The 57,671-nt window shown below is 64.7% G+C and carries 50 protein-coding genes and 2 tRNA genes (2 of these 52 running past the window's edge); 34 read left to right on the forward strand and 18 right to left on the reverse strand.

Going from position 1 to position 57,671, the window contains the following annotated elements; translation table 11 throughout:
• From AB6804_RS02955 to AB6804_RS02970, 4 genes are all read left to right on the forward strand, one after another.
• On the forward strand, positions 1–190 hold the final stretch of the coding sequence (locus AB6804_RS02955) for a carbohydrate ABC transporter permease (RefSeq protein ID WP_035960680.1). 752 nt of this gene lie to the left of the window's left edge; 190 of the gene's 942 nt are visible here — the last part of the coding sequence; its start codon lies beyond the left edge, outside the window; it ends in the stop codon at positions 188–190.
• Positions 180–1,037 (forward strand): carbohydrate ABC transporter permease, encoded by an 858-nt coding sequence (locus AB6804_RS02960; protein ID WP_035960679.1) that lies wholly within the window; start codon positions 180–182, stop codon positions 1,035–1,037. Before AB6804_RS02955 ends, AB6804_RS02960 begins: the two co-directional genes overlap by 11 nt.
• Before the next feature lie 52 nt (positions 1,038–1,089).
• Complete coding sequence (locus AB6804_RS02965) at positions 1,090–2,208, forward strand: ABC transporter ATP-binding protein (RefSeq protein WP_370885158.1); 1,119 nt, start codon at positions 1,090–1,092, stop codon at positions 2,206–2,208.
• Positions 2,209–2,342: 134 nt separating this feature from the next.
• A complete protein-coding gene (locus AB6804_RS02970; protein ID WP_370885159.1) occupies positions 2,343–4,475 on the forward strand; it encodes a prolyl oligopeptidase family protein in 2,133 nt (710 codons plus the stop codon).
• A gap of 420 nt (positions 4,476–4,895) precedes the next feature.
• Here the strand turns inward: AB6804_RS02970 and AB6804_RS02975 are convergent, their stop codons facing one another.
• A complete protein-coding gene (locus AB6804_RS02975) occupies positions 4,896–6,107 on the reverse strand; it encodes a Bcr/CflA family multidrug efflux MFS transporter (protein ID WP_370885160.1) in 1,212 nt (403 codons plus the stop codon).
• Between the two features lie 105 nt (positions 6,108–6,212).
• On the opposite strand from AB6804_RS02975, the gene AB6804_RS02980 reads away from it, so the two are divergent.
• The 4 genes from AB6804_RS02980 to AB6804_RS02995 all read left to right on the forward strand — a co-directional run bounded on the left by AB6804_RS02980 (position 6,213) and on the right by AB6804_RS02995 (position 9,916).
• Positions 6,213–6,698: a hypothetical protein gene (locus tag AB6804_RS02980; RefSeq protein WP_370885161.1), complete on the forward strand. Its 486-nt coding sequence runs from the start codon at positions 6,213–6,215 to the stop codon at positions 6,696–6,698.
• A gap of 148 nt (positions 6,699–6,846) precedes the next feature.
• Positions 6,847–8,130: a glutamate-1-semialdehyde 2,1-aminomutase gene (hemL, locus tag AB6804_RS02985; RefSeq protein WP_370885162.1), complete on the forward strand. Its 1,284-nt coding sequence runs from the start codon at positions 6,847–6,849 to the stop codon at positions 8,128–8,130.
• Between the two features lie 22 nt (positions 8,131–8,152).
• Complete coding sequence (gene ribD / locus AB6804_RS02990) at positions 8,153–9,274, forward strand: bifunctional diaminohydroxyphosphoribosylaminopyrimidine deaminase/5-amino-6-(5-phosphoribosylamino)uracil reductase RibD (RefSeq protein ID WP_370885163.1); 1,122 nt, start codon at positions 8,153–8,155, stop codon at positions 9,272–9,274.
• 27 nt (positions 9,275–9,301) lie between these two features.
• Positions 9,302–9,916, forward strand: coding sequence for a riboflavin synthase (locus AB6804_RS02995; protein ID WP_244793133.1), 615 nt, complete (start codon positions 9,302–9,304; stop codon positions 9,914–9,916).
• Positions 9,917–10,038: 122 nt separating this feature from the next.
• On the opposite strand, the gene AB6804_RS03000 is transcribed toward AB6804_RS02995, so the two are convergent.
• Positions 10,039–10,452, reverse strand: a complete 414-nt coding sequence (locus tag AB6804_RS03000; RefSeq protein WP_370885164.1) for a hypothetical protein — start codon at positions 10,450–10,452, stop codon at positions 10,039–10,041.
• Between the two features lie 368 nt (positions 10,453–10,820).
• Between AB6804_RS03000 and ribBA the strand changes: the two genes are divergently transcribed.
• Genes ribBA through AB6804_RS03020 form a run of 4 tightly spaced genes read left to right on the forward strand, consistent with a single transcriptional unit; the run spans position 10,821 to position 14,161 of the window.
• Positions 10,821–11,996: a bifunctional 3,4-dihydroxy-2-butanone-4-phosphate synthase/GTP cyclohydrolase II gene (gene ribBA / locus AB6804_RS03005; RefSeq protein ID WP_370885165.1), complete on the forward strand. Its 1,176-nt coding sequence runs from the start codon at positions 10,821–10,823 to the stop codon at positions 11,994–11,996.
• Positions 11,997–12,030: 34 nt separating this feature from the next.
• Complete coding sequence (gene ribH / locus AB6804_RS03010) at positions 12,031–12,546, forward strand: 6,7-dimethyl-8-ribityllumazine synthase (protein WP_244793135.1); 516 nt, start codon at positions 12,031–12,033, stop codon at positions 12,544–12,546.
• Positions 12,543–12,971 carry a transcription antitermination factor NusB gene (nusB, locus tag AB6804_RS03015; protein ID WP_035960659.1) on the forward strand — a complete coding sequence of 143 codons (429 nt, stop codon included), beginning with the start codon at positions 12,543–12,545 and terminating at the stop codon, positions 12,969–12,971. The genes ribH and nusB overlap by 4 nt, the downstream gene beginning before the upstream one ends.
• Positions 12,968–14,161 carry a pyridoxal phosphate-dependent aminotransferase gene (locus AB6804_RS03020; RefSeq protein WP_244793137.1) on the forward strand — a complete coding sequence of 398 codons (1,194 nt, stop codon included), beginning with the start codon at positions 12,968–12,970 and terminating at the stop codon, positions 14,159–14,161. Before nusB ends, AB6804_RS03020 begins: the two co-directional genes overlap by 4 nt.
• 76 nt (positions 14,162–14,237) lie before the next feature.
• On the opposite strand, the gene AB6804_RS03025 is transcribed toward AB6804_RS03020, so the two are convergent.
• The gene (locus tag AB6804_RS03025; protein ID WP_370885166.1) at positions 14,238–15,401 is read right to left on the reverse strand and encodes a transglycosylase SLT domain-containing protein; all 1,164 of its coding nucleotides are present in this window, start codon (positions 15,399–15,401) and stop codon (positions 14,238–14,240) included.
• A gap of 585 nt (positions 15,402–15,986) precedes the next feature.
• Between AB6804_RS03025 and AB6804_RS03030 the strand changes: the two genes are divergently transcribed.
• Genes AB6804_RS03030 through AB6804_RS03040 form a run of 3 tightly spaced genes read left to right on the forward strand, consistent with a single transcriptional unit; the run spans position 15,987 to position 19,257 of the window.
• Positions 15,987–17,597: a UbiD family decarboxylase gene (locus AB6804_RS03030; protein WP_370885167.1), complete on the forward strand. Its 1,611-nt coding sequence runs from the start codon at positions 15,987–15,989 to the stop codon at positions 17,595–17,597.
• Positions 17,594–18,589, forward strand: coding sequence for an asparaginase (locus AB6804_RS03035; protein ID WP_370885168.1), 996 nt, complete (start codon positions 17,594–17,596; stop codon positions 18,587–18,589). Before AB6804_RS03030 ends, AB6804_RS03035 begins: the two co-directional genes overlap by 4 nt.
• The gene (locus AB6804_RS03040) at positions 18,589–19,257 is read left to right on the forward strand and encodes a LysE family translocator (RefSeq protein ID WP_035961135.1); all 669 of its coding nucleotides are present in this window, start codon (positions 18,589–18,591) and stop codon (positions 19,255–19,257) included. Before AB6804_RS03035 ends, AB6804_RS03040 begins: the two co-directional genes overlap by 1 nt.
• Before the next feature lie 9 nt (positions 19,258–19,266).
• Here AB6804_RS03040 and AB6804_RS03045 read toward each other — a convergent pair whose 3' ends face one another.
• The 3 genes from AB6804_RS03045 to AB6804_RS03055 all read right to left on the reverse strand — a co-directional run bounded on the left by AB6804_RS03045 (position 19,267) and on the right by AB6804_RS03055 (position 21,181).
• Positions 19,267–20,232 (reverse strand): threo-3-hydroxy-L-aspartate ammonia-lyase, encoded by a 966-nt coding sequence (locus AB6804_RS03045; RefSeq protein WP_370885169.1) that lies wholly within the window; start codon positions 20,230–20,232, stop codon positions 19,267–19,269.
• A gap of 132 nt (positions 20,233–20,364) precedes the next feature.
• Positions 20,365–20,700, reverse strand: coding sequence for a hypothetical protein (locus AB6804_RS03050; protein ID WP_244793146.1), 336 nt, complete (start codon positions 20,698–20,700; stop codon positions 20,365–20,367).
• Positions 20,701–21,019: 319 nt separating this feature from the next.
• A complete protein-coding gene (locus AB6804_RS03055; protein WP_370885170.1) occupies positions 21,020–21,181 on the reverse strand; it encodes a hypothetical protein in 162 nt (53 codons plus the stop codon).
• Between the two features lie 682 nt (positions 21,182–21,863).
• Between AB6804_RS03055 and AB6804_RS03060 the strand changes: the two genes are divergently transcribed.
• From AB6804_RS03060 to trmB, 3 genes are all read left to right on the forward strand, one after another.
• On the forward strand, positions 21,864–22,424 hold the full coding sequence (locus AB6804_RS03060; RefSeq protein ID WP_035960642.1) for a YggT family protein: 561 nt from the start codon (positions 21,864–21,866) through the stop codon (positions 22,422–22,424).
• A gap of 60 nt (positions 22,425–22,484) precedes the next feature.
• Positions 22,485–22,559: transfer RNA gene (locus tag AB6804_RS03065), tRNA-Gly, on the forward strand.
• A gap of 85 nt (positions 22,560–22,644) precedes the next feature.
• Positions 22,645–23,379 carry a tRNA (guanosine(46)-N7)-methyltransferase TrmB gene (gene trmB / locus AB6804_RS03070; RefSeq protein WP_370885171.1) on the forward strand — a complete coding sequence of 245 codons (735 nt, stop codon included), beginning with the start codon at positions 22,645–22,647 and terminating at the stop codon, positions 23,377–23,379.
• A gap of 65 nt (positions 23,380–23,444) precedes the next feature.
• On the opposite strand, the gene AB6804_RS03075 is transcribed toward trmB, so the two are convergent.
• The 3 genes from AB6804_RS03075 to AB6804_RS03085 form a co-directional block, all read right to left on the reverse strand.
• Complete coding sequence (locus tag AB6804_RS03075; protein ID WP_370885172.1) at positions 23,445–24,278, reverse strand: undecaprenyl-diphosphate phosphatase; 834 nt, start codon at positions 24,276–24,278, stop codon at positions 23,445–23,447.
• 62 nt (positions 24,279–24,340) lie between these two features.
• A complete protein-coding gene (locus AB6804_RS03080; protein WP_370885173.1) occupies positions 24,341–24,928 on the reverse strand; it encodes a DUF1439 domain-containing protein in 588 nt (195 codons plus the stop codon).
• A 49-nt stretch (positions 24,929–24,977) separates the two neighbouring features.
• The gene (locus tag AB6804_RS03085; RefSeq protein ID WP_370885410.1) at positions 24,978–25,259 is read right to left on the reverse strand and encodes a YkgJ family cysteine cluster protein; all 282 of its coding nucleotides are present in this window, start codon (positions 25,257–25,259) and stop codon (positions 24,978–24,980) included.
• Positions 25,260–25,381: 122 nt separating this feature from the next.
• Between AB6804_RS03085 and hemN the strand changes: the two genes are divergently transcribed.
• From hemN to guaD, 9 genes are all read left to right on the forward strand, one after another.
• The gene (gene hemN / locus AB6804_RS03090; protein ID WP_370885174.1) at positions 25,382–26,773 is read left to right on the forward strand and encodes an oxygen-independent coproporphyrinogen III oxidase; all 1,392 of its coding nucleotides are present in this window, start codon (positions 25,382–25,384) and stop codon (positions 26,771–26,773) included.
• Between the two features lie 220 nt (positions 26,774–26,993).
• A complete protein-coding gene (locus tag AB6804_RS03095; protein ID WP_370885175.1) occupies positions 26,994–28,373 on the forward strand; it encodes an amidase in 1,380 nt (459 codons plus the stop codon).
• Positions 28,374–28,502: 129 nt separating this feature from the next.
• Positions 28,503–29,021, forward strand: a complete 519-nt coding sequence (locus AB6804_RS03100) for a disulfide bond formation protein B (protein ID WP_035961127.1) — start codon at positions 28,503–28,505, stop codon at positions 29,019–29,021.
• 240 nt (positions 29,022–29,261) lie between these two features.
• Positions 29,262–30,767: a xanthine dehydrogenase small subunit gene (gene xdhA, locus AB6804_RS03105; RefSeq protein ID WP_370885176.1), complete on the forward strand. Its 1,506-nt coding sequence runs from the start codon at positions 29,262–29,264 to the stop codon at positions 30,765–30,767.
• The gene (gene xdhB, locus AB6804_RS03110; protein ID WP_370885177.1) at positions 30,764–33,124 is read left to right on the forward strand and encodes a xanthine dehydrogenase molybdopterin binding subunit; all 2,361 of its coding nucleotides are present in this window, start codon (positions 30,764–30,766) and stop codon (positions 33,122–33,124) included. Before xdhA ends, xdhB begins: the two co-directional genes overlap by 4 nt.
• 49 nt (positions 33,125–33,173) lie before the next feature.
• Positions 33,174–34,187 (forward strand): xanthine dehydrogenase accessory protein XdhC, encoded by a 1,014-nt coding sequence (xdhC, locus tag AB6804_RS03115; protein WP_244793158.1) that lies wholly within the window; start codon positions 33,174–33,176, stop codon positions 34,185–34,187.
• Positions 34,188–34,209: 22 nt separating this feature from the next.
• Entirely contained in the window at positions 34,210–35,232 is a 1,023-nt protein-coding gene (locus AB6804_RS03120; protein ID WP_370885178.1) for an adenosine deaminase, read from the forward strand.
• 30 nt (positions 35,233–35,262) lie between these two features.
• Positions 35,263–36,633 carry an NCS2 family permease gene (locus tag AB6804_RS03125; RefSeq protein ID WP_370885179.1) on the forward strand — a complete coding sequence of 457 codons (1,371 nt, stop codon included), beginning with the start codon at positions 35,263–35,265 and terminating at the stop codon, positions 36,631–36,633.
• A gap of 29 nt (positions 36,634–36,662) precedes the next feature.
• A complete protein-coding gene (guaD, locus tag AB6804_RS03130; protein ID WP_370885180.1) occupies positions 36,663–37,991 on the forward strand; it encodes a guanine deaminase in 1,329 nt (442 codons plus the stop codon).
• 21 nt (positions 37,992–38,012) lie between these two features.
• On the opposite strand, the gene AB6804_RS03135 is transcribed toward guaD, so the two are convergent.
• Positions 38,013–39,614: a hypothetical protein gene (locus AB6804_RS03135; protein ID WP_370885181.1), complete on the reverse strand. Its 1,602-nt coding sequence runs from the start codon at positions 39,612–39,614 to the stop codon at positions 38,013–38,015.
• Positions 39,615–39,918: 304 nt separating this feature from the next.
• Between AB6804_RS03135 and AB6804_RS03140 the strand changes: the two genes are divergently transcribed.
• Positions 39,919–40,389, forward strand: coding sequence for a hypothetical protein (locus AB6804_RS03140; protein ID WP_370885182.1), 471 nt, complete (start codon positions 39,919–39,921; stop codon positions 40,387–40,389).
• On the opposite strand, the gene AB6804_RS03145 is transcribed toward AB6804_RS03140, so the two are convergent.
• The 8 genes from AB6804_RS03145 to AB6804_RS03180 all read right to left on the reverse strand — a co-directional run bounded on the left by AB6804_RS03145 (position 40,390) and on the right by AB6804_RS03180 (position 48,488).
• Complete coding sequence (locus AB6804_RS03145) at positions 40,390–41,454, reverse strand: 2-aminoethylphosphonate aminotransferase (RefSeq protein ID WP_370885183.1); 1,065 nt, start codon at positions 41,452–41,454, stop codon at positions 40,390–40,392.
• Positions 41,454–42,632 (reverse strand): phosphonopyruvate decarboxylase, encoded by a 1,179-nt coding sequence (gene aepY / locus AB6804_RS03150; protein WP_370885184.1) that lies wholly within the window; start codon positions 42,630–42,632, stop codon positions 41,454–41,456. The genes AB6804_RS03145 and aepY overlap by 1 nt, the downstream gene beginning before the upstream one ends.
• Positions 42,625–44,328: a phosphoenolpyruvate mutase gene (gene aepX / locus AB6804_RS03155; RefSeq protein ID WP_370885185.1), complete on the reverse strand. Its 1,704-nt coding sequence runs from the start codon at positions 44,326–44,328 to the stop codon at positions 42,625–42,627. Before aepX ends, aepY begins: the two co-directional genes overlap by 8 nt.
• 24 nt (positions 44,329–44,352) lie before the next feature.
• Positions 44,353–45,141, reverse strand: a complete 789-nt coding sequence (locus tag AB6804_RS03160; RefSeq protein WP_370885186.1) for an NTP transferase domain-containing protein — start codon at positions 45,139–45,141, stop codon at positions 44,353–44,355.
• Between the two features lie 25 nt (positions 45,142–45,166).
• Positions 45,167–46,183, reverse strand: coding sequence for a flippase-like domain-containing protein (locus AB6804_RS03165; protein ID WP_370885187.1), 1,017 nt, complete (start codon positions 46,181–46,183; stop codon positions 45,167–45,169).
• Positions 46,180–46,992 (reverse strand): 2OG-Fe(II) oxygenase, encoded by an 813-nt coding sequence (locus AB6804_RS03170; protein ID WP_370885188.1) that lies wholly within the window; start codon positions 46,990–46,992, stop codon positions 46,180–46,182. Before AB6804_RS03170 ends, AB6804_RS03165 begins: the two co-directional genes overlap by 4 nt.
• On the reverse strand, positions 46,989–47,687 hold the full coding sequence (locus tag AB6804_RS03175) for a CDP-alcohol phosphatidyltransferase family protein (protein ID WP_370885189.1): 699 nt from the start codon (positions 47,685–47,687) through the stop codon (positions 46,989–46,991). The genes AB6804_RS03170 and AB6804_RS03175 overlap by 4 nt, the downstream gene beginning before the upstream one ends.
• 93 nt (positions 47,688–47,780) lie before the next feature.
• Complete coding sequence (locus tag AB6804_RS03180) at positions 47,781–48,488, reverse strand: DUF4136 domain-containing protein (protein ID WP_370885190.1); 708 nt, start codon at positions 48,486–48,488, stop codon at positions 47,781–47,783.
• A gap of 194 nt (positions 48,489–48,682) precedes the next feature.
• Between AB6804_RS03180 and pepN the strand changes: the two genes are divergently transcribed.
• The 6 genes from pepN to AB6804_RS03210 all read left to right on the forward strand — a co-directional run.
• Positions 48,683–51,406 carry an aminopeptidase N gene (gene pepN / locus AB6804_RS03185; protein ID WP_370885191.1) on the forward strand — a complete coding sequence of 908 codons (2,724 nt, stop codon included), beginning with the start codon at positions 48,683–48,685 and terminating at the stop codon, positions 51,404–51,406.
• Between the two features lie 151 nt (positions 51,407–51,557).
• Positions 51,558–52,577 (forward strand): class 1 fructose-bisphosphatase, encoded by a 1,020-nt coding sequence (locus AB6804_RS03190; RefSeq protein WP_370885192.1) that lies wholly within the window; start codon positions 51,558–51,560, stop codon positions 52,575–52,577.
• A gap of 53 nt (positions 52,578–52,630) precedes the next feature.
• Positions 52,631–52,706: transfer RNA gene (locus tag AB6804_RS03195), tRNA-Thr, on the forward strand.
• A gap of 298 nt (positions 52,707–53,004) precedes the next feature.
• A complete protein-coding gene (locus AB6804_RS03200) occupies positions 53,005–54,591 on the forward strand; it encodes a type I restriction-modification system subunit M (protein ID WP_370885193.1) in 1,587 nt (528 codons plus the stop codon).
• A gap of 46 nt (positions 54,592–54,637) precedes the next feature.
• Positions 54,638–55,903 carry a restriction endonuclease subunit S gene (locus AB6804_RS03205; protein WP_370885194.1) on the forward strand — a complete coding sequence of 422 codons (1,266 nt, stop codon included), beginning with the start codon at positions 54,638–54,640 and terminating at the stop codon, positions 55,901–55,903.
• Positions 55,900–57,671, forward strand: the 5' portion of a protein-coding gene (locus tag AB6804_RS03210) for a type I restriction endonuclease subunit R (protein ID WP_370885195.1). It continues 1,351 nt past the right edge of the window; 1,772 of the gene's 3,123 nt are visible here — the first part of the coding sequence; its start codon is at positions 55,900–55,902; its stop codon lies off the right edge, out of view. Before AB6804_RS03205 ends, AB6804_RS03210 begins: the two co-directional genes overlap by 4 nt.

Genomic DNA, 57,671 nt, shown 5'->3' on the forward strand with positions numbered 1-57,671 from the left:
CGTCGCGCTGACGGCGGGCGGGCCGGGCACCTCGTCGTCGCTGCCGGCCATCTTCATGTACACGTTCTCGTTCAACCGGGGACAACTGGGCGTGGGCGCCGCTTCGTCGATGATGATGCTCGCCACCGTCGTCGCGGTGCTCGTGCCGCTGATGTATCTTGAATCGAGGAGCACCCGCAATGCAGCCTAAGATGACGATCAGCCGCGCCGTCATTTACGCGGTGCTCATATTGTTCGCGCTTTACTTCCTGTTCCCGATCTACGTGATGCTGTCCACGTCGTTCAAGGATCTCGACCAGCTTCGCACGGGCAACCTGCTCACGCCGCCCACGCACTTCACGTTCGCGCCGTGGGTGAAGGCGTGGCAGGAAGCGTGTACCGGCGTGCGTTGCGACGGCATGCAGCCGTTCTTCATGAACTCGGTGCGCATGGTGATTCCGGCCGTGCTGATCTCGTCGATCGTCGGCGCGTTCAACGGCTATGTGCTCACGCACTGGCGCTTTCGCGGCGCGGATGCGTTCTTCACGATGCTGCTCGTCGGCTGCTTCATCCCGTTCCAGGCCATTCTGCTGCCGATGGCGCGTCTGCAGGGCTTCCTCGGCCTGTCGAACACGACGAGCGGTCTCGTGCTCGTGCACGTGATCTACGGCATCGCGTTCACGACGATGTTCTTCCGCAACTTCTACGTGAGCATTCCGGCGGAACTCGTGAAGGCGGCGCGCATCGACGGCGCGGGCTTCTTCACCATCTTCACGAAGATCCTGCTGCCCGTCTCGCTGCCGATTTTCATGGTCTGCCTGATCTGGCAGTTCACGCAGATCTGGAACGACTTCCTGTTCGGCATCGTGTTTTCGGGCGTCGATTCGATGCCGATCACGGTCGCGCTGAACAACCTCGTCAATACGTCGACGGGTGTGAAGGAATACAACGTCGACATGGCGGGCGCGATCATCGCGGCGTTGCCGACGATTCTCGTCTACATGATCGCGGGACGTTATTTCGTGCGCGGCCTGACGGCGGGCGCGGTGAAGGGTTGAGCGCGCAGCGGCGCGCGTCCCCTGCTGAACAGACAACATAGAGGATTCAAGCATGGCAAGCCTTTCCATCCGTGACGTGTACAAGACCTACCCGAACGGGGTGCCGGTTCTCAAGGGCGTCAATATCGACATCGAGGACGGTCAGTTCCTGATCCTCGTCGGCGGCTCGGGCTGCGGCAAGTCCACGCTGCTCAACATGATCGCCGGTCTCGAGACCGTGACCAAGGGCGACATCATGATCGACGGCAAGACGGTCAACAACCTCTCGCCGAAGGACCGCGACATCGCGATGGTGTTCCAGTCGTACGCGCTCTACCCTTCCATGAGCGTGCGCGACAACATCTCGTTCGGCCTCAACATCCGCAAGGTGCCGAAGGACGAGCAGAAGAAGATCGTCGATCGCGTGTCCGAGACGCTGCAGATCGGCCATTTGCTCGACCGCAAGCCCGGCCAGTTGTCGGGCGGCCAGCGTCAGCGCGTCGCGATGGGCCGCGCGCTCGCCCGCGATCCCGTCATGTTCCTGTTCGACGAACCGCTCTCGAACCTCGACGCGAAACTGCGCATCGAGATGCGTTCGGAAATCAAGCTGCTGCATCAGCGTCTCGGCACGACCATCGTGTACGTGACGCACGACCAGATCGAAGCGATGACGCTCGGCGACCGCATCGCCGTGATGAAGGATGGCGTCGTGCAGCAGTTCGGCGCGCCGCAGGAAATCTACGATTCGCCGTCGAACCTGTTCGTCGCGGGCTTCATCGGCGCGCCGCCGATGAACTTCATCACCGGCAAGCTGGTCGAGTCCGGCTCGGGCGTCGGCCTGCAGATCGATACGGGCGTCACGCAGAAAGTGCTGAACCTGCCGTTCGATGCATCGCGCCTGCGCGGCAAGATCGGCCAGGACGTGGTGCTCGGCCTGCGTCCGGAACGCATCACCGATGCGCGCAGCGCCCACGACGTGTCGGACGCGGCCCTGCAACCGATCGACGTGCGGGTGGACGTCATCGAGCCGACCGGCCCGGACACGCTGGTGTTCGCGCAGGTGAACGGCAAGCGCATCGTGTCGCGCGTGCACCCGGCGTCGAACCCGCAGCCGATGTCGAACACGACGCTGCTGTTCGACGTCTCGAAGGCCGTGCTGTTCGACCCGCAGACGGAAGAGCGTCTGGCCTGAACGTTCGCGCTAACCGCATCGCTTTCGAAGCCGCGCTCATCGCGCGGCTTTTTCTTTGCGCGTCGGTTTTTCGCCGCGTGCGGCACAATCACCGCTTCGACATTCGCCTGAAGCTCCACGCGCAGCCATCGTTCATGACCTTGCTTCCCACGTATCCCGCTCTCGCCTGGCCGCTTTCCGACGGCCCCGATCCTTTCATCGGCCTCGAATCGCTCGACGATCCCGCCGTGCAGGACTGGATCGACGCCCAGAACCGCCGCACCGAAGCCGCCTTCGGCGAAACGCCCGAAGCGCGCGCCCTGGCCGCGCGGCTCGAAGCGGCGTACACCTCGCAGGACCGGATCGTGACCTGCTCTCGCTACGGCGACTGGGCCTACAACACGTGGCAGGACGACGCGCATCCGCTCGGCATCGTGCGCCGCACGCCGTGGAGCGCGTGGCTCGCCGGGACGCCCGACTGGGACATCGTGCTGGATGTCGACGCGCTCGATCTCAACACGAACGAAGCCGACGGCACGCGCTGGGCGCTCGCCGATTTCGACATGCTCTACCCGACCTACGATCGCGCGCTCGTGAGCCTGTCGCCGGGCGGCTCGGACGCGTGCATCGTGCGGGAATTCGATATCGCCGCGCGCCGCTTCATCGACGATGGCTTCGTGCTGCCGGATGTCGGCAAGCACGATGTATCGTGGATCGATCGCGATACGGTCTACGTCGGCTGGGACGACAGCCGGACGAACGCGCGCCCCGTGCTGACCACGTCCGGCTTTCCGCGTCAGGCGCGGCGCTGGGCGCGTGGCACGCCGCTCGCCGATGCGCCGGTCGTGTTCGAAGGCAAGCGGCGCGACGTATCGGCGGGCGCGGACTACGATCCGCTCGAGAAGCTGCATCTCGCCTCGCGCGCCGTCACGTTCTGGGACACGCTGCATTACTGGCTCGACGAAAGCGCGAACGAATGGCGTCAGTACGACCTCCCGGCGCACGCGGAAATCGAGCATTGGGAGGGCTGGCTGTTCGTCACGCCGCGCAAGATGTGGACGACGGGCGGACGGCGGCACGCGGCGGGTTCGCTGCTCGTCATCCGGCGCGATGCGTTTCTCGACGGTGCGCGCGACTTCACCGCGCTTTTCGTGCCGGGCGCGCGGCGCGTGCTGGCGGGCATCGACTTCACGAAGCACTGGCTGATCGCCTCGCAGATGGACGACGGCGCTCCGCGCGTCACGCTCTGGCGCCCGCCCGCCGATGCCGCGCCGGGCGCGGAATGGGCACCGCGCGAATTCGCGTTGCCGGAGGCGAGCCAGTCGTATGTCGATTCCATCGATAGCGAGCAGGACGACACGGTACTGATCCACGTCGAGCATTTTCTGACGCCGCCGTCGCTCTATCACGCCGACCTCGCCACCGATGCGCCGTGGACGCTGCTCGCGCGCCTGCCCGCGCAATTCGACGCGTCCGGGCTGTCGGCCGTGCGCCGTCACGCGATCGCGCCCGACGGCGAGCGCATTCCGTACTGGCTGATCGGCCGCGATGTCGACGGAGAACGGTCATCGCAGCCGCGCCCCTGCTTGCTTTACGGTTACGGCGGCTTCGAAGTCGCGCTCGATCCGAGCTACGACGCGACGACAGGCATCGCGTGGCTGGAACGCGGCGGCCTGTACGCGGTGGCAAATATCCGCGGCGGCGGCGAGTTCGGCCCGCAATGGCATCAGGCTGCGCTGCGCGAGAACCGGCAGGTGTCGTTCGACGATTTCATCGCGGTCGCGCAGGCGCTCGTCGAGAGCGGCTTCACGAGCGCGAAACAGCTTGGCATACGCGGCGCGAGCAACGGCGGGCTGCTGACGGGCGTCTGCATGGTGCAGCGCCCGGAATGCTTCGGCGCGGTGCTGTCGGAAGTGCCGCTGCTCGACATGACGCGCTTTCATACGCTGCTTCAGGGCGCATCGTGGATCGACGAGTACGGCGATCCCGACGATGCCGCCGACCTCCGTCATCTCGTCGCGTATTCGCCGTATCACAACGTCAGCGCGGATGCGGGGTATCCGCCGGCGCTCTTCACGTCATCGAAAAGCGATGACCGCGTGCATCCCGGCCACGCCCGCAAGATGGCGGCGAAGATGCAGGCGCAGGGACACGAACGCGTCTGGTATCAGGAAACAGGTGAAGGCGGACACGGCGCGGGCGTCGAGCCTGAAGCGGTCGCGCAGGCCGAGGCGGCGGCGTTCGCTTTTCTCGCGTCGGCGATCGGGCCGTTGCCGTCTCGGAATTGAGTTACGTCGACGAAACAACGGTATCGCTCGCGAGTAGCGTCGAATCCTTGCGATTCGAAATCGTTCAATATAGGCGGCCGGGCAGGCGGCTTATGGTTCATACACTCCTCGCTGCATCGGCGAGTCGCCTTCCCAAAAAAGCGGCGAGCCAGTGAACCGGTACGTGTACAGCACCAGTTCGTCCAGCCGGGAGTGATACGAAGTACTGACTTATTCGACCGAAGCAAACCGGTCGGAAACACCTCTGACCTAGCAAGTACCGATCCAATACAGGAAGAGACGCCCATTGCCCGCACCGAAGCGACCGAGGATTCACCTCTGAGCCGGATGAATGACTGGATTTAGACCGCATGCGACGCCCTGACCTCTTCGACCTCGCATCGCGCGAGGTTTTTTCGCCCGCGCGCGTCGCAACGATTGTCAGACGCGTACCGGCGCGGCGTGCGAGCGCATCACGAGCGTGCGCCCCGCGAACGTGAGCACGCCGCACACGCCGATGACGATGCCCATGCCATGCGGCGAGACATCGTGGAAGAGGCCGACCGCGAGACTCGCCAGCGCGCCGAGCGCGAGCTGCATCGCGCCGAAAACGGCCGCCGCCGCGCCCGCGTTGCGCGGATAGCGATGCATGAGTTCAGTCGTGCAGTTCGCCGATAGCAGACCCACCACGCCGACCACGAAAAACAGGCTCGCGACGATCGACCACAGCCCGCCCCAGCCCGTCAGCGCGACGAGCGCCACCACGAGCGCCGCCGCGACGCTGACGATCGCCGCGCCCGAAATCATCCTGATCGGACCGACGCGCCCGACGAGCTTCGTATTCAGCACATTGCCGGCGATGATGCCGACGATATTCAGCCCGAACAGCAGCCCATAATGCTGCGGCTTCACGTGAAAGTAATCGATATAGACGAACGGCGTCGCGGTGATATACGCGAACATCGACGCGAACGCCATGCCGCCGCACAGCACATGGCCCCAGGTGACGGGATCGGTCAGCAGATGCCCGTAGGCCGCGAACGACTTGCCGAGCGCCGCGTTCGCCCGCTTTTCCTTCGGCCAGGTTTCGGGCACGCGCAGGAACGCGGTCACGGCGCACACCGCGCCGAACAGCGTCAACGCGACAAACACGACGCGCCAGCCGCCGAGCAGCAGCAATTGCCCGCCGATGAGCGGCGCGAGCAGCGGTCCGATCGACGTGACGATGGAGAGCATCGACAGCACGCGGGCGGCATCGGTCGGCTGATGCGCGTCACGGGCGATGGCGCGCGCCAGCACCGACGCCGCGCCTGCACCGAGCGCCTGCAGGAAGCGCACGAAGACGAGCGCGTCGATGGAGAATGCCGCCGCACAGCCGACGCTTGCCAGCGCGTAAAGCGCGATCCCGCCGAGCAGAACGGGCCGCCGGCCATAGGCATCGGACAGCGGACCATAGAGCAGCATGCCGAACGAGAAGCCGAACATGAAGCTCGTCAGCGTGGTTTGCGCGGCGGCCGGGCTCGTGCCGAACGCGGCGGCGAGCGACGGCAGGCTCGGCAGGTACATGTCGATGGACAGCGGGCCGCACGCTGCAAGCGCGCCGAGCAACAGAATCAGCCGGCGATCGGGCCGGCGACGAGTGGTGTCTGACATCGGGTGCGCTGGAAAAGGACGAAGCGCTTCGTGGCCTTTCAGCCTCGAAGGCGAGCGGCCCATTGTACGCGACCCTCTTTTTCGGCGTTGCGTTAAGCTCGGCGCATGACCGCCTTTCTTCTGATCTGGAGCCCGCGCAAATGGCCGTGGCCCGAGTTGCCCGATGTCGCTCGCCGCGTCGCAGCGGGCGAAGCGGTCGCCGATGTCTGGGGCTGCGGCACCGCACGCGGCCTCCTGCCGGGCGACCGCGTGTTCGTGCATCGCGTGGCGCAGGAGCCGAAGGGCGTGTTCGCGTCCGGCTATGTGACGCGCGCGCCTTATGAAGTCCCCGATGCGCAGTCGAAGCGCGGCTACCGGCTGTGCATCGACTTCGTGTACGACTGGCTCGTCGATGCGCGCGAGCATGTCGTCGTCACGCGCGACGAGTTGCGCGCTCATCCCTTCTCCGTGCAGACGTGGGATGCGCAAAGTTCAGGCACCCTCATCAAGCCGATGGCCGAAGGCGCGCTCGAAAAGCTCTGGAGCGCGCGCACGGGACGGCGCGGGCGTCCTCATGCGGCACCTCTTCCCTCCGGCGATGCGGGCCGATGACGGCCGCCGCCCCCACGCCCGACCCCGCCCGCTTGCAACGACTCCGGTACAATTTCAGCAACAATTGTCGCGCCGGACGCAGGGCATCGGCCACGGGCGAACGCCCGGTTCCGCGCGGCTCGCATCCACTTTCAGCAGGCCTTCATCCATGTCCAAGAATCAAGCTCTCTTCGAACGGGCCCAGCTAACCATCCCCGGCGGCGTCAATTCGCCGGTGCGGGCGTTCCGGTCGGTCGGCGGCACGCCGCGCTTCATCGAGCGTGCGCAGGGCCCGTATTTCTGGGACGCGGATGGCAAGCGCTATATCGACTACATCGGCTCCTGGGGCCCGATGATTCTCGGCCACGTTCATCCCGAAGTGCTCGAAGCGGTGCAGCGCGTGCTCGCCGACGGCTTCTCGTTCGGCGCGCCGACCGAGGCGGAAATCGAGATTGCGGAGGAGATCTGCAAGCTGGTGCCGTCGATCGAACAGGTGCGGATGGTGTCTTCCGGCACCGAAGCGACGATGAGCGCGCTGCGCCTTGCGCGCGGTTTTACGAACCGCAGCCGCATCGTCAAGTTCGAGGGTTGCTATCACGGCCACGCGGACAGCCTGCTCGTGAAGGCCGGCTCGGGCCTGCTGACGTTTGGCAATCCGACTTCGGCCGGCGTGCCGGCCGACATCGCGAAGCACACGACGGTGCTCGAATACAACAACGTCGAGCAGCTCAACGAAGCGTTCGCTGCGTTCGGCGCGGAGATCGCGTCGGTCATCGTCGAGCCGGTCGCGGGGAACATGAACCTGGTGCGCGCGACGCCCGAGTTCCTGAACGCGCTGCGCGAGCGCTGCAATGAGTACGGCGCAGTGCTGATCTTCGACGAAGTGATGTGCGGCTTTCGCGTCGCGCTCGGCGGTGCGCAGCAGGTCTACGGCATCCAGCCTGACCTCACGTGCCTCGGCAAGGTCATCGGCGGCGGCATGCCGGCGGCGGCCTTCGGCGGGCGGCGCGACATCATGGCCCATCTCGCGCCGCTGGGCGGCGTCTATCAGGCGGGCACGCTGTCGGGCAACCCGATCGCCGTGGCGGCTGGCCTCAAGACGCTGCAGCTGATCCAGCGCCCCGGCTTCTACGACGACCTCGCGAAACAGACGCGCAAGCTCGTCGACGGCCTCGTCGCCGCCGCGCGCAACGCGAACGTGCCCTTCTCCGCCGATTCGATCGGCGGCATGTTCGGCCTCTACTTCATGGACACGGTGCCGGGCAGCTTCGCGGAGATCGCGCACGGCGACACGAAGCGCTTCAACGCGTTCTTCCACGCGATGCTCGATGCCGGCGTGTACTTTGCGCCGTCCGCGTTCGAAGCGGGCTTCGTGTCGAGCGCCCACGACGACGCCGTGATCGCCGCGACGATCGACGCCGCGAGCGGCGCGTTCGCGTCGGTCGCGGCCTAGCCCCGCCGCACGGACCGGCGCGATGTTCTCGCAATCCGACTTCACCTACATGGAGCGCGCGCTCGCGCTCGCGTCGCGCGGCATGTACACGACGACGCCGAATCCGCGCGTCGGCTGCGTGCTCGTCAAGAACGGCGAAGTGATCGGCATGGGCTTCACGCAGCCGGCCGGCCAGGATCACGCCGAAGTGCGCGCGCTGAAAGACGCCCGCTCGCGCGGCAAGGACCCGCGCGGCGCAACCGCCTACGTGACGCTCGAACCGTGCAGCCATTTCGGCCGCACGCCCCCGTGCGCGCATGCGCTGATCGACGCGCGCGTCGAGAAAGTGATCGCCGCGATGGAAGATCCGAACCCGGCCGTCTCCGGACGCGGTCTCACGATGTTGCGCGACGCGGGCATCGACGTGCGCTGCGGGCTGCTCGCCAACGAGGCCTACGAGATGAACATCGGCTTCGTCTCGCGGATGACGCGGCGCCGTCCGTGGGTGCGCATGAAGGTTGCGGCGACGCTCGACGGGCGCACCGGTCTGCCATCGGGTGAAAGCCAGTGGATCACGGGCGAGGACGCACGCGCCGATGGCCACGCCTGGCGTGCCCGCGCCTGCGCGATCCTGACGGGCATCGGCACGGTGCGCGAGGACGATCCGCAACTCACCGTGCGCGCGGTCGACACGCCGCGCCAGCCGCAGCGCGTCCTGATCGACAGCCGGCTCGACGTGCCGCTCGAGGCGCGCATCCTCGAAGGCGCGCCGCCGTGGATCTTCCATGCCGCCGATGCCGATCCCGCCCGCGCCGATGCGCTGCGCGAGCGAGGCGCGGAACTTACCGAATTGTCGAACGAGCACGGCAAGGTCGATCTTCCCGCGATGCTCACCGCGCTCGCCGATCGCGGCATCAACGAGTTGCATGTGGAAGCGGGGCACAAGCTGAACGGCTCGCTGCTGCGCGAGGGCTGCGTCGACGAACTGCTGATCTATCTCGCGCCGAGCCTGCTCGGCAGCGCGCCCGGCATGTTCGACTTTGCGCCGCCCGACACGCTAGATGCGCGGCCGCATCTGAAGTTTCATCGCATCGACCGGCTCGGCGATGATCTGCGCATTCTCGCGCGGTTCGCCGGGGCGCATGCCGCGAGCGAAACGCGCTGAATCTGACCGAACAAAGGAACGCACTTCATGTTTACAGGAATCGTCTCGGCGGTGGGCCGCATCGAGAAAGTCACGCCGCTCGGAACGGAGCCGGAAGCGGGCGTCCGCCTGACGGTCGCTGCGGGCGGGCTCGATCTCGCGGACGTCGAGCTGGGCGACAGCATCGCCATTCAGGGCGCATGCATGACGGTGATCGAGAAAGCGCCGGATTCGTTCGACGTCGATGTGTCGCGTGAAAGTCTGAACAAGACCGTTGGGCTCGGGAACGCCGGCGCGGAAGTGAATCTGGAGAAGGCGTTGCGCGCGCATGACCGGCTCGGCGGACATCTTGTGTCCGGTCACGTCGACGGGCTCGGTGTCGTGTCGCGCTTCGAGCGTGTGGGCGAATCGCACGAGTTGCGCGTCGTCGCGCCGAAGGACATCGGCAAGTATCTGGCCTATAAGGGCTCGGTGACGGTGAACGGCGTCAGTCTCACGGTCAACTCGGTCAGCGATCAGGCAGACGGCTGCGAGTTCTCGATCAACCTGATCCCGCATACCGTGGAGGTCACCACGCTCAAGGCGCTGCACGCCGGAGCGAAGGTCAATCTGGAAATCGATCTGATCGCGCGGTATGTCGAGCGGATGATGAGCGGGGCGTGACGGCGGCGGGTTCCTCGGCGTTTGGAGTTGCGGATTTCTTTGGTGTACCGGATCGACGCGAGCAGCACCGTCGCTCAAGAGTCGATAGAGCGCACGTAGTCACGATCACGAGCTTGCGCCGTTCAATCCGCCGCGTCGCGCGTTCCGTTTCTTCGCTCAGTTCGTCGTACGCCCGCAAAGCGTCCTACGTGTGCGAGCAGTGTTCTGGAACAGGCGGCAACAATCGCCGGAAATCGCTGGAGCGGAGGCCAGGCTTTCGCGGCGAATGCGTCGCCCATGCGCTCAATGCTGCGCGGCTGGTTTTGCCGCCAGCCACGCTCGGGATTCGCGAATCCGACCTTGAATGCCAACAAGATTCGGACAGTCGCGCGCTTGAGTGCATCATTCGTCGTCCGCGCGTTTCCTCTGCGGCCGGTTTTTCTCGCGCGCTTCGCGTCGTGCACGCAGACGTCCGGGCAATTTACCGGCGTCTTGGATGCGTTTTCCACCCTGCCACCGGCCTTCTCAGCGTCCCCGTGACAATAGCGAATGAACACGCGCCCGCTCCGCCCGGTGGTGCTCTTCCAGCTTTTCGGTGCTAATCAGCGCGCGACTCACCCCGCGTTCTTCCCGATGACCTCGTCCGCGCCCTTCCGCACTTCATCGATGAGTTCCGACAGTTCCTCGCGCCTGCGCAAGCGAGATGACTTCGTCTGCGTGAAAGCCATTCCCGCTCGGCAGTGTGTACTGTGCGCACGCTTCGAAATCGGCAGGAATTCGGATCGTCGCAAACATCCCGCCAGCGCAACAGTCGGCCAACCGTCATAAGCCAACTCGCCCACCCCGCCCGCCGCGATTTCACCGCCTGTCCATCGACCGTGGCGTAAAATACGCCCTTTCCCAAACGCACCCATCGGGACGCACCATGTCGATCGCCTCCACTCCAGAAATCATCGCCGAGCTGAAAGCCGGGCGCATGGTGATCCTCGTCGACGAAGAAGACCGCGAGAACGAAGGCGATCTGATCGTGGCCGCCGACTTCATCACGCCCGAAGCCATCAATTTCATGGCCCGCTACGGCCGCGGCCTCATCTGCCTGACGCTCACGCAGGAACGCTGCAAGCAACTGAACCTGCCGCTGATGACGCAGCGCAACGGCACCCAATACGGCACCGCTTTCACGGTCAGCATCGAAGCCGCCGAAGGCGTGACCACCGGCATTTCGGCAGCCGACCGGGCGCGCACGATCGCAGCAGCCTGCGCGCCGGATGCCCGCGCCGATCACATCGTTCAGCCGGGTCACGTGTTCCCGATCATGGCGCAGCCCGGCGGCGTGCTCGTTCGCGCCGGACACACGGAAGCGGGCTGCGATCTCGCGTCGCTCGCGGGCTTGTCGCCGGCGTCGGTCATCTGCGAAGTCATTCGCGACGACGGCGAAATGGCGCGTCTGCCCGATCTGATCGAATTTGGCGAACAGCACGGCATCAAGATCGGCACCATCGCGGACCTGATCCACTATCGCAGCCGCACCGAATCGATCATCGAGAGAGTCAGCGAGCGCACGATGCAGACCGCGCACGGCCCGTTCCGCGCCGTGCTGTATCGCGACGAGCCGAGCGGTTCGCCGCATATTGCGCTGGTGCGCGGCACGCCGTCGCCCGATACGGAAACGCCCGTGCGCGTGCACGAACCGCTGTCCGTGCTCGACCTGCTCGAAATCGACGCGTCCACGCACTCGTGGACCATCGACGCCGCGATGCGCGAAATCGCCGCCCGCGATCTGGGCGCGATCGTCATGCTGAATTGCGGCGACACGAAAGATCATCTCGTCGACGCCTTCCGCGCGCTCGACGAGAGCGACAAGGCCGCGAAGCAGGCGCGCCGGCCGATCGACTTCAAGACCTACGGCATCGGCGCGCAGATTCTGCGCGACCTGGGCGTCGGCAAGATGCAGGTGCTCGCGACGCCGCGCAAGCTCGGCAGCATGTCGGGTTACGGGCTCGAAGTAACGGGTTTCGTTCCGATGCCCGGATCGCCCGCCACGGCAGCGAACGCCGCCGGTGCAGCCGACGCGGCTGTCCCGCATCTTCGCTCGGCCTGAACGCCCACCCTATTCCAAACCAACGGATCTCTACATGGAAATCGGACAATATCAGCCGAATCTCGACGGCGACGGCCTGCGCATCGGCATCGTCCAGTCGCGATTCAACGAACCCGTGTGCAACGGCCTCGCCGATGCGTGCATCGAAGAACTCGAACGCCTCGGCGTGATCGGCCAGGACGTGCTGCTCGTCACCGTTCCCGGCGCGCTCGAAATCCCGCTCGCGCTGCAAAAGCTCGCTGAATCCGGCCAGTTCGACGCGCTGATCGCGCTCGGCGCAGTCGTGCGCGGCGAGACATATCACTTCGAGCTCGTATCGAACGAAAGCGGCTCGGGCATTTCGCGCATCGCACTCGACTTCGGCATTCCGGTGGCGAACGCCGTGCTGACGACCGAAGACGACGAGCAAGCCGTCGCCCGCATGACCGAAAAAGGCCGCGATGCGGCGCGCGTCGCGGTCGAGATGGCGAATCTGTCGGTCGCGCTCGAACAGCTCGGCGGCGACGATGAAGACGACGAAGATGAAGACGAAGACGAGGACCGCGCATGAAGAGCGCACGACGCCGCTCGCGTGAACTCGCGACGCAAGGGCTTTACCAATGGCTGCTGTCGGGCGCGCCCGGCGGCGAAATCGACGCGCAGTTGCGCAACGCGCAGGGCTTCGACAAGGCTGACCACGCGCACCTGGACGCCATCCTGCACGGCGTGATCAAGGAAGCCGACGCGCTCTCCGCGCAGTTGCAGCCGTGTCTCGACCGGCCGATCGAACAGTTGTCGCCGGTGGAGCGCGCAGTGCTGCTCGTCGCCGCCTTCGAGTTCAAGCATCACATCGACATTCCGTATCGCGTGGTGATCAACGAGGCGGTCGAACTGACGAAGACCTTCGGCGGCTCGGACGGCTATAAGTACGTGAACGGCGTGCTGGACAAGCTCGCCGTCGCGATGCGCCCGGCCGAAGCGCAGGCGCGCCGATGAACAACGTGTCCGAGCCGCTCGTGCGGCTCGCGTCGCGCGTCGACGCGATCGAGCCGTTCTACGTAATGGAACTGATGAAGGACGCGCAGGCGCTGGAACGCACCGGGCGCGACATCATCCATATGGGCATCGGCGAGCCGGATTTCACGGCGCCCGAACCCGTCACGCGGGCCGCCGCCGATGCGCTGCACCGCGGCGTCACGCAGTACACGAACGCGCTCGGCGTCACGGCGCTGCGGGAAGCCATCGCCGCGCATTATCGCGATGCGTTCGGCCTGACGGTCGATCCGGCGCGCATCGTGGTGACGGCGGGCGCGTCGGCGGCGCTGCTGCTCGCGTGCATGGCGCTCGTCGATCACGGCGACGAAGTGCTGATGCCCGATCCCTGCTATCCGTGCAACCGCCATTTCGTGTCGGCGGCGGATGGCAAGCCGGTGCTGATCCCGAGCGGCCCGGCCGAGCGCTTCCAGTTGACGGCCGAGCAGGTTCGGGCGAACTGGAGCGACAGGACGCGCGGCGTGCTGCTGGCGTCGCCGTCGAATCCGACCGGGACGTCGATCGAGCCGGGCGAACTGAGCCGTATTGTCGATACAGTGCGCGAACGCGGCGGCTTCACGATCGTCGACGAGATCTATCAGGGCCTGAGCTACGACGCGAAACCGGTGTCGGCGCTCTCGTTCGGCGATGACGTCGTCACCGTCAACAGCTTTTCCAAGTACTTCAGCATGACGGGCTGGCGGCTCGGCTGGCTCGTCGTGCCGCACGCAATGATCGGCGCCGTCGAGAAGCTCTCCCAGAACCTGTTCATCTGCGCGTCGGCGCTGGCGCAGCATGCCGCGCTCGCGTGCTTCGAGCCGGAGACGATCGCGATCTACGAGGCGCGGCGGCTCGAGTTCAAGCGGCGGCGCGACTACATCGTGCCGGCGTTGCGCTCGCTCGGCTTCGGCGTCCCGGTGGTGCCCGACGGCGCGTTCTACGTCTATGCCGACACCAACGGCGTGCATCACCCCGCCGCCGGCGACAGCGGAGCCCTCACCCGGTCGATGCTGCACGACGCGGGCGTCGTGCTCGTGCCGGGCGCGGATTTCGGCGTTCATGCGCCGGAACGCTACATCCGGCTGTCGTATGCGACGGCGTATGCGAAGCTCGAAGAAGCCGTGGCGCGGCTCGGCGACTTGTTCAGACGCTGATGGCGGCTGTCGCGGGACCATGAAAAAGGGCGCCCTCGGGCGCCCTTTCTTCGTTCTGACTGATACGACCTGCCGATCAGGCGCCGTATTCCGCCGACGGAACGTGCTTCGCTTCGCCGATGTCGCCGCCGTCCTGAGCGTCGGCCTTCTTCGGTGCATCCATCGTCATGTGGACGCGCTTGGCCGCATCATCCGTCGCCGAGGCCGATGCCGACGCCAGCACCTGCTTCGGCGCAGCCTGGACAGGCGCCTGAGGCCCGTTGACCGGCACGTTGCGGCCACGCGCGACATCGCGCAGACGCGAACGCTCGGCCAGTACCTTCGCGCCGTAACCGCCGTCGTCCTGCGACGTCGAACCGACGTAGTAACGCAAGCCGCCCGCCACCGAACCGCCGCGTGCGATGCAATCCTTCAGCACCAGCGCGCCAACCTTGATGTTCGCGAGGGGATCGAGCGCCGCGTGCGAGCCGCCAAAGTACTGGAACTTATCGGAGTGCACCTTCGACATGACCTGCATCAGGCCCTGCGCGCCGACGCCGCTTTCGGCGTACGGATTGAAGCCCGATTCGATCGCCATCACGGACAGCAGCAGCAGCGGGTCGAGACCGACTTCGCGGCCCGTATCGAACGCCGCACGCACGAGTTCGCTCACCGGCTCCTGCGCCACGCGATACCGCCGCGCGATGAAGGTGGCGACGAGCTTCTGCTCGCGCGTCGAGACGAGCGCGCGGTCGTCGCGGGCATCGGCGACGACGCGCTGCGCCGGAATGGCGTTGGCCAGCACGGCGACGGAAGGCATCGTGCGCGGATCGAGTCCGTTCGGGGACACGGCGAGGCTGATGCCGCCGGTCAACTGGCGCGTGCTTTCGTCGTCGGTTGCAGCCGCGCCGAGCGACGGCGCGAGCGGCGACGGTGCGGCGGACGCGCCGGCATTCGCGGCGATCCGGATGGACGAGCCGTCATTGCCCGGCTGCCGATGCACCGCCGAGAACGGCGGCAACGGCTGACCGGCGAGCAGACGCGCGGGTCCCGCCTGGACCGCTGCGGACACGAAAGGCATGATCCGTGCGGCGAAGGTCGTGCGCCACGATGGCAGCAGCCAGAGCGCGAGCGCCGTGACGACAGCCGCGCAGCCGACCAGACTGAAAAGATAGTGACTCATTCGGCTGCCACGACGCAGCGCGGCGCGCATTACCTGCGCGGCGCGAGTGTCGGGACGCCATGTCAACCAAGCGTTCATCGATGCTCCCAATGTTGCATGATTTATGCTGATGATTGCCGGCAAGCCAGGAAATCGAAGCGTAAATCAGACACCGCTCGCTCTTGGCAAGGCATAAGCGGCATCGGGGAAACGGCATGCGCCGTCTGGAAAACCGATCCGGCAAGTGACGCCGGGTTGCGCGGCACGAACAGCGTGCCCTTGGTGCGCAGGTGGCTTTCCACGCGAAAACCGGCGCAGAAACGCCGGCCAGTGACAACCAACAGCCATGAATCGCCGGGCAGGTACGGCGCAGGCGACGCACAGCGTCTGAAGAAAACCTGAGGCAGAGGTAAAAAGTTTCAAAACCTGCAACTGATGCGAAGCGATTCTAGCAGGGTTTAATGATCCGTCAATGCTATAGCTTTGTGTTTCAATTACTTACAGTTATTATGAACACTGTTTAGGAGCGGCAACGCACACCAAGCGGGCGGTTTCGACGGGAATTTGCTGAATGTCTCCCAGCGCACGGACGCACGCGCAGGTAAAATCGACAATCGCCAAGCGCGCAGCCGTCCCGCTCCCCGGCTTCTCTGGTAGCGGCCTCGAGTCTTCAATCGACCATCGATGAAATATAAAGATCTGCGCGACTTCACCGCCCGCCTCGAAGCGCTCGGTGAACTGCGCCGCATCCGCCAGCCTGTCTCCCCCATCCTCGAAATCACCGAACTTTCCGATCGCGTTCTGCGCTCAGGCGGCCCGGCCTTGCTGTTCGAAGCGCCGGCTGGTCACACGATGCCGGTGCTCGCCAATCTGTTCGGCACGACGCGGCGCGTGGCGCTCGGCATGGGTATCGAAACGCAGACGACGGCAGGCGCCAACGCGGAACTCGGCAGCGATACCGCCGCGCTCGATTCCCTGCGCGACGTCGGCCGTCTGCTGTCCGCGCTCAAGGAGCCGGAGCCGCCGCGCGGCCTGAAGGACGCCGGCAAGCTGCTGTCGCTCGCGAAAGCCGTGTGGGACATGGCGCCAAAATCCGTGAGTTCGCCACCTTGTCAGGAAATCGTGTGGGAAGGCAGCGATGTCGATCTGGCGCGCCTGCCGATCCAGACCTGCTGGCCTGGCGACGCGGGACCGCTGCTCACCTGGGGCCTCACGGTGACGCGCGGGCCGAACAAGCCGCGTCAGAATCTCGGCATCTACCGTCAGCAACTGATCGGGCGCAACAAGCTGATCATGCGATGGCTCGCGCATCGCGGCGGCGCGCTCGACTTCCGCGAGTTCGCGCTTGCGAATCCGGGCAAGCCGTACCCGGTGGCGGTCGTGCTCGGCGCCGATCCCGCAACGATCCTCGGCGCGGTCACGCCCGTGCCCGATACGCTCTCGGAATACCAGTTCGCCGGTCTGCTGCGCGGCTCGCGCACCGAACTGGCGAAGTGTCTGACGCCGGGCGTCGATACGTTGCAGGTGCCGGCGCGCGCGGAGATCGTGCTGGAAGGCTTCATCTATCCGCAGGAAGGCGCATTGCCTCCCGCGCCGGAAGGCGCACCGCCGCGTCCGGCCACCGGCGCCGCCGCGCGCTACGAGCACGCGCTCGAAGGGCCGTATGGCGATCACACCGGCTACTACAACGAGCAGGAGTGGTTTCCGGTCTTCACGGTCGAGAAGATCACGATGCGGCGCGACGCGCTCTTCCATTCGACGTACACCGGCAAGCCGCCCGACGAACCCGCCGTGCTCGGCGTCGCGCTGAACGAAGTCTTCGTGCCGCTGCTGCAGAAGCAGTTCCCCGAGATCACCGACTTCTACTTGCCGCCCGAAGGCTGCAGCTATCGCATGGCCATCGTGCAGATGAGGAAGAGCTACGCCGGCCATGCGAAGCGCGTGATGCTGGGCGTCTGGAGCTTCCTGCGACAGTTCATGTATACGAAGTTCATCGTCGTGGTGGATGAAGACGTCAACGTGCGCGACTGGAAGGAAGTCATCTGGGCGATCACCACGCGCGTCGATCCCACGCGCGACACGGTCATGGTCGACAACACGCCGATCGACTATCTCGACTTCGCATCGCCGGTGGCGGGCCTCGGATCGAAGATGGGACTCGACGCCACCAACAAGTGGCCCGGCGAAACGCATCGCGAATGGGGGCGGCCGATCGTGATGGATGCCGCCGTCAAGCGGCGCGTCGATGCGCTGTGGACCGAAATCGGTCTCGACGATGCGGGGAGCAACGCATGATCGCGGCGACGCTCTATCGTGGAAACGCCATCGAGAACACGCATCGGGCGCACGTCGCTGTCGTCGATGCAAATGGCGACGTGCTGCATGCGTTCGGCGATCCGCATCGCATGACGCTGCCGCGCTCGGCCGCCAAACCGGCGCAGGCCCTTGCGATCATGGAGACGGGCGCGCTCGAGCGCTTCGCTTTCGACGACGCCGATCTCGCGTTGATGTGCGGCTCGCACAGCAGCGAGCCGCGCCACATCGACCGCGCCCGCGCGATGCTCGCCAAGGCCGACGTGCACGAAGCCGATCTGCGCTGCGGCGGCCATCCGCCGATTTCCGACGCCGTCTATAAGGACTGGATTCGGCGCGACTTCACGCCGACGCCCGTGTGCAGCAACTGCTCGGGCAAGCACGCCGGCATGCTCGCCGCCGCCCGCGCGATGAACGCGCCGCTCGACGGCTACCACTTGAGCGCGCACCCGCTGCAAGCCCACGTGAAGCAGACGGTGGCGCAGGCGGTCGATTTGCCCTCCGATGAAGTCCAATGGGCCATCGACGGCTGCAATCTGCCGACGCCCGCCTTCCCGCTCGACCGGCTGGCGCGGCTCTACATGAAGATCGCCGCCGCGCCGGACGAATCGCCGCTCGGGCGCATCCATCGTGCGATGACGACGTATCCCGAACTCGTCTCCGGCGAGGGCCGCTTTTGCGAGCGGCTCATGCGCGCGTTCGGCGGCGCGGTCGTCGGCAAGACCGGCGCGGATGCGAGCTATGCGATCGGAGTGAAGCGTGCGGAAGGCGCGCTCGGTATCGCGGTGAAGGTGGAGGACGGCAACCTCGCCGTCATGCACGCGATCGTCGCCCACGTGCTGCATCTGCTCGGCATCGGCACGCCGGAACAACGCGCGGCGCTCGACGACTTCCGCCATCCGGCGATGCGCAACACCATGGGCGTCGAAACCGGACGGCTCGACGTGACACTGACACTGACCGGGCAGCGATGATGCATTCCTGGTCGTTGATGTCCGACGGGTTCTTCCTGTCGCTGTCGCTGTGTCTGGATATCGGTATCGCGAACGTCGCGATCATCTCGCTCGCGCTGTCGCACGGCTTCAAGCCCGGACTCGTGCTCGGACTCGGCACGTGCTTCGGCGATCTGCTCTATGCGGCGCTCGCGCTCGCCGGCATGTCGGCGTTGCTGCAGTTCGAAGCCGTGCGATGGGTCGTGTGGATCGGCGGCGGCATCGTGCTGCTGATGCTCACCTGGAAGATGGCGCGCGAGGCGCTGAAGCCCGAGACCGCGCCGCCCGTCGCCGGCGAAGCGGACCCGCACGCGCCGCGTCAGAGCCACCTGAAAAGCTTCCTGCGCGGATGCCTGCTCGCGGTATCGTCGCCGAGCGCGATTCTCTGGTTTGCGGCGGTCGGCGGCGCGCTGATCGCGAAGGCCGGCGCGACGAGCACGGTAAGCGCATCCGTCTTCCTGCTCGGCTTCTTCTGCGGCGGGCTCGGCTGGACCATCTTCATCTGCACGCTCGCGAGCCACGGCCGCAAGCGCGCCGGCACGCGCCTGCTGCGCGCGTGCCACGTGCTGTCGGCGGTGCTGTTCGCTTACTTCTCGTATAGCGTGATCGTCGACGGCTACCGAGATCTCATCGTCCACGCGGCATCGTGACGATCGCGCTTACGCGATGAACTGCGCGAGCCGCGCCAGATCGACGTTGCCGCCGCTCACGATCACGCCGACGCGCTTGCCCTCCACCGGCACGATCTTCTGAAGCACCGCCGCCGCCGCAAGGCAGCCGGTCGGCTCGACGACCATCTTCATCCGCTGCGCGAAGAAGCGCAGCGTGTCGATGAGCTGCGCATCGCTCACGGTGACGATGCGGTCGACATGCTTCTGGATGATCGGAAAGTTGTATTCGCCGACATGCGTCGACGCCGCGCCATCGGCGATGGTGCGCGGCACGTCGATATGCACGATCTCGCCGCGCGCGAGCGACTGCTGCGCGTCGTTGCCCGCTTCAGGCTCCACGCCGATCACCTTGCACGACGGCGACAAGGCCGCCGCCGCGAGCGCGCAACCGGCGATCAGCCCGCCGCCGCCGAGACACACGAACAGGTAATCGAGCGGCCCTGTTTCCTCGATCAATTCCTTGGCCGCCGTGCCCTGCCCCGCGATCACGTGCGGATGGTCGTACGGCGGAATCAGCGTCATGCCGCGCTCCTCGGCGAGCGCGCGGCCGATTTCCTCGCGATTCTGCGTGTAGCGGTCGTACGTGATGACTTCGCCGCCGTAGCCGCGCGTCGCTTCCATCTTGGCGGCGGGTGCGTCTTCCGGCATGACGATCGTCGCCCGGATGCCGGCCAGCTTCGCCGACAGCGCAATCGCCTGCGCGTGATTGCCCGATGAGTACGTGATTACGCCGGCCGCGCGCTGCGCGTCGTTGAAATGAGCGATGGAGTTATATGCGCCGCGAAACTTGAACGCGCCCATGCGCTGGAAGTTCTCGCACTTGAAGAACAACGACGCGCCCGCGATTTCGTCCGCCGTGCGGGACGTGAGGACGGGCGTGCGATGCGCAAAACCCTCGATGCGGCGGGCGGCATCGGCGACATCATCGAAAGTCGGAGAAGAAAGAGTGGGCATCGGACGGAGCGTGATGTGAAGGATCCACCATTCTCCGCAGTTCCGGTGCGAATCGGAATAGGCTGGGCGCGCCGTCCATAAAAAAACGCAAGTCCCGGACGGGACTTGCGTTATCGGTTCGCGCGGCGGCGATTACCTGTGATAGCCGCCATAACCACCATAGCCGCCATAGCCGTGGCGGTAATAGCCGTGCTGGCGCCAATACGGACGGCCATAAGGGCGGCCGTAGTATCCATACGGATAGCCGCCAACGACGACCGCAGGCGGCGGCCCATACACGACCGGCGGCGGGGGCGCCATATAAACGGGCGCGGCCGGGGCGACATAGACCGGCGCAGGCGGCGCCTGATAAACCGGATACGCCGGCACCCCGATGCCGACACCAATCGATACTCCGCCCGCTTGCGCCGCACCTGCCGCGCCGAGCGCGATCGCACCAACGACCAGAAGACCACTGAGCTTTTTCACTTTCTTTCTCCTCGCCGCTTCACCGGCCATCCGGCGCGCGACGTCACAGGATCAATTTTACGAAAAAACCGCGGGGGTGCTTAAACCATGTGTTGCAAATTGCAAGTTCTGACGCGCACTCCGGTGGAGCGCCAACCGCTATACGAGCGCGTTTCGCCGATGCGCACGCCCTGGCCGGGCGCTCGCTCCTGCTATCGAACGCGCACGCCTCCGAAGCGGGTAACGTCTCATTACAAATCAGCGTACGTAATTGAAAAGCCCCGCCGAACGCGCGGTTCGGCAGGGCTTTTAATGTTTTACGCTAACTCGATTATCGGTCTCAGCCGACTTTCACATAAGCGAATTCACGCGATACGTTCGGCGGGACGTAAGCCCCGCCAATGACGACACGCGGCGTCAAGCGCTTCTTTTGATCCCACCAGCGGCGGCGTTGAGCCTGACTCAAGAACCGCAGATGCTTTCGATAAGAGAAAATGCTCATGCGACCTCCGAACGTAGCGAATAAAAATCTTGAGGAAACGCATCCATTTATGACTTGCGATGGTTTCCCGTTGAATTCCGTCTTCTCTTAAGTATTTCGCGTCCTGTTCGACCATCAATGTACGCAAGGGAACCAAAACCCGCGATCGACGTGTGCTGAACCACATTTCAGCAGTAACCATGCCGATCACTAAAATCGATTTCTAATTGCGGGGCGGGTCTTGTGTCGTTTGCTGTCATCGTATCGTGGCACTTTTCGCTTTTTGAGACAGTATCGCTTTGACAACATCAGGGTTTTCCGATGATGCCAGCGCCCCACGCGCGTGCTTGCAGTCAGCTTTCACCGACTCATGGCACAATCGCTGCCGCCTGTTCGCGAACGCTCCCCAAGCGGCGCGCAAGCCATGTTAAGGTGACGTCCGGCGCCCCACCGGCATTGACGGTGGGCGGGGAACGCAAGCCGCCGGCCGGCGAGGACTTTGGCATGACATTCAGCTCAGAGAACGAACAATGAACAAGGTCAGCCTTCACGACTCGCACGGTCTCGCACATCGCATCGCCCGAGCACATCGGCTTCGCGCGCCCCGCTAGCGGCATCGCCCTTTCGCTTCTTTCTGGCTTTCTTTTGCTTTTCCGACCCCGGCGCGGCACGTATGCCGCGCATGTTTCCAAGAGGACCCGAGATGTTCGGCGATATCGCCCGTTTTCTGCTCAACACCGTTTTCACCCTCTTCGGCGCGGCGCTTTTGCTGCGGGCCTGGATGCAAGTCGTGCGCATGCCGCCATACAACCCGGTATCGAATGCCGTGATGCAGGCGACCAACTGGATCGTGCTGCCGCTGCGCAAGATTCTGCCGGGCGGGAAGATCGACTGGGCGAGCATTGTCGCGGCGTTTATCGCAGCGGCGGTCTATGTGACGCTGATGGTCGTGCTGGCGGGCGTCGATCCGACGCTCATGGCGCCCATGCTCTTGCTCGTCGCGGTGCTCACCGTCGTCAAGTGGGCGCTGAACCTCATCATCTGGATGACGATTCTGATGGCGCTGCTCTCGTGGCTCAATCCGCAATCGCCGGCGATGCCCCTGCTCTTTCAGATCACCGCGCCGTTTCTGGATCCGCTGCGGCGCATCCTGCCGCGCCTGGGCGGCATCGACCTGTCGCCGATCCTGCTGTTCGTGATCGTGCAGGTGTTGCTGATGGTGGTGACGCGCCTCGCCGTATCGATGACGCTCTTCGGCATCTGAGTCCGCCGCGCCGCCGCAATTGCGCGGCGGCGGTGCTTGCGCTTACAATAGCCGACTCACGCGGGCGTCGTATAATGGCTATTACCGTAGCTTCCCAAGCTACTGACGTGGGTTCGATTCCCATCGCCCGCTCCAGCATCACAGTGAAAGCCGCCTTCCGTCATCGAGGCGGCTTTTTAGTTTCCCGCGCAGCATCCCCGCATCCGCATTCAATCTCGCCATGAATCACGATTCCCAGGACGACGACAACGCCGCCGGTCAACCCGCAGAGAGCGTTGAATCGACGCTGCATCATCGCCGCATTCGCAGCTTCGTCACGCGTGCGGGCCGCGTGTCGCCGGGTCAGCAACGCGCGATCGACGAGCTCAGTCCGCGCTTCGTCGTGCCGTACACGCCCGAACTCGCCGATTGGGACGCCGTCTTCGGCCGCCACGCACCGCGCGTGCTGGAAATCGGCTTCGGGATGGGCGCGACGACGGCGGAAATTGCCGCCGCGCGTCCGGCCGACGACTTCATCGGCGTGGAAGTGCACGAGCCGGGCGTCGGCGCGCTGCTGAAGCTGATCGGCGAGCAGCAGCTCGGCAACATCCGCATCCTTCAGCACGATGCCGTCGAGGTGCTGGAACACATGATCGCGCCCGAGAGCCTCGACGGCGTGCACATCTATTTTCCCGATCCGTGGCACAAGGCGCGTCATCAGAAGCGCCGCCTGATTCAGCCGAAATTCGTGTCGCAGCTCGTCTCGCGGATAAAGCCGGGCGGCTATCTGCATCTCGCGACGGACTGGCAAAACTACGCCGAGCAGATGCTGGAAGTGCTGTCGGCCGAGCCGGCGCTTGAAAATACCGCCGACGGTTATGCGCCGCGGCCCGACTATCGCCCGGTGACGAAGTTCGAGCAGCGCGGATTGCGGCTCGGACATGGCGTCTGGGACCTGCTGTTCCGGCGCAAGTAACGCGTGCATCAACGAAAACGCCACGGCAAGCCGTGGCGTTTTCACATGCGCGGACGGGCGGCGAATCAGTCCGCCCAGCTCAGCCCGCCGCTATACCCGACGATCAGAATCAGCAACCCGAAGCCGATCCGATACCACGCGAACGCCGTGAAATCGTGCGACGCGACGTAGCGCAGCAGCCACCGCACGCAAATGAACGCGCTCACGAACGCCGCCACGAGGCCGATTGCGAACAGCCCGAGATCGTTGACGGTCAGCGTGCGCCAGTACTTCGCCATCTCATAGAGCGTCGCGCCGAAGATGATCGGAATGGCGAGGAAGAACGAAAACTCCGTCGCCGCGCGCCGGTCGAGACCAAACAGCATCCCGCCGATGATCGTCGCACCGGACCGCGACGTGCCCGGAATCAGCGCAAAGCATTGCGCGAGTCCGACCTTGAAGGCGTCGGCGTAAGTGAGATCGTCGACGGAATGCACGCGCGGCGGCACCGCGCGATCTCGCTGGCGCGCCTCCGCCCACAGAATGACGATACCGCCGACGATCAGCGCCACCGACACCGGCACCGGCGAGAACAACACCGCCTTGATCTTCTTCTCGAGAAGCAGCCCGAGCACGATGGCGGGAATGGTCGCGATGATCACGTTCACCGCGAAGCGCCGCGCGTCGGGCCGCGTCGGCAAGCCGCTCACGATGGAGCCGATCTTCGCGCGGTATTCCCAGCAGATCGCGAGAATCGCGCCGAACTGGATGACGACATCGAACGTCTTCGCCTGGGCGTCGGTGAAATTCAGCAGACTTCCCGCAACGATCAGGTGCCCGGTGCTCGAGACCGGCAGGAATTCGGTCAAGCCTTCTACAACGCCCAGAACGAGCGCCTTCAACATGAGAATCCAGTCCATCCGTCAGCCCTTGTTAGCTGTTTTCGCTGTTGGCGTGGAGCAAAGCGCGCGAAGATTTCGACTCACTTCTCGACGATCTGAACGCGTATGCCGTTTGAAAGGACTGTGATTGTACCGGGTTCGTAAGAAACACCGGCAAACTGCAATTCTTCGGGCTTGAAGGTGTAGATCGGATAGCGGTCGAGCAACTGTGCGGCGAGCAGCGCCCCGGCCGCTGCAATTTGTTGGTTGTACTGCGCGGCGTCGCCAGTCACCTGCGAGTCGTCAACTGTTGGCGACATGAGAATGACCGAGCGGCTCGGGGCATCGTAGGCGAGTTGCGTCGACAGCGTGAAGGCGCCGTTCACGGGATTCGGCATGAAAGGCGTGGAGAGCCGCGCATCGACATGCACCGTCACGCGATTGCGATCCGCCGCCATGCCGACGACCGGATTGCTTAGTACGACATCGAAGATCTGCCGCGCCGTGCGCTGCAGCGGAAACTTGCGCGCGACGGCTTCCTGCACCTGCTTTTGTGGAAACGTGTAGTGATCCGGAATAAACGGAAAGATGGATGCGGCCCGCGCCGCCGATGCTAACGCGCACACCGGCAAGGCGGCGAGCCCGGCCAGCACGATCCGGCGCCGACGCGGCGCGACGGGGTATGTCATGCGGGGTTTCCTCGATTCGATGTTGGAACGGAGCTTGGACAGGCGAACTTCATTGCGGTTGCGTCTCGACCTCGAGCCGCGCGAGCCATGCGATGGCGTACTCGCGCGTGTCGCCGCACATTTCCGCGGAAGGTTGCAGCCCGCCGCAGCAGCCTGGCCGGCGTGCATCGCCGAAGATCTTGCAGCGCAGGTCGCGGTCGAGCTGAACGCACGGCTCGCCCGCGCGCTTGCCGCCGGGCATGCCGGGAATCGCGCTCGTGATCGAAGGCGCGATGCAGCACGCGCCGCATCCTTCGCGGCAGGCGTGGGCTGAGGAAGACTGCAAGGGCATGGCGATAGAAAAGGGACAGCCGGCGAAGCCGTCATTGTCCCACGCCCGCGCGGGCTGCGACGTTATCACGCAACGCCGGTTCGCCTGCGCTCGCTAAACTCGGCGCAACGCATAGGCTCGCCATGACACCCGTCGACACTCTCTTCCGCCCGGACCTGCTCGCCCGCTACGACGCACACGGCCCGCGCTACACGTCCTACCCCACCGCCGTCCAGTTCACGGATTCGTTCGATCCCGCGCACTACTTCGAAGCAGCCGCAACCGGCGGCGCATCGGCGGATTTGTCGCTGTACTTCCACATTCCGTTCTGCGACACCGTCTGCTTCTACTGCGGATGCAACAAGGTCGCGACGAAGAATCGCGCGCACGGCCGGCCGTATCTGGATCGCATGAAGGGCGAGCTGGCGATGCAGGCCGCCTGCTTCGACACCGCCCGTCCCGTCACGCAGCTTCACTGGGGCGGCGGCACGCCAACGTTCCTGTCCCACGACGAAATGGCCGAACTGATGGCCGAGACTGCCGCGCATTTCAGTCTCGTCGCGGACGAGCACGCCGAATATTCGATCGAAGTCGATCCGCGCGAGGCATCGCCGCAGACCATCGCGCTGTTGCGGCAACTCGGTTTCAACCGGCTGAGTCTCGGCGTGCAGGACTTCGACGAGCGCGTGCAGCAGGCCGTCAACCGCATCCAGCCCCGCGCGATGACCGAAGACGTGATGCGCGCGGCGCGTGACAACGGCTTCCGGTCGGTGAGCGTCGATCTGATCTACGGCTTGCCGCATCAGAGCGTCGAGAGCTTTACGCACACGCTCGATGCGATCATCGCGCTCGCGCCGGATCGCGTGTCCGTGTTCGGCTACGCGCACATGCCGTCGCTCTTCAAGATGCAGCGTCAGATCGACGAAAGCGCGCTGCCGTCGCCCAACGTGCGGCTCGCGATCCTCAGGCGCGTGATCGAGCGCATGAGCGACGCGGGCTACGTGTACATCGGCATGGATCACTTCGCGCTGCCCGGCGACGAACTCGCGCGCGCGTACGAAGCCAGCACGCTCCAGCGCAATTTCCAGGGTTACAGCACGCACGCCGACTGCGATCTGATCGGCATCGGGGCGTCGTCGATCGGCAAGGTCGGCAATGTCTATGCGCAGAACGCCCGCGATCTGCCCGGCTACGCCGCCGCCATCGACGCCGGCCAGTTCGCGATCAGGCGCGGCGTGCGGCTTTCCGCCGACGACCTCCTGCGCCGCGACGTCATCATGCGGCTGATGTGCGGCGGCACGCTGCGCTTCGCGGACATGGAAGCAGCGCACGGCATCGCGTTCTCGGACACTTTCGCCCATGAACTCGCGCGCCTCGCGCCGATGGCCGACGACGGCCTCATCGACATCACCGGCAACGCCATTCGCGTGCTCCCGGCCGGACGGATGCTCGTGCGCAACGTCGCATCGGTGTTCGACCGCTATCTGGGACAAGCGGGCGTCGCGACGCTCAAGCGCTTCTCGCGCACCATCTGAAGCCACAAATACGTGACGGCCTTTGCATCATTACGGCGTTGCACGCGTATTTATTACTGCGCTGGCTTAGAATGACAGCCACCTTCGGCGCCCGGCCGCAGCCCTGGCTGACGACCGCGCCCGCCCTTATACCGCCGATGCGCCGCTCGAAGCGCCGCACCGGACGCCGTCCGGCATGCGTGAAGCGAAGCCTGCCGCCGGCAAGCTACTGCCCGACGCCATGCCAACCACTTCGCCGCAGTTCGCCCCGCTTGCCCTCCTCGCCGCCAACCTGAAATGCGGCCGCACGACCAGCCGCGCGCTGATCGAAACGGCGCTCGAACGTATCGCCGATCCAAACGGCCAGGGCTCGACCGTATTCACGCACGTCGATGCCGACCACGCCCGAGCCGCCGCCGACGCCCATGATGCGCTGCGCCGCGCCGGCACCGTGCTGTCGCCGTTCGCGGGCATCCCGGTGTCGGTGAAGGACCTGTTCGATATCGAAGGCCAGGTGACGCGCGCCGGATCGCGCGTGCTGGCCAACGCCGCGCCCGCGAAAGCCGATGCCGTCGCCGTCGCGCGGCTGCGGCGGGCCGGCGCGGTGATCGTCGGGCGCACCAACATGAGCGAATTCGCGTTCTCGGGGCTCGGCCTGAATCCGCACTACGGCACGCCGCGCTCGCCGTATCGCGCCGACGTGCCGGGCGATGCGCGGATCGCGGGCGGATCGTCGTCGGGCGCGGCGGCATCGGTAGCCGATGGCATGGCGGCCGTCGCGCTCGGCACCGATACCGGCGGCTCCATCCGTATTCCGGCGGCGCTCTGCGGGCTGACCGGCTTCAAGCCGACCGCGAGCCGCATCCCGAAGCAGGGCGGCATTCCCCTTTCGAAGACGCTGGATTCGTTCGGGCCGATCGGCGTGTCGGTCGCGTGCTGCGCGCTCGTCGATCGCATTCTCGCGGGCCGCGAGCCGGATGTCCCCGCCACGCGCCCGCTCGACGGCGTGCGCCTCGGCGTGTTGACTCATTACGTGACGGACGGCGTTGAAGAGCCGGTCGCGCAGGCGGTGCAGGCGGCCATCAATCATCTGGCGGCCGCGGGCGCGCTCGTCGAAGACGTCCGCTTCGCCCCGCTCGACCGCCTGCCGGAATTGAACCGCTTCGGCCTCGTGTCGATCGAAGCGTATGCATGGCATCGCAAGCTGATTGCCGAGCACGCCGCCGAATACGACCCGCGCGTGCTCGCCCGTCTGATGCGCGGGGAAACGGCGAGCGCCGCCGATTACATCGAACTCTGCGAGGCGCGCGCCGCGATGATCGAAGCCGCGCGCACGACCCTCTGGCAGCGCTTCGACGCCATCGTCTGCCCGACCGTGCCGGTGCTGCCGCCGCGCATCGCGGAGCTGGAGGGCGACGACGAGCTTTTCAACCGGACCAACGCGCTGATCCTGCGCAACCCGACCGCCTTCAATTTTCTCGATGCATGCGCGCTGTCGCTGCCGTGCCATCCGCGTGGCGGCGCGCCGGTCGGTCTGATGCTCGCCGGCGCGCCCAACAACGACGACACGTTGCTGTCGATCGGCCGCGCGGTCGAAGCCGTGCTGGAAACGACGCGCTGAACGCGCCGTCCCGTCTCACCCGCGCCCTCGGGCGATCGCGCTAGAATTCCTGCGCGAATCCCCGAGGCTTAGGGCACTTTTTTCTCGAATCGTTGCTTAATAATGAACAACCATCTCCATCACTTCACGATGCACGAGGATGACCGCGTCCTGCGACGCGAGCGCCGGCTTCTGACGCTGCTCGGCTTCGTGTGCCTCGGGCTCGTCGGCGGTGCGCTGTATCTGCAGTTCTTCCACGGCGAAGACCCCTGCCCGCTTTGCATCATCCAGCGGTACTTCTTCGTGCTCGTCGCGGTGTTCGCGTTTCTCGGAGCCGGCCTGAACGGCTGGCGCGGCATTGCGGTGCTCGAAACGCTGGTTGCGCTGTCGGCGCTCGGCGGCATCGCCACGGCGGTGCGGCACGTCTACGTACAGGCCCATCCGGGCTTCAGTTGTGGCTACGATGCACTGCAGCCCGTTGTCGACGGCCTGCCGCCCGCGCGCTGGCTGCCGCAAGTGTTCAAGGTCGCCGGGCTGTGCGAAACGCCTTATCCGCCCATCCTCGGACTGACGCTGCCGCAATGGTCGCTCGTCGCGTTCGCCGTCATCTTCGTGCTCGTGGCCGCGAGCCTGCTTTCCAAACGCAAGCTGCGCGCCGCCACCCGCTGATTCGCCCGCTTCCTGCGCGGGCCATCCGGCGCCCGCGCACACCGCTTCCCCCGCTTTTCGCTTCCCCGCATCAGCGCTTCCGCATAACCTAGATACCGTCCCACTAATATTTTTGGGATATTGCGGTGCTATGGTCGAGGCTGGATGGCGATCTACGTGCGCGCAGTCCGTTTGGCCGGTGCATGACCGGCAACGGAAACCGCGTAACGCGCGCCCGGTCCGCAATGTCCCTGCTCGCCCATGACAACGCAAACCATCCGCTTCTTCTGGCGCGGCGCCGTCCGCGAAATCGCCGACGCGCCGTCCACCCGCACGGTGCTTCAGCGTCTGCGCGAAACCGAGCTATGCACCGGCACGAAGGAAGGCTGCGCCGAAGGCGATTGCGGCGCGTGCACGGTCGTCGTCGGCGAACTGAGCGAGACCGGCGAACTCGCGCTCAAGGCCGTCAACGCGTGCATCCAGTTCCTGCCGACGCTCGATTCCCGCGCGCTGTTCACCGTCGAGGACCTGCGCAACGCCGATGGCGCGCTGCATCCGGTGCAGCAGGCGCTCGTCGATTGCCACGGTTCGCAGTGCGGCTTCTGCACGCCGGGCTTCGTGATGTCGCTGTGGGCGCTGTATCACGCGCATCCCGCCGATGCCGGCCCGCCTTCGCGCGATGAAATCGCCACCGCCATTTCGGGGAATCTGTGCCGCTGCACCGGCTATCGGCCGATCGTGGATGCCGCCGAGCGCATGTTCGAGCCTTCGCGCCCGCCGTTCGATCGCGAGGCGGTCAGAACCGCGCTGGCCGACTTGCGCCGCACGCAAACCTTCGAATACCGGTCAGGCTCCAGCACGTATCGAGCGCCCGTCACGCGCGCCGAATTCGCGCGCTTGCGGGCGGAGAATCCGGACGCGCGGCTGCTCGCGGGCAGCACCGACATTGGCCTGTGGGTCACGAAGCAGTTCCGCGATCTGGGCGACATCCTGTTCATCGGCAATGTCGACGAACTGAAGCGCATCGAGCGCGACGCGCAGCATCTGACGATCGGCGCGGCGGCATCGCTCGAAGACGCGTACGGGGCGCTTGCCGTCGATTACCCCGAACTCGCGGAACTGTGGACGCGCTTCGCATCGCGGCCGATCCGCAACGCCGGCACGCTCGGCGGAAACGTCGCCAACGGCTCCCCGATCGGCGATTCGATGCCCGCGCTCATCGCGCTGAACGCCGAAGTCGTCCTTCAACACGGCGACGCGACGCGCACGCTGCCGCTCGATGCGTTCTACCTCGCCTATCAGAAGACCGCGCTCGCGGCGGGCGAATTCGTCGCGGCGATCCGCGTGCCGCGCCCGGCCGCCAACTTGCGATTCCGCACCTACAAGGTATCGAAGCGCTACGACCAGGACATTTCCGCCGTCTGCGCGGCGTTCGCAATCCGCCTCGATGACGCAGCGCGCGTGACGGACGCACGCATCGCGTTCGGCGGCATGGCGGCGACGCCGAAGCGAGCGGCGAGCACGGAAGCCGCGCTGATCGGCCAGGACTGGACCGAAGCGAGCGTGCGCGCCGCGATGAGCGCGCTCGACAGCGATTTCCAGCCGCTTACCGACATGCGCGCATCGAGCGCGTATCGCGCGAAAGTGGCGCGCAACGTGCTGTTGCGCTTCTATCTGGAGACGCGTGCCGACGCGCCGCTGGCGCTCGCTGAAATCAACGCGTTCGCTTACGGCGCGCACGCATCGGCCGCCGAGGAGCAGCCATGAACAAGGTGAGCGAGCCCGTCGGACTGGACGCCGCCGCGCAACAGGCCGCTGGCGCGGCGCTGCCGCACGAATCGGCGGCGCTGCACGTGAGCGGCGAAGCCATCTATACCGACGACATCCCCGAGTTGCGCGGCACGCTGCACGCGGCGCTCGGGCTGTCGCGGCACGCACATGCGCGCATCGTTTCGCTCGATCTCGACGCCGTGCGCGCCGCGCCGGGCGTGATCGCGGTGCTGACCGCCGCCGACATTCCCGGCGAGAACAACTGCGGCCCGGTGCTCCACGACGACCCGATCTTCGCCGCCGGCGAAGTGCAGTATCTCGGCCAGCCGGTGTTCGCGGTCATCGCCGAGACGCACGATCTGGCGCGCCGCGCCGCCGCGCTCGCCCGCAGCGAGGACGTCGTGCGGTACGAGCCGCTAGAGCCCGTGCTGACGCCGCGCGAAGCCAAGGCGCGCAAGCAGTTCGTGCTGCCGCCGCTGCATCTGAAGCGCGGCGATCCCGAAGCCCGCATCGCGGCGGCGAAGCATCGCATCGCCGGGGAATTCGAAGTCGGCGGACAGGAGCAGTTCTATCTCGAAGGACAAGTCGCCTACGCGGTGCCGAAGGAATCGCACGGCATGCTCGTCTACAGCTCGACGCAGCATCCGAGCGAGATGCAGCAAGTCGTCGCGCACATGCTCGACTGGCCGTCGCACGCGGTCGTGTGCGAGTGCCGGCGCATGGGCGGCGGCTTCGGCGGCAAGGAGTCGCAATCGGCGGTGTTCGCGTGCGTGGCGTCGCTGGCGGCGCATCTCTTGAAGCGCCCCGTCAAGCTGCGCGCCGATCGCGACGACGACTTCATGATCACCGGCAAGCGCCACGACGCGGTCTACGAATACGAAGCGGGCTTCGACGACGACGGGCGCATCACCGGCGCGCGCGTCGAAATCGCGCTGCGGGCGGGCTACTCGGCGGACCTGTCGGGCGCGGTCGCGACACGTGCGGTCTGTCACTTCGACAACGCGTACTACCTGAGCGATGTCGATATCCGCGCCTACTGCTGCAAGACGAACACGCAGTCGAACACGGCGTTTCGCGGCTTCGGCGGTCCGCAAGGCGCGCTCGTGATGGAAGTGATGCTCGACGAGATCGCGCATCGCCTGAAGCGCGATCCGCTCGACGTGCGGCGCGCGAATTTCTACGGCATCGGCGAGCGCGACGTCACGCCGTACGGCCAGCCCGTCGCCGATAACGTGCTCGCCCCGCTGACCGATGCGCTGATCGCATCGAGCGATTACGCCGCGCGTCGCGCAGCGATTGCCGCGTTCAATGCGACGAGCGCCGTGCTCAAGCGGGGCATCGCGTTCACGCCGGTGAAGTTCGGCATCTCGTTCAACGTGCCGTTCCTGAACCAGGCGGGCGCGCTCGTGCACGTCTACAAGGACGGCTCCGTGCTCGTGAATCACGGCGGCACGGAAATGGGTCAGGGCTTGAACACGAAAGTGGCGCAGGTCGTCGCGAGCGTGTTCGGCATCGGGATTGCGCGGGTGCGCGTGACGGCCACCGATACGTCGAAGGTCGCCAATACATCCGCGACGGCGGCATCGACCGGCAGCGATCTCAACGGCAAGGCCGCCGAAGACGCCGCGCTCGCGATCCGCTCGCGGCTCGCCGAACTCGCCGCGAAGCATCTCGGCGGCGCGGCGGCGGACGTGCGCTTCGGCGGCGGCGTGGTCGAATCCAACGGCGGACAGATGCCGTTCGATCAGCTCGTCGCGGCCGCTTATCTCGCCCGCGTGCAACTGTGGTCGGACGGCTTCTACGCGACGCCGAAGGTTCACTGGGACGCGCAGACGCTCACCGGCCATCCGTTCTACTACTTCGCGTATGGCGCGGCGGTGTCGGAAGTCGTCGTCGATAGGCTCACCGGCGAATGGAAGCTCCTGCGCGCCGACCTGCTGCACGACGCGGGCCGCTCGATCAATCCGGCCATCGATATCGGGCAAGTGGAAGGCGGCTTCATTCAGGGCATGGGCTGGCTCACGACCGAGGAACTATGGTGGAACCGCGATGGCCGGCTGATGACGCACGCGCCGTCCACGTACAAGATTCCCGCCGTCAACGATACCCCCGCCGCGTTCAACGTCGCGCTGTACCGCAACGACAACGCCGAACCGACGATCTTCCGCTCGAAGGCGGTCGGCGAGCCGCCGCTGCTGCTCGCGTTTTCGGTGCTGCTCGCGATCCGCGCCGCGATTGCGGCCACGGCGCCTAACGCGCCAGACGCGCCGAAGCTGCGCGCGCCCGCGACGCCGGAAGCGATTCTGGACGCGCTCGATGCGCCCGGCTTCGAAGCGCAGGCGAGCGCCCGGTAAACTAGCGCCTGCGACGACGCAAACACGATCCTTTCCCGGAGCTCCATCGATGCAAGTTTGGCTGACCGACCTGCAACACCTGCTCGCACACGGCGACGCCGCCGTGCTCGTGACGGTCGCGCGTGTCGAAGGCTCCGCGCCTCGCGAGCCGGGCACGAAGATGATCGTCACGCGCGAGGACGCCCGCTACACCATCGGCGGCGGCCATCTCGAATGGAAAGCGATCGAAACCGCGCGGCAAGTGCTGAAGGACGGCATGCACATGCAGCGCATGCGCCGGCTCGAGCGTTTCGCGCTCGGCCCGAGCCTCGGCCAGTGCTGCGGCGGCGCGGTCGTGCTCGCGTTCGAGCGGCTCGACGTATCGGACCTGAACTGGGTGACGTCGCTTGCGAAACGCACGGCGCAAGGTCTGTCGACCGTGCGCAGCGTTTCATTCGCGCCGATGCCCGACGCGGTAATGCTGTCCGATCCCGAGCCGGGCGCTGAAGACACGGACTGCCTGTTGTGGGACGGCGCGGGTTTCGATGAAAGCGGTGCATTGCTCACCGAAACCATCGCGCCGCGCGACTTCAAGGTGGTGCTGTTCGGTGCGGGCCACGTGGGCGCGGCGCTCGTGCGCGTGCTCGCGACGCTGCCGTGCCACGTCGTCTGGGTCGATGAACGCGACGCCGCTTTTCCGGCTGCGCCGTTCGTTCCCGCCAACGTGACGATCGAGCCGAACGACGCGCCCGACGAAGCCGTCGACAACGCGCCGCCCGGCACGTATTTCATCGTGATGACGCACAACCATGCGGTCGATCTCGTGCTCGCCGAGCGTATCCTCGCGCGCGGCGACTTCGCGTTCTTCGGCATGATCGGCTCGCACACGAAACGCAGGCAGTTCGAGCACCGGCTGGCGGCGCGCGGCATCGACCCCGCGCGCATCGGACGGATGGTGTGTCCGATCGGCATCGACGGCATTGTCGATAAAGCGCCCGAAGTGATCGCCGTTGCAGCGGCAGCCCAGCTGCTGCAGGCGGTCGAAGCCAATATGGCGCATGCGTCGTCGCAACAAACCGTTTAACTGCCCCAACCACAAAGCCCCCATGAATCCCACACTCGCCGACAAGATCGCGCACGCGCCGAAGGCGGAACTGCATATCCATATCGAGGGATCGCTCGAGCCCGAGTTGATCTTCGAACTGGCGAAGCGCAACAACGTGAAGCTCGCGTACGACTCCATCGAAGCCCTGCGCGCCGCCTACGCATTCACCGACCTGCAGTCGTTCCTCGATATCTACTACGCGGGCGCGAGCGTGCTGCTCACCGAGCAGGACTTCTACGACATGACGATGGCCTACGTCGAGCGCGCGCTCGAGGACCACGTCGCGCACACGGAAATCTTCTTCGATCCGCAGACGCACACCGAGCGCGGCGTGTCCATCGCAACGGCCGTCGCGGGCATCGAAGGCGCGCTCGCCGAAGCCGAAACGCGCGGCCTCAGTTCGCGCCTGATTCTGTGCTTTCTGCGCCATCTTTCCGAAGAAGACGCGCTCGCCACGTTCGACGAAGCGCTGCCGCTCTTCGACAAGTACGCGCACCGGCTGATCGGCGTCGGGCTGGATTCGTCGGAGCGCGGGCATCCGCCGTCTAAGTTCGAGCGCGTGTTCGCGAAGGCGCGCGAACGCGGCCTGAAGCTCGTCGCGCATGCGGGCGAGGAAGGCCCGCCGTCGTATGTCTACGAAGCGCTGGATCTGCTGAAGGTCGATCGCGTCGATCACGGCGTGCGCAGCATCGAGGATGCGCAGCTCGTCGCGCGTCTCGCCGACGAACGCATCGCGCTCACCGTTTGCCCGCTGTCGAACCTCAAGCTCTGCGTGTTCGACGACATGACGAAGCACACGCTGAAAGACCTGCTCGATCAGGGCGTTCGCGTGATGATCAATTCCGACGATCCGGCCTACTTCGGCGGCTACGTCAACGCGAACTACTTCGCCATCGTGGATGCGCTCAAGCTCTCGGATAAAGAGGTCTACACGCTTTTGCGCAACAGCCTGGAAGCATCGTTCGTCAGCGCCGAGGAACGCGACGGCATGATCGCGCGCCTCGACGCGCACTGGAAGCAATAACCGCATCAACCTGCACTACATAGAAACAAGATGGATACCACAGTCACCACACAACGCGACACCACCGCGCTCGAGCGCTTTTTCGGCATCCGCGCGGCGGGATCGCGCACGAAGACGGAAGTCGTCGCGGGCATTACGACCTTTCTGACGGCGATGTACATCATCGTCGTCAATCCCGGCATTCTTTCGCAGGCCGGCGTGCCGTTTCCCGCCGCACTGACGGCCACCGTCATCGTCAGTTTTCTCGGCAGTTGCGCGATGGGCCTCTATGCGCGCAATCCGGTGCTCGTCGCGCCCGGCATGGGCATGAACGCGCTCTTTGCATTCGTAATGGTCCACGGCGGCAAGATGCCGTGGCAGACCGCGCTCGGCTGCGTGTTCTGGGCCGGCGTGATCTTCGCGATCCTCGCGCTCTTCAACGCGCGCAAGCTCGTCGTCGATGCGATTCCCGCGAACCTGCGGCATGCGGTGTCCTGCGGCATCGGCCTCTTCATCAGCCTGATCGGGCTGGTGAATGCGAAGTTCGTCGTCGGCGATCCGGTCACCGTCGTGCATTCGGCATCGCTCAATCCGGTCGTCATCACGTTCCTGATCGGCCTCGCCGTCACGACGATTCTCGTCGCGCGCAAGGTCACCGGCGCGCTGATGCTCGGCATCGTGTTCACGACGATCATCGCGATTCCGATCGGCCGCGTCTGGGGCGACGGCACCGCGTACTGGCCCGCCGCTATCGCCACGAAAACGCTCGTCAACTGGAACGGCCTCTTCTCCGCGCCGGACTTCTCCGGCATCGGGCAGCTGGACCTGTTCGGCGCGCTGAAGGTCGTCTATTGGCCTTTCATCTTCGTGATGCTGTTCACGTCCTTCTTCGATGCGCTCTCCACCTTCATGGCCATTTCGGAGGCGGGAAGGCTCTACGACGAGAACGGCAATCCGCGCAACATCCGTCAGTCGATGACGGTCGACGCCTTCTCCGCGCTCATCTCCGCGCCGCTCGGCACGAGTCCGGCGAACGCGTACATCGAATCGGCGGCGGGCATTTCCGCGGGCGGGCGAACGGGGCTCGTCGCGGTCGTCGCCGGCCTGTGCTTCCTGCCGTTCCTGTTTCTTTCGCCGCTGCTGTCGCTGGTTCCGGCGATCGCGACCGCGCCCGCGCTGGTGCTCGTCGGCGTGTTCATGATGGAAGCGATCACGAAGATCGAATGGCATCGCTTCGATGAAGCCATTCCCGCCTTCCTCGCGATGATCCTGATCCCGCTCACGTACTCGATCACGGACGGCGTGGCCTACGGCTTCATCGCGTTCGTCGTGCTGAAGGCGGCCACGGGACGCGCGAGGGAAATCAAGCCGGCGATGTGGGTCATCGCGGCATTCTCGATTGTGCTGCTTTCGCAGTTGTAGACATCATTAGAAACCGGAGACGTTGCACCATGACTCAGACCGCCTACCGCGCCCAGTTGCTGACCTTTCGCGATGACCCCGCGCATGCCGCCGACGGCGCGGTGTACGAGGCCGATGGCCTTTTGATCGTCGAGGACGGTAAGGTAAGCGCGGCCGGCGCGTATGCTTCGCTGCGCGACACGCTCAGGCCGGACGCGACGGTCCACACGATGCGTGACAAGCTGATCGTGCCGGGCTTCATCGACTCGCACATCCACTATCCGCAGACGGACATGATCGCGTCGCCGGCATCGGGCTTGTTGCCGTGGCTCAACACGTACACGTTTCCGGTCGAACGCGGCTTCGAGAACGCGACGATCGCGCGGGAAACGGCGAGCTTTTTCCTCGATGAACTGCTCGCCTGCGGCACGACGACCGCGTTCGTCTACTGCACGGTGCACAAGCAATCCGCCGATGCGTTTTTCGCCGAAAGCGAATCACGCAATCTGCGCATGGTCGCGGGCAAGGTGCTGATGGATCGCAACTGCCCCGAATTTCTGCGCGACACGGCGCAATCCGGCTACGACGACAGCGCCGAACTGATCGCGCGCTGGCACGGACGCGGACGCCAGCATTACGCGCTGACGCCGCGCTTCGCGCCGACATCGACGGAGGCGCAGCTCGAAGCGTGCGGCGCGCTCGCGCAGAAGCACAACGACGTGTTCATCCAGAGCCACGTCGCCGAAAACACCGACGAGATCAAGTGGGTCGAGAGCCTCTTTCCGGGGCATCGCAGCTATCTCGACATCTACGACCATTACAACCTTCTGCGGCGGCGCGCGGTGTACGGCCATTGCATCCATCTCGACGACCGCGACCGCCAGCGCATGGCTGAAACCGGCGCGGTGGCGTCGCATTGCCCGACGTCCAACCTCTTTCTCGGCAGCGGCTTGTTCGACTTCGAGAAGGCGGGCGCGGCGAACATGCCGGTTGCGCTGGCGACGGACGTCGGCGGCGGCACGTCGTTCTCGATGCTGCAAACGATGAACGAAGCGCACAAGGTCGCGCGCCTGACGGGCCATCATCTGACCGCGACGCGCATGTTCTGGCTCGCGACGACGGGCGCGGCGCGCGTGCTCGATCTCGACGACAAGATCGGCACGCTCGCGGCGGGCAGCGAAGCGGATTTCGTCGTGCTGGACCCGAACGCGACGCCGCTGCTCGCGCGCCGCACGTCGCGCACGGAATCGCTGGAAGAGCTTCTGTTCGCGTTCGCGCTGCTCGGCGACGACCGTGCGGTGTTCGAAACCTACGCGGCCGGCAAGCGCGTGCATGCGCGCGATGCGCGCAAGACGGCGAAGCTGGAACTGGCGGCCTGAGCGGGCGGCGCAGCACGCCGGTCAAGGCAGGACGGCCCCGCCCGGCTCCTGGACGCGCATCGGTCCGAGCAAGCTGTTGAACAACAGGTCGCCGTCAGGCAGGTACTGAATTTCAGCATAGAAGCCGTTGCCGACCGGCCCGGGGCCCAGAATAGTCTGGTGCACGGTCGCACCCGTATTCCAGTCCAGACCGTCGAGCGTCCATCCCTGATTGTTCGCTGGATAGAAACCGTTGACGAACACCAGGTTCGACGCCGCGCTGACGGACGGGATCATGTTGTCCGAGGAGACGTCCGCGCGCGCCCAGACCGATGACCACGTATGCGTCTGCGTATCCCACGCGAAACGCTGCACGCCGAGCGGCGCTGGCGGCGCACCCGGTGCGCCGCGCAGGAGATTGTCAACGAGCGGGCTCGTGCCCGTGTTCGACGTGGATACGTTGTTGACGACGAACGCGCCGTAGCCGTTGGTCGCCACCGACTGATCGGACTGGATGGCGCCGGTATAGCTAGGCGGCAAGCCGCAGGTCACGGGTATCTGCCCGGCGATGCGGTTCGTGAAACCGGAAGGAATCGCGTCTCGCCAGAAGGCGACGAGGTTCATCTGCTTCTTGCCGTCGGTGATGACGACGAGCTTGTCCGGATCGCTGCCGAAACCCATCAGCGCTGGCGTGCTGCCGGACCCGGAACCAAACAGCGTGTAGAACGTGTCGCCGGTCGGATACGCCGCGCTCCATGCTCCGTCCGCGGCACTCTGCGACAGCGTGCTGCCGGTCCAGACGACCCTGCGCATAAGCTTGTCCGATACGACGTAGACGCCATTGTTTTCATCTACGGCGGCGGAATTGCTGATGGTCTCGTCGCTACCGAACGTCACCCTCCCCTTTGGCGCGCCGAAGTTGCGGCCGACGATCGTCAGCGACCGGCTGCCGACGATGGCGAGATTGCCGTCGTAAGTCATCACGACTCCCGTGATGGACTCGCCGCTCCCCAAGATCGTGCTCATGTCGAGCGAACGCAGGATCTGGATGCTCGGTCCCAGCAGGCCGCCGGGCGAGTAACCCAGCGCCAGTATTTGCGCGCCCGCGTTGATGTAGAGCACGTTACTGTTGTCCACCACGCTATAGGCCGAGGGGAATCCTCCGCCCCCGCCCAGCGGCAACTGCGCGAGGAAAGTCTGCGCCAGCGCGACCGTGGCAATCGGATTAACGAGCGGCAGCAGCGGGTTATAGACGAGGCCGCCAAGCAGCGTTACCAGCGCCGACTGCACGCCGGGAAGCAGCAGCGTCGCCACGCGCCTGAACCCGTTGTTCCGCACGTCGATATATCCGACGCTCGTCGCCGATACGCCCCACATGTAGTCGCTGGAAGTCGTTGCGAGTGTCATCAGGTTGATGGGGCCGGCGGGCGCCTGCGGAAACGCCAAGGTCGGCGTCGACTGCGTTCCGCTGGGCACAGCATAAGGAAACGCGTTGGACTGAGCGGAATCGAAATGCGTAATCGCGTAGGTCTGTGCAGCGAGATAAGGATTCGGAACGGGACCGGACGCGTGCGCTGCCGTCGAAATAGCCAACACGCCGAGCACTTTCGCAATCATCCTGTAAATCGCAAATCGACTCATCATGACTCACTCCCAGTTCAAATTGAGCGCGCAGGAACAGCCAGGGAACGACGGGGGAATTGATTGAACACGTCGGGACGGACGTCCCAGTCAGTATAGGCAAGGGCCATCGCAATGCCATCGAATGTTGGTATTGACGAACAACGAGACAACGGCGAATCAATTAACTTCGTATACCGAAACAATATTTCCGCACAAAATCGCCACGACAAGTGAGATCAAGCCGATGCGGTTGATAGCACGACGCAACGCTCAATAATGCGGTTAATCGAGTACGATTCCGTATCTCTGCCGGAGTCCGACTACTATGACCACTGTGAGCCGCCACATCAGTTTCGCCGCAACACACGCGGCGCCGCTTTCCCGAATCGCGGTGTGGATAGCGCTCCTAGCCGTGAGCGCCGTCGCTCGCGCCGAGGCGCTCGACGCGCAGCTCGACTGCAAATCGACGCCGCACGATTTCATCGCGCCGCTGCAGGCGAACAATCTGCTGGAAAAGAAGCCGATGCGCGTCGAGCCGAATTCGATCAACGCGTTCAGGCCGGTGAAAGGCGCGGCGCTGACTGCGTACGGCTTCAAGGTCTACGCGCTGGTGGCGTATCAGAAGGACGACCCGCTGTTCAGGCAGGGCAAGGGCGAGCCGATCGGGGATGCGGCGTATGGCGCCGTGGTCTGGGGCGGCGACGTCGAAGTCGCGGAGAAGGTGAAAGCCGCGGGCAGCGACGCGGTCGTGCACCACGTCGCGCCCTTCATCACGGCGATTTTCTGCAAGCCGTGACTAGCGCAGAAGCTCGACGAACGCCGAAATCAGCCGGTCCATGTCGTTCACATCGAGCGCGCCCATCGTCGAGATGCGGAACAGCTCCTTCGACAAACCGCCCTGCCCCGCGTAGATCACGAAGCCTTTGGCCTTGAGCGCATCGTGCAGCGTTTCGTAGGTCATCCCCACCGGCAACCGATACGCCCGCAGCACCACCGACGACTCTCCCGGCGGCAACGCGCTCTCGATGCCGAGCGATGCCAGACCCGAGCGCACCTGCTCGGCGAGCTTCGCGTAGTGCGCGTGACGCGCGCGCCAGCCGCCTTCTTCCTCGAACTCGCGCAGCGCCTCGACGAGCGCGTAGTACGCATGCACCGATGGCGTGAACGGCGTGTTGCGCTGGTCCTGCAACTTCGCGAGCCGCGCGATGCCGAGGTAATAGGTGCGGCTCGCGGCCTTCTCCAACGCATCGCGCCGGACGATGACGAACGCCGCACCCGGTACGCCGTGCAGACACTTGTTCGCCGTCGCAGCGATCGCGGCAATGCCGCCGCCGTCGAAATCGATCGCTTCGGCGCCGAAGCTGCTCACGGCATCGAGCAGCAAGCCGATGCCGCGCTCCGCGCACGCGCGCGACAGCTTGTCGATCGCGTTCAGGCGGCCGGTCGTCGTTTCATGATGGATGATCGCGACGTTCGTGAACTTGCCGCCGTCGAGCAGTGCGATGATCGCGTCGAGGTCCGGCGCCTGCATCCACTCGTATTTGACGACTTCGTGGTCGATGCCGTATTGCTTCGCGATCTGCGCAATACGGTCGCCGTACACGCCGTTCTCCACGACGAGCAGACGCCCGCCTTCCGGCACGAGCCCGGCGATCATGCTTTCGACGGCGGCCGTACCGGAGCCTGTCATCAGCACCGCGCTCCATTTGGCCGGATCGAGCGCGTAAGCGGCGACGAGACGCTGCCGCGCCTCATCCTGGAGATCGAAGAATTCCGGCTCGCGATGACATAAGTCGGTTTGCAGCAGGCTCCTGCGCACGCGTTCGCTCAGCGTGACGGGACCCGGATTGAGCAGCAGCATCAGCGGCCTCCTATGTGTTGTTGCAAGCGCGCGCGCACGTCTTCCGGCGTGATCTTCGGGCGCGGCAGATCGCCGGGCGTGCCCGTTTTGATCGACAAACGTGCGAACCGGACGCCATCGACATTCTGCGCGTCGAACAGACGATCGATCACGCCGATGTCGTCGCCATCGAGCGCGAGCGCGTAGCCGCAAGCCGACGCGATCGACGCGAAATCGACGCCGCGCGAGACCGTCGCCTGTCCGCCGGTCGATTCGTGCGCGCCATTGTCGAGCAGCAGATGCAGCAGATTCGACGGGCCGTAAGCGCCGAGCGTCGCGAAGACGCCCATGCGCATCAGCGCGGCGCCGTCGCCGTCGAGCGCGACCACGGTCAGGTCCGGGCGCGACAGCGCGACCCCGAGCGCCATCGGCGTGACGCAACCCATCGAGCCGACGAGATAAAGCTGGTTCTCACGGTCGTCGATCGCGTAGAGTTCGCGGCCGCAGAAGCCCGTCGATGCGAGCACGACGGTCGATTCCTTCGGCGTCCTAGCGATCACGCGTTCGAGCGCATCATGGCGCGATACGCGCTCGCCGTCGAAGCGCGCCACCGAAGCCCGCTCGCCGGCAGCGCGCACGCCGGACAAGCCGGTGCGCTTCAACTCATAAGGCGCGACGCTGCCCTTTTGCATCACGAGCGCGTACGGACGGCCGGTGCGGTCCATATACTCGGTCGCGCGATCCAGCGCCGGACCGATCGCATCGCTCTGCGTCGGAAACAGCTCCCACGGAATCTCCATCGTGTCGAGCATCTGCGGCGTGATCGGGCCCATCAGCGCGTGCTGCGGCTCGTCCGCGACGCCCGGCTGGCCGCGCCACGTGACGATCAGAAGCTGCGGCAGGCGGAACGTCCACGTGAGCGACGTCAGCGGACTCACCGCGTTGCCGAGGCCGGAGTTCTGCATCATCGCGATGCCGCGACGCCTGACCGCGCCCTTTCCTTCTCCCTGAGCCGCGCCCAGCGCGACACCCGCGATCAACGCAACGGCATCGCCTTCATTCGCCGCCGACACGTAGTGCAGCGATTCGTCCTGCAGCACGTAATTGATGAACGGTGTGAGAAACGAGCACGGCACGCCCGCATACCAGTCGAAGCCATGCGCGCGCGCCGCTTCGACGAACTCGGCTGCTTCAATCACGCGCGTTCTCCGTTCCTTCCGAACCGATCGGCGTCTGGCCGTGCGCGAAATCGCCTGCGCGGCGGAAATCGTCCAGATCGTTGACGCCGCGCCAGTGGCCGTGCACGTACTGCACTTCCACCTTCTCGCCCGCCGCAATCAGCGCGTTGAGGAGCGCGGCCATGTCGAGCGTGTCGAAGTCGGCGCGTTGCTGAAGCTGCGCGAGTGTCGCGGTGAAACGCTCGCGCGCCGCTGCCCGGACGTAGATCAGACCCATCCAGCGGCCTTGCGGCGCGCGGCCACCGGTCAACGCCTGGCCCGCGCCGACCACGCTTTCGAGCCACACCTTGTGGCCGAACAACGCGCGATCGTCGGCGGTCGAGCAATAGGCAAAGTCCGTGGCGCTCGCCGATGCGCCTGCCTGCGGCGTCTGCGACGAATCGACGACGACGCAGAAATCGCTTTCCGACTCGACCAGATCGCGCAGGATGTAGCTGCGGAACAGCAGATCGCCGTAGGAGATGACCGTATCGCCGGCGATGTGCTTCGCCGCGCACGCGAGCGACGCGAGTTCGCCCGTGGACTCGTGCTTCTCGTTGACGACGAGGCGAATGCCCGACGTGTCGATCGCGTCCGCGCGATATCCGCCCACCACGGTGATGTCGTTGATGCCTTCTTTCTTGAACGCTTCCGCGAGATGACGCAGCAGCGGCTTGCCCGCGACCGGCAGCATCACCTTCGGACGATCCGCCGTCACCGCTTCGAGGCCCGCGCCGCGGCTCGCGGCCAGCACGACCGCGCTGCGCTTTTCGTTCGCGGCAGTCAGATAGATGTTCTCGGCGGCGGAATATTCGTCCGCGTCCTGGAGGCGGAAGATTTCGTTCACCGATGCGATGCGGTCTTCCACGTTGACGAGCGTCTCGCTGTCGTGGATTTCCTTCGCGATGGCCTGCATCGCCGACACTGCGCCGCGAATCAAATGGTTCGCCCAGATCACGGTGCTGATGCCCGCCTGACGGAACACGTCGGTCGGCGTGCTGTAGTACTTCGTCGGCACGATGACGAGCGGACCGCGCCCCGCCCATTCGCGTGCGAAGGTCAGGATTTCATCGGGCTTCGAAAGCTTGCTGTGAATGAGGATCGCGTCCGCGCCCGCCTGACGGTAGGCTTCCGCGCGCTTCAACGCCTCTTCCATGCCCCAGCCCGCGATCAGCGCTTCCACGCGCGCGACGATCGAAAAATTGGGATCGCTCTGCGAATCCTTGCCGGCCTTGATCTTGCCGCAGAATTCGTCCATATCGGCGAGCGGCTGCGCTTCGCCGTTGATGAAGCTGTTGGTCTTCGGAAACTGCTTGTCTTCGATGCACACGCCCGCGATGCCGCGCTGCTCCAGCTTCTTCACCAGACGGCGCACGTTGTTGAAGTTGCCGTAGCCGGTGTCGCCGTCGAGCAAAATCGGGAGATCGCTCGCGTCGGCCATGAATTCGAGGTTGTCGACGACCTGCGTCCAGCTCGCCTCGTTGTTGTCGCGCACGCCGAACTGCGCGGAAATCGAAAGGCCCGAGCCCCAGATCGCCTTGAAGCCCGCTTCCTTCGCGATGCGCGCCGAGATGCCGTTGTGCGCTTCCATCAGGAACTCGAGGCGGTTGCTCGTGAGCATCTCGCGCAGGCGCAGCGTGCGCGAATAGCCAACGGGGATAGTGCGTGGTGCGTTCATTGTCGAATTGCTCCTCTTGTCTTTTTAGCCTGCGAACTGGCGCAGCGGGTTGAGCTGCGGCAGGACTTCATCGGCCGCGCGCTTCACGTCGTTCGGAAAGTCGATTTCGATCCACGGTGCGCCGGTGACATCGGCAATATCGAACACGTGGCGCTGCTCCAGCAGAAGGTCGCGCACCGCTTCTTCATGCGGCATCTTCGCGCGGCCGGTCCGCACGTAATCCGCGACGATATCGGCAAGACGCGCGGCCGTCTTTTCATCGAAGCGAAAGAAGCCGACCGATTCGCCGATGGTGTCGTACTTCAAGCCCGCCGCCACCTGCTTGCGCAGTTCGACCGGCACGCCATTCTCGACGCACAGTTTCACCGGCTCATCGCCGGCTTCGAAGTCGCGGTCGATCAACAGACGGTTCACGGAGCCGCCCGCCACCAGCGGCTCGACGATGCGCTCGTCGCAGAGCACGTCGGCGTCCATCAGCAGCACGTCGCCGCCGCGCGTCATCGCGTCGCGCGCCGTGTGGACGGACAGCACGCTGCCGAGTGTGAATTCGCTGTTGACGATCGTTTCGGTCTGCGGCTTCCAGTCAATGGCCGCGAGTTCCGCATCGATCTGCTCGTGCTTGTAGCCCGTCACGAAGACGATCTCGTCGACGCCCGCGTTCTTCAGAAAATGCAGATGGCGTTCGAGCAGCGATGCATCGCCCGAACCGTCGCCGGTGCTGTCCTTGAAGCGCAGCAGGCACTTCGGCTTTTGCTCGCCGTCGGGCTGAGCGAGACGCGAGCCCATCCCGGCCGCAAGAATAATTGCGCGCATGGTGTTGTTTCCCTTCGAGGGGTAGTCAGTCGATTTCCGGCACGCGCGCAAGACGGCGGCGCTGCCAGCCTTTCTCAACGAAATGCAGATAGACGATGCCCGGCACGCCCAGCAGCAGTTCCCGCGCGCGCTTGGCGAGCGAGAGCGCGAGCGCCGCTTCCGGCGGCAGGCCGACGAGGCGCGCGAGCAGCAGATAACCGCCCTCCTGCACGCCGAGCGAGCCGGGAATCATGAAGGCCGCGCCGCGAATCGCCTGGCCGAGGCTTTCGAGCAGCAGCGCTTCCGTCAGTCCGACCGGATGGCCGAGCACATTGAGCGCGAGCCACACTTCCCCCGTCCCGACGATCCATCCGAAGAGGCTCAGGGCGAAGCTCGCCGCGACCTTGCCGCGCTCGCGATACAGCTCGTGGACGGCGGTATCGACGGCTTCGGCCCGCGTCACCAGCGACGACCAGTCGCGCTTCTTCGAGAAGCGCGCGGCGACGCCGGAGACGAAGCGCATCGCGCGGCCGAAGAGACCGCGCCGCTGCGCGAGATAGAAGCCGAAGATCATCGCGCCGATCACGCCGACGACCGCGAGCACCGCGATCGATACGACCGTCGACGATCCGCCCGCCGCGTAATCCGTGAGCAGCACGACGCCAACGAGCGCGAAGATCAGTTGCCCGACGGTCTGCATCGTCGTGCTGACGGTAATGACGGCGGCGGCGTCACGCGCGCGCATGCCACGCTGCGAGAGATGGCGGACCATCAGCATCGGCCCGCCGATCTGGCCCGCGGGCATCAGGCTATTGACCGATTCGCCGGCCCAGCGCGCGAGCAGCGCATCGCGCAGGGAGACATCGCGTTGCTTGTGGGAAAAGAGCACGCTGATGGCCGCGCTGTCGACGATGAGCGGCACGAAGTGAAACGCCGCGACCGCGACGAGACCCCAGCCCGCTGCGGCGAGCGTCGATGCGACCGAGCCGAAACCTTGCCAGCCGAGCAGCGCGATGAACAACACCACGCCGACCGACAGCATGAACGTGCCCGCGCGGCTCATGCCTGTCCGTTCTTGCCGCCCTTGCGGCGAAAGACCTGGCTGAAGCCGAAGTACGCGATCGAGTCCTTCATGTTCGAGATGAAGCGCTGAAACGGCCGCATGTTCGGATTCGTCACGTATTCGAACGTGAGGGACACGCGCATTTCGTTCTCGCGAAGCGGCGTCACGCGGTGCCGCAGCTTGTCGCCATCGAAGAACACGAGCGCGCCCGGCGGATACTGCACCGAGCCCGGCTCCGGCGTCGCGTTCGGCGTGCGCGTATGCAGTTCGTAGTCGAGCCGGCAGGAGGAATCGTCGATGACGCCGAGCAGCATCGTATAGCGGCGGCCCTTGTAGTACGAGGTGTCGTAGTGCCAGCCGATGTGATCGCCCGGACGGGTATAGAAGTACAGCGCGTAGGCGTGAGGGTCGTCTTCGGGCGAAAGCTGCAGCTTGTCGCCGCTGATGGCTTCGAGCCATTTGATCAGCGCCTCGGACCGGTACAGGTCCGCGATGAACGGCGCGAGCTTGTCGAGCGTGTGGCGGCTCACGCTGCCGCCCGCCTTATGGCCCGGCAGATAGTTGCGGTTCACAGCGGGCGTCACGTCGTGCACGGCGGCGATCAGGCGTTCGGTGTATTCGCGCGGAAGGAAGTCGTCGAGATAGAGAAAGGAGCCTTGTTTCTCGTAATCCGCGTGGAGCTTCGGCGCGGGCAGCGCCGCGAGACGCGCGTGGAGCGTGGCGTCGATTTCGTCCCGCGTGGGACGGCCGGCGTCCGCCGGATGCCGCTCGTGCTGCAGGTTGCTGACCGGGGTTGCCGTATCGCTCATCTCACCGCCTGAAAATCGTTGCCGTCCTTGGCCGCTGCGCCTTTCGTATTCGACTGCACACGCCGCACGACGCGCCGGTAGTCCACCGCGACATACACCGCGAAGAGCGGCGCGCCGATGCATGCGGCGATCAGAAACGGCGTCATGCCGTTCAGGATCGTCACGACCGGCAGCAGGTACAGCACGTCTTCGGTTTCGAAACCGCCCATCGAAGCCTGCCTGGTGCCGGACTTGCCGACCATCGACTCGATGCGCATGCGCAGGAAGAAAATGATCGCGACCGCAACGCCCGCGACGCCGCCGAGCCACTGCGCCGCCGCGGCCATCGACGGATGATGCTCCGCCACGTAAAACCCGATGCCGAGGAACAGCAGCACGGTGATCAACGCGTCGGACGCGAGGTCGTAAAAGTGCCCGATTTTACTCGACTGACCACTGATGCGCGCGAGCTCGCCATCGGTGTGATCGACGAAATTCGACAGCGCGATCAGCAGCGCGCCGAGCGTGCAGAGCCAGAAATCGCCGAGGGAAAGGTAATACGCGCCGGCGAGGCCGATGGCCAGGCGCAGCGTCGTCAGATGATTCGGCGTGACAGGCGTGCCGACGAGCGGCGTGACGAGCACGCGGGCGAGTCGCGCGTCCCACGTGGCGGGCTTCGGGACGGTTTTGGGGTCGGGCGGACACGGTTTTGTCATGACCGCGAATATATCGCTAATCGGCCCGTGCTGCATGGATGCGGGCGGTCAGCGAAGTCTGCGAACGCCCGTTCCGACAAGGCTCGCAGCCTGTCACTCGACCCCTTTCGCCGCACCGCCGCCCGCGTTCGGTCCGGCCGATGCCGCCGTCTCGTTGCCGACGCCGCCGTTCTGATCGACCGGCAGCGTCACCGTGCGCACCGTGCCGTTGCCGAGCGGGAAATCGGCGAGCGCGCTGCGGGCGAGAAACGGCATCGCGTGGAACAGCGACGCGTCGCCGGTCGAATTGACCGCACTCACCTTGTAGACCTCGCGGCCCGTCGTGCGATCCGTCATGCGAACCTGCAGCGCGTGAATGAAGACCGGATAGCTCTGATCGACGTAGCCGGTCGGGCCCCACGGGCCGTAGGGTCCCAAGCCGCCCCACGGACCCCAGAACGGGCGGCCGTAATAGCCGTACATCGGCCAGGGATCGTAATAGACGGGCTGGCGCACGGTCAGCAGATCGCCGCGAACGGAATACGCGAGCGCCACCTCGTAGTGCGCGCTCGCTTCGGGGACCTGCTTGAACGCGTATCTCGCCAGTTCGTTCGCAACGAGCACTTCGTAGCTCGCCTGTTCAATGCTGTTCTGCTGCTCCGGCGTGCGCGCGAACGCGTAGGTGCGATTCGCGTCGCTGCCGGACCAGTCCGAGAAGGCGGTCACGCGAGTCTGGACGTAGCTCGTGCAACCGGCGAGCCACAACGCGCCCAGCACGCAGACGGCGCGCGAAAGCATGCTGGGAAACATCGGGAGATTCATGGTCTTCCTCACTTCGTCGAATGCCCTTCTCAGTTATAGATAGCAGGTGCCGGACTTGCCGGCTCGCATCCGACTCACGACGCCCGGCCGTTTTGTACAATGGTTCGACCTGCCCCGCCCGCATTCGTGCCTGTCTTCGCGCTTCCCGGCACGCCCATGCGACCGCGCCGCCATTCCACCTACACGATCTTGCCATGTCCAACACCGCACCGACCGCATCCGCTGTTATCCGCCGCGAGGACTACACGCCGCCCGCGTTTCTGATCGATTCGGTCGCGCTCGAGTTCGATCTCGTGCCGTCGCGCACGGTCGTGAAGAACACCATGCGCCTGCGTCGCAATCCCGACGCCGCGAGCGCCGCGCCCCGCCTCGAACTGATGGGCGAACAGCTCGAATTCGTGAGCGCATCGATCGATGGCAAGCCTCACGCCGACGCTCATGTGACTGAAAACGGCCTGTCGATCGGCGATATTCCCGGCGACGCGTTCGAACTGAGCATCGAAAGCATCTGCAATCCGGCTGAGAACACGACCTTGTCCGGGCTCTATGTATCGAGCGGCAACTTCTTCACTCAGTGCGAGGCGGAAGGCTTTCGGCGCATCACCTATTTCCTGGATCGCCCGGACGTGATGTCGACGTACACCGTCACGCTGCGCGCCGACAAGGCGGCTTATCCGGTGCTGCTGTCGAACGGCAATCTGCTCGAAGAAGGCGATCTGCCCGATGGCCGTCACTTCGCCAAATGGGAAGACCCGTTCAAGAAGCCCAGCTACCTGTTCGCGCTGGTGGCGGGCAAGCTCGTGTGCATTGAAGAACGCATCAAGTCCAGTTCGGGCAAGGAAAAGCTGCTGCAGGTCTGGGTCGAGCCGCAGGATCTCGACAAGACGCGGCACGCGATGGATTCGCTCATCCACTCGATCCGCTGGGACGAAAAGCGCTTCGGGCTGGAGCTGGATCTCGACCGCTTCATGATCGTCGCGGTGAGCGACTTCAACATGGGCGCGATGGAGAACAAGGGCCTCAACATCTTCAATACGAAGTACGTGCTGGCGAATCCGGAAACGGCCACCGACATCGACTTCTCGAACATCGAGGCGGTGGTCGGCCACGAATATTTCCATAACTGGACGGGCAACCGCGTCACCTGCCGCGACTGGTTCCAGTTGAGCCTGAAGGAAGGCCTGACCGTGTTCCGCGATCAGGAATTCTCCGCCGACATGGCCGCCGGCGATGCGGAAGGCGCGGCCAGCGCCGCCGCTCGCGCAACGAAGCGCATCGAAGACGTGCGCGTGCTGCGGCAGATGCAGTTCGCCGAGGACGCCGGCCCGATGGCGCATCCGGTTCGCCCGGAAAGCTATGTCGAGATCAACAACTTCTACACGATGACCGTCTACGAGAAAGGCTCGGAAGTCGTGCGGATGTATCAGACGCTGTTTGGCCGCGACGGCTTCCGGCGCGGCATGGATCTCTATTTTCAGCGCCACGACGGCCAGGCCGTCACCTGCGACGATTTCCGCCGCGCCATGGCCGATGCCAACAAGCGCGACCTCGCGCAGTACGAACGCTGGTACAGCCAGGCGGGCACGCCGCGCGTGACGGTGCGCGCATCCTACGACGCCGCCGCCAAGCGTTACACGCTGACGCTCGCGCAAGGTTACGGCGAGACGTCGGAGGCAGCGCGCGCCACGCAGAAAGGGCCGCTCCTGATTCCGTTCTCGGTCGGTCTGATCGGCGCGAACGGCGCGGACTTGCCGCTGCGCCTCGAAGGCGAGCAACAGCCGGGCGGCACGACCCGCGTGCTCGAATTCACCGAGCGCGAGCAATCGTTCACGTTCGTCGATGTGGATGAACCGCCGCTGCCGTCGCTGCTGCGCAATTTCTCCGCGCCGGTCATCGTCGATTTCGATTACACGAACGAACAACTCGCGTTCCTGCTCGCCCACGACAGCGACCCGTTCAACCGCTGGGAAGCCGGCCAGCGGCTCGCGACGCGCGAATTGCTCGCGTTGGCCGCACGCGCTTCCAAGGGCGAGGCGCTTGCCATCGACGATGAAACAATCGCCGCGTTCGCCCGCGTGCTCGACGACACGACGCTCACGCCCGCCTTCCGCGAACTCGCGCTGATGCTGCCGTCCGAGAGCTATCTCGCCGAGCAGATGAGCGTGTCCGATCCGGCCGCCGTCCACGCGGCGCGCGTGTTCATGAGCCGGCAACTGGCGTCGCGGTTGCGCGACAAGTGGCTCGCGCTCTACGAGGCGAACCGCACGCCGGGCGAATATCATCCGACGCCGGAGGATGCCGGCAAGCGCGGCCTGAAGAACCTCGCCCTCGCGTATCTGAGCCAGCTCGACGATCCGCGTGACGCCGTTCAGCTCGCGCAAAAGCAGTACGACGACGCCAACAACATGACCGATCGCTCGGCGGCGCTTTCGGCGCTGCTGCTCGCGAGCGCGACGGCGGGCGCGAGTGCGAATGCCGCCGATTCCGCGCTCGAGGACTTCTATCGCCGCTTCGAGAAGGAGCCGCTCGTCATCGACAAGTGGTTCGCGCTTCAGGCGACGCAACGCGGCGGCGCGGATCGCAAGGTGATCGATATCGTGCGCAATCTCATGCAGCATCCGGCGTTCAACATCAAGAATCCGAATCGCGCCCGCTCGCTCATTTTCAGCTTCTGCAGCGGCAATCCCGCGCAGTTCCATGCCGTCGACGGTTCCGGCTACGCATTCTGGGCCGAGCAGGTGATCGCGCTCGATGCGTTGAATCCGCAGGTCGCCGCCCGCCTGGCGCGCGGACTCGAGATGTGGCGACGCTTCACGCCGCAGCTTCGCGAGAAGATGCACGCGGCGTTGACCGAAGTGGCGTCGAAGGTGAAGTCGCGCGACGTGCGGGAAGTCGTGGAGAAAGCGCTCGCGTCCTGAGCGCGTTCCGCAGCCCTGACGGCCGGCGCGCGACGATTCGCGCGGCGGCCGTTCTCGCTTATGGCGGGCATCAGCGGTCACTGTCATAAGGAATGACCGAATCGAGCGGTTAGAATCGTGAACATTCGTCTAAACGCTCACGGAGCTTCGCATGTCCTCCATCTCCAGCCGTACCACGCTGACCAAGTATCTGATCGAGCAGCAGCGTGAACATCAAAACCTGCCGGCCGACCTGCGCCTGTTGATCGAGGTCGTCGCGCGGGCTTGCAAGCAAATTGGCTATCAGGTGAGCAAGGGCGCGCTCGGCGACGCGCTCGGCTCTGCAGGCAGCGAGAACATTCAGGGCGAAGTGCAGAAGAAGCTCGACGTGCTGTCGAACGAAATTCTGCTCGAAGCCAACGAATGGGGCGGAAATTTGGCCGCGATGGCATCGGAAGAGATGGAAAAGATCTTTCCGATCCCCAACCGCTACCCGAAGGGCAATTACCTGCTGACCTTCGATCCGCTCGATGGCTCATCCAACATCGACGTCAATGTGTCGATCGGCACGATCTTCTCGGTGTTGCGCTGCCCCGACGGCGCCGATCCGACCGAAGCGGCGTTCATGCAGCCTGGCTCGGCGCAGGTGGCCGCAGGCTACGCGGTGTACGGCCCGCAAACGGTGCTCGTGCTGACCACGGGCACCGGCGTGAACTGCTTCACGCTGGACCGCGAACTCGGCTCGTGGGTGCTGACGCAGCGCGATATGCAGGTGCCGGCCGACACCAACGAGTACGCCATCAATGCGTCCAACGTTCGCCACTGGTACGAGCCGGTGCAGCGTTACGTGGGTGAGTTGAACGAGGGCAAGGACGGCCCGCGCGGCGCGGATTTCAACATGCGCTGGATTGCGTCGATGGTGGCGGACGTGCACCGCATTCTGACCCGCGGCGGCATTTTCATGTATCCGGCGGATCGCCGCGACCCGTCGAAGCCCGGCAAGCTGCGCCTGATGTACGAAGCGAATCCGATGGCGTTCATCGTCGAGCAGGCCGGCGGCGCGGCGACGAACGGCGAACAGCGCATCCTCGATATCGTTCCCACGAGCCTGCATCAGCGCGTGCCGGTCTTCCTTGGCTCGAAGAACGAGGTCGATCGCGTCACCGGCTACCATCTTGAAAAGAAAAATTGATTCAGGGTATTGTCAAAACGAGAAAGTGCTCGCTATAATCTTGTTTCTCTGATGCCGGAATAGCTCAGACGGTAGAGCAGCGCATTCGTAATGCGAAGGTCGGGGGTTCGATTCCTCTTTCCGGCACCAATCGAATCAAGCACTTAGCCCAGTCCATCACGACTGGGCTTTTTGCGTTTTAGTTTCGTGTAACCGCCATGTAACCGGATTGCGTTCACGCCAATCCTTCAGCGACAGTTAAGCGACCTGTCGTTTTCCCCTTCGAGATGAGGCACCGTCCTTTGCGGCAGATCGCAGCAGGACCTCGTCGCGCGCTCGAACTCATTCGCATTTTCGGTGGACTGCAGAGCGTCACCATGCTGAGCGCTCAGACCGGAAATTCTGTCTTATCATTCCGGCTTCTTCTCCGAAAAGCTCTTCCTGCCGAATGAACCTCGACCTTAAGAAGACCCTATGGGCTGCAGCCGACAAGCTGCGGTCTTCGATGGACGCCGCTGAGTACAAGCATCTCGTCCTGGGCCTAATTTTCCTCAAATACATCTCGGACGCGTTTGACGAGCGGCGCGCGCGACTTTCGGCGGCATTTGCCGACGAGAACGACGACCTGTATTTGCCAGATTCGGCAGACCATGACGAGGCGCTAGAAGAGCGCGACTATTACACGATGGCAAACGTCTTCTGGGTGCCTGCGGCGGCACGTTGGGAGACGCTGAGAGCGCAGGCCAAGCAGGCCGACATTGGCGTGCGGATTGACGCTGCGCTCGAAGCCATCGAGGCTGACAATCCGAGCCTGAAAGGCATCCTCGACAAGCGCTTTGGCCGCACGCAGCTCGAACCGGGCAAGCTCGGCGAGCTGGTGGACCTGATTTCCAAGATTGGTTTTGGCGAGGGCCACCACGCGAAAGACCTGCTCGGCGAAGTGTACGAATACTTCCTGGGGCAGTTCGCCACTGCCGAAGGCAAGAAGGGCGGACAGTTCTACACGCCCGCCTCTGTAGTACGCGTGCTGGTCGAGGTACTCGCACCGCATCAAGGACGCGTCTACGACCCATGCTGCGGCTCGGGCGGCATGTTCGTGCAGAGCGAGAAGTTCATCGAGTCCCACGGCGGCCGTGCGGACGACATCAGCATTTACGGCCAGGAAGCCAACCCGACGACCTGGCGGCTGGTTGCCATGAATCTGGCGATTCGCGGCCTGGCGGCGGACCTTGGCAAAGAGCCCGCCGATACGTTCCACCGTGACCAGCACCGAGACTTGCGCGCCGACTATGTGATGGCAAACCCGCCGTTCAACGTTAGCGATTGGGGTGGCGAGCGTCTTGTGGATGACCGACGCTGGACACATGGCACGCCTCCCGCTGGCAACGCGAACTATGCGTGGCTCCAGCACATCCTGCACCACCTCAGCCCGCGCGGACAGGCGGGCGTGGTACTCGCCAATGGCAGCATGAGCAGTAACCAGAACAGTGAAGGAGAAATTCGTCGCGCGATGGTTGAAGCCGACGTCGTTGACGTGATGGTCGCCCTGCCGCCGCAACTGTTCCTGAACACGCAGATTCCGGCGTGTCTCTGGTTCCTCGCCAAAGATAAGAGCGGCGCACCGATTGCCGGAGCCAAAACGGGGCGTGACCGCCGTGGCGAGGTGTTGTTCATTGACGCGCGCAAGCTCGGGCGCATGGAATCCCGCGTGGTGCGCGTATTCGATGACGAGCATATCTCGAAGATTTCCGAGACCGTGCATCGCTGGCGAGCCGATGGCGAGGATGGCACCGATGAACCGTATGCCGATGTGCCGGGCTTCTGTCGGTCGGTGAAGTTGGCCGAGATTGGCGAGCATGCGTATGTACTCACGCCAGGTCGTTATGTTGGCACGGTAGAAATCGAGGACGATGATGAGGCGTTCAATGACAAGATGGAGCGTCTAACTACGGAGCTTGCTGAGCAGATGGCGAAGGGGGCGGAATTGGACGTAGTGATTCGCGAGAAGCTCGGGGGGCTGGGCTATGCGATTTGATAGCGTACGTCTTGAGGAAATCGGCTTAAACGGAGCGACTGGTCTAGTGGATGGCCCATTCGGCTCAAACCTACCCGCAACCGCTTATGTCGAACACGGCGTTCCGGTAATTCGCGGCAGCAACCTTTCGAAAGGTGAATTTCGATTCAAAAACGAAGGCTTTGTATTCGTTTCCGATAGCACGGCCAATAAGCTGGGCCGCAGTACGTGTATCGCGCGAGACATTGTTTTCACGAAGAAAGGAACCCTAGGTCAGGTTGGAATCGTCCCAGACGGCTCATTCAGTCGCTATTTGCTATCCTCAAATCAAATGCGCATGCGAGTCGACACGGAGAAAGCAAATCCCGATTACGTGTATTATGCCCTTTCAACGCGAGAGGCGATTGAGCGGGTAATCAAGGAGTCCGAGCACACTGGTGTGCCGAAGATTAATCTAGCCTATATCCGCGAGTTTCGAATCGCACTGCCAGACCGGCAGATTCAAGACGCTATTGTCGAAATCATCCGGGCGCTTGATGCCCGCATCGACCTTCTGCGCGAAACTAACGCCACACTCGAATCCATCGCCCAAGCTTTGTTCAAAAGCTGGTTCATCGACTTCGGCCCGGTACGGGCGAAGGCTGAAGGCCGCGAGCCGAACGGCATGGATGCCGAAACGGCTGCGCTGTTTCCAGACGCCTTCGAGAATTCCGCGTTGGGGGAGGTTCCGAAGGGGTGGCGAGTCGGAACGCTGGGCGATGTGGCATGGAATCCGCGTTCGCAGGCAAAGCCCGGACAGATGCCTGCCAGCACGTCGTACATCGGATTAGAGCACATGCCGAGGAAGTCAATTGCCCTCGACAAAATGGGGACTGCAGAGGGGTTGGAAAGCGGGAAGTTTTGGTTCGAATTCCAGGATATTCTCTTCGGAAAGCTTCGTCCTTATTTTCATAAGGTTGGCATAGCACCGTGCAAAGGAGTGTGCTCCACGGACATCTTGGTCATCAGACCGCGTGAGCCCAATTGGCTAGGGTACGTTGCGATGCATGCTTCAAGCGATGAATTAATCGCACATACGACGCAATTATCGAATGGCGCTCGAATGCCCCGCACAAGTTGGCATGATGTGAATGCTTACGGTGTTGTACTACCGCACGAACGTTGCGTTGAGGCATTTAACGATATTGTGAACCCGCTATTTGACCGGATATTCGCCAACGTGAGGAAGATGGATTGTCTGTCGGACCTACGTGACACGCTTCTTCCCCGCTTAATCTCTGGCAAGCTCCGCCTCCCCGAAGCGGAGCCCCAACTGAACGAAGCGTTCGCATGAGCGGCATCACCGAGGATGTAGTCGAACAGGCAATGCTTGAGTGGCTGGCCGCCCTCGGTTGGCAGACTGCCCACGGCCCAGATATATCTCCCCCGGATGCCAAAACACCGGGGACAGAGCGCGACAGTTATCGTGATGTGGCGCTGCGCCATCGCCTGGCTGCCGCCATTGCGAAGCTAAACGCGCATATACCCGCCGTCGCTCGCGACGACGCGCTGCGCCATGTGCTGAATTCAAACGTGCCCGGCCTCGTCAACGCAAATCGCCAGCTTTACCGCTGGCTCGTGGACGGTGTGCCGGTCGAGTTCCAGAAAGACGGCGAAACACGCGGCGACCGCGTGCGCCTGGTCGATTCCACCGACATCGCCGCGAACGACTGGCTTGCCGTCAACCAGCTCACCATTCAGGGACCAAAGCAGCTTCGCCGCCCCGATGTCGTGCTTTACCTCAACGGCCTGCCGATTGTCGTGGTCGAGCTGAAGAACCCCGGCGACGAGAACGCCGACATCTGGGCCGCCTGGAACCAGCTTCAGGCCTACCATCAAGACATCCCCGACCTGTTCAGCGCCAACGCGCTTGAAGTCATTTCGGACGGCACCACGGCCCGCATGGGCTCGCTCACGTCGAACAAGGAGCGCTTCCTGGCCTGGCGCACCATCGACGGCCATGAGATTGACCCGCTCGGCGCGATGCGCGAACTGGAAACCCTGACGCGTGGCCTGTTCCGGCGCGACTACCTGCTCGAATACCTGCACCACTTCATCCTGTTCGAAGACGACGGCCAGCTCGTCAAGAAGGTGTCCGCCTACCACCAGTTCCACGCCGTGCGCTCGGTCGTGCAAAGCGTGCTGCAGGCGTCAGCCCCCGGTGGCTCACGTAAGGGTGGCGTCGTCTGGCACACGCAGGGGGCGGGCAAGAGCATCGAAATGACCTGCCTGGCCGGTGCCCTGATGGCCCACGAAGCCATGGGGAACCCAACGCTCGTGGTTGTGACTGACCGTAATGACCTCGACAACCAGCTATTCGGGGTGTTTGCAGGCGCGAAAGAACTACTGCGTGAAACCCCGGTACAGGCCGACACCCGGCCCGAGCTGCGCCGCCTGCTGGCAAACCGCCCATCGGGCGGCATCATCTTCACGACTATCCAGAAGTTCGCACCTGGCGCGGACGAGGACACGTTTCCCGTGCTGTCCGACCGTCGCAATATTGTCGTGATTTGCGACGAGGCGCACCGCAGCCAGTACGGCTTTGATGCCCGCCTCCCAAATACGAATAGTGAGGGCGAAAGCACGATAGTCCGTTACGGTTATGCGCAGTATTTGCGCGACGCGCTGCCCGAAGCCACCTTCGTCGCTTTCACCGGCACCCCGGTATCGCTCGACGACCGCGACACGCGTGCCGTGTTCGGTGACTACGTCCATATCTACGACATCGAGCAGGCCGTGAAAGATGGTGCCACGGTGCCCATCTACTACGAAAGCCGCCTCGCCAGCTTGGAGCTGAAAGAGGAAGACGCTAGTGCACTCGACGATGAAGTGGACGAGCTGACGGTGGACGAAGAAAGTGACGAAGCCAAGGTCGCGACGCTGCGCCGCTGGGCCGCGCTAGAGAAAATCGTCGGTGCCCCACCTCGCATTCAGAAAATCGCCGCCGACATCGTCAGCCACTTCGAGGCCCGCCAGTCCGTGATGGACGGCAAGGCGATGATTGTCGCGATGAGCCGTGACATCTGCGTGCATCTCTACAACGCGATTACCCAGCTTCGCCC

Source organism: Caballeronia sp. RCC_10 (genome assembly GCF_041360715.1).
Lineage (GTDB): Bacteria > Pseudomonadota > Gammaproteobacteria > Burkholderiales > Burkholderiaceae > Caballeronia > Caballeronia grimmiae.

Bases quoted from the DNA above. Each gene is read 5' to 3' on its own strand.
- AB6804_RS02960 (WP_035960679.1), top strand. From the start codon at position 180: ATGCAGCCTAAGATGACGATCAGCCGCGCCGTCATTTACGCGGTGCTC.
- AB6804_RS02965 (WP_370885158.1), top strand. From the start codon at position 1,090: ATGGCAAGCCTTTCCATCCGTGACGTGTACAAGACCTACCCGAACGGG.
- AB6804_RS02970 (WP_370885159.1), top strand. From the start codon at position 2,343: ATGACCTTGCTTCCCACGTATCCCGCTCTCGCCTGGCCGCTTTCCGAC.
- AB6804_RS02975 (WP_370885160.1), bottom strand. From the start codon at position 6,107: ATGTCAGACACCACTCGTCGCCGGCCCGATCGCCGGCTGATTCTGTTG.
- AB6804_RS02980 (WP_370885161.1), top strand. From the start codon at position 6,213: ATGACCGCCTTTCTTCTGATCTGGAGCCCGCGCAAATGGCCGTGGCCC.
- hemL (WP_370885162.1), top strand. From the start codon at position 6,847: ATGTCCAAGAATCAAGCTCTCTTCGAACGGGCCCAGCTAACCATCCCC.
- ribD (WP_370885163.1), top strand. From the start codon at position 8,153: ATGTTCTCGCAATCCGACTTCACCTACATGGAGCGCGCGCTCGCGCTC.
- AB6804_RS02995 (WP_244793133.1), top strand. From the start codon at position 9,302: ATGTTTACAGGAATCGTCTCGGCGGTGGGCCGCATCGAGAAAGTCACG.
- ribBA (WP_370885165.1), top strand. From the start codon at position 10,821: ATGTCGATCGCCTCCACTCCAGAAATCATCGCCGAGCTGAAAGCCGGG.
- ribH (WP_244793135.1), top strand. From the start codon at position 12,031: ATGGAAATCGGACAATATCAGCCGAATCTCGACGGCGACGGCCTGCGC.
- nusB (WP_035960659.1), top strand. From the start codon at position 12,543: ATGAAGAGCGCACGACGCCGCTCGCGTGAACTCGCGACGCAAGGGCTT.
- AB6804_RS03020 (WP_244793137.1), top strand. From the start codon at position 12,968: ATGAACAACGTGTCCGAGCCGCTCGTGCGGCTCGCGTCGCGCGTCGAC.
- AB6804_RS03025 (WP_370885166.1), bottom strand. From the start codon at position 15,401: ATGAACGCTTGGTTGACATGGCGTCCCGACACTCGCGCCGCGCAGGTA.
- AB6804_RS03030 (WP_370885167.1), top strand. From the start codon at position 15,987: ATGAAATATAAAGATCTGCGCGACTTCACCGCCCGCCTCGAAGCGCTC.
- AB6804_RS03035 (WP_370885168.1), top strand. From the start codon at position 17,594: ATGATCGCGGCGACGCTCTATCGTGGAAACGCCATCGAGAACACGCAT.
- AB6804_RS03040 (WP_035961135.1), top strand. From the start codon at position 18,589: ATGCATTCCTGGTCGTTGATGTCCGACGGGTTCTTCCTGTCGCTGTCG.
- AB6804_RS03045 (WP_370885169.1), bottom strand. From the start codon at position 20,232: ATGCCCACTCTTTCTTCTCCGACTTTCGATGATGTCGCCGATGCCGCC.
- AB6804_RS03055 (WP_370885170.1), bottom strand. From the start codon at position 21,181: ATGAGCATTTTCTCTTATCGAAAGCATCTGCGGTTCTTGAGTCAGGCT.
- AB6804_RS03060 (WP_035960642.1), top strand. From the start codon at position 21,864: ATGTTCGGCGATATCGCCCGTTTTCTGCTCAACACCGTTTTCACCCTC.
- trmB (WP_370885171.1), top strand. From the start codon at position 22,645: ATGAATCACGATTCCCAGGACGACGACAACGCCGCCGGTCAACCCGCA.
- AB6804_RS03075 (WP_370885172.1), bottom strand. From the start codon at position 24,278: ATGGACTGGATTCTCATGTTGAAGGCGCTCGTTCTGGGCGTTGTAGAA.
- AB6804_RS03080 (WP_370885173.1), bottom strand. From the start codon at position 24,928: ATGACATACCCCGTCGCGCCGCGTCGGCGCCGGATCGTGCTGGCCGGG.
- AB6804_RS03085 (WP_370885410.1), bottom strand. From the start codon at position 25,259: ATGCCCTTGCAGTCTTCCTCAGCCCACGCCTGCCGCGAAGGATGCGGC.
- hemN (WP_370885174.1), top strand. From the start codon at position 25,382: ATGACACCCGTCGACACTCTCTTCCGCCCGGACCTGCTCGCCCGCTAC.
- AB6804_RS03095 (WP_370885175.1), top strand. From the start codon at position 26,994: ATGCCAACCACTTCGCCGCAGTTCGCCCCGCTTGCCCTCCTCGCCGCC.
- AB6804_RS03100 (WP_035961127.1), top strand. From the start codon at position 28,503: ATGCACGAGGATGACCGCGTCCTGCGACGCGAGCGCCGGCTTCTGACG.
- xdhA (WP_370885176.1), top strand. From the start codon at position 29,262: ATGACAACGCAAACCATCCGCTTCTTCTGGCGCGGCGCCGTCCGCGAA.
- xdhB (WP_370885177.1), top strand. From the start codon at position 30,764: ATGAACAAGGTGAGCGAGCCCGTCGGACTGGACGCCGCCGCGCAACAG.
- xdhC (WP_244793158.1), top strand. From the start codon at position 33,174: ATGCAAGTTTGGCTGACCGACCTGCAACACCTGCTCGCACACGGCGAC.
- AB6804_RS03120 (WP_370885178.1), top strand. From the start codon at position 34,210: ATGAATCCCACACTCGCCGACAAGATCGCGCACGCGCCGAAGGCGGAA.
- AB6804_RS03125 (WP_370885179.1), top strand. From the start codon at position 35,263: ATGGATACCACAGTCACCACACAACGCGACACCACCGCGCTCGAGCGC.
- guaD (WP_370885180.1), top strand. From the start codon at position 36,663: ATGACTCAGACCGCCTACCGCGCCCAGTTGCTGACCTTTCGCGATGAC.
- AB6804_RS03135 (WP_370885181.1), bottom strand. From the start codon at position 39,614: ATGATGAGTCGATTTGCGATTTACAGGATGATTGCGAAAGTGCTCGGC.
- AB6804_RS03140 (WP_370885182.1), top strand. From the start codon at position 39,919: ATGACCACTGTGAGCCGCCACATCAGTTTCGCCGCAACACACGCGGCG.
- AB6804_RS03145 (WP_370885183.1), bottom strand. From the start codon at position 41,454: ATGCTGCTGCTCAATCCGGGTCCCGTCACGCTGAGCGAACGCGTGCGC.
- aepX (WP_370885185.1), bottom strand. From the start codon at position 44,328: ATGAACGCACCACGCACTATCCCCGTTGGCTATTCGCGCACGCTGCGC.
- AB6804_RS03160 (WP_370885186.1), bottom strand. From the start codon at position 45,141: ATGCGCGCAATTATTCTTGCGGCCGGGATGGGCTCGCGTCTCGCTCAG.
- AB6804_RS03165 (WP_370885187.1), bottom strand. From the start codon at position 46,183: ATGAGCCGCGCGGGCACGTTCATGCTGTCGGTCGGCGTGGTGTTGTTC.
- AB6804_RS03170 (WP_370885188.1), bottom strand. From the start codon at position 46,992: ATGAGCGATACGGCAACCCCGGTCAGCAACCTGCAGCACGAGCGGCAT.
- AB6804_RS03175 (WP_370885189.1), bottom strand. From the start codon at position 47,687: ATGACAAAACCGTGTCCGCCCGACCCCAAAACCGTCCCGAAGCCCGCC.
- AB6804_RS03180 (WP_370885190.1), bottom strand. From the start codon at position 48,488: ATGAATCTCCCGATGTTTCCCAGCATGCTTTCGCGCGCCGTCTGCGTG.
- pepN (WP_370885191.1), top strand. From the start codon at position 48,683: ATGTCCAACACCGCACCGACCGCATCCGCTGTTATCCGCCGCGAGGAC.
- AB6804_RS03190 (WP_370885192.1), top strand. From the start codon at position 51,558: ATGTCCTCCATCTCCAGCCGTACCACGCTGACCAAGTATCTGATCGAG.
- AB6804_RS03200 (WP_370885193.1), top strand. From the start codon at position 53,005: ATGAACCTCGACCTTAAGAAGACCCTATGGGCTGCAGCCGACAAGCTG.